The sequence below is a fragment of the Brevundimonas sp. SPF441 genome (assembly GCF_009661015.1).
Lineage (GTDB): Bacteria > Pseudomonadota > Alphaproteobacteria > Caulobacterales > Caulobacteraceae > Brevundimonas > Brevundimonas vesicularis.
This window is the reverse complement of record NZ_WJWX01000001.1, coordinates 280,314-336,546: the sequence shown is the minus strand read 5'-3', so window position 1 is coordinate 336,546 and position 56,233 is coordinate 280,314. Positions and strand designations below refer to the sequence as shown.

Annotated in this window: 52 protein-coding genes and 1 tRNA gene (2 of these 53 only partly in view); 34 read left to right on the top strand and 19 right to left on the bottom strand. The window is 64.8% G+C overall.

What is annotated here, in order from left to right; all coding sequences use genetic code 11:
* Window positions 1-766: the 5' portion of an N-formylglutamate deformylase gene (hutG, locus tag GGC30_RS01605; protein WP_153922221.1), read on the bottom strand. 53 nt of this gene lie to the left of the window's left edge; 766 of the gene's 819 nt are visible here — the first part of the coding sequence; it begins with the start codon at window positions 764-766; the stop codon falls past the left edge of the window.
* 77 nt (window positions 767-843) lie between these two features.
* Between hutG and GGC30_RS01600 the strand changes: the two genes are divergently transcribed.
* The 6 genes from GGC30_RS01600 to GGC30_RS16420 all read left to right on the top strand — a co-directional run bounded on the left by GGC30_RS01600 (window position 844) and on the right by GGC30_RS16420 (window position 7,020).
* The gene (locus tag GGC30_RS01600; protein WP_370451823.1) at window positions 844-2,220 is read left to right on the top strand and encodes a formimidoylglutamate deiminase; all 1,377 of its coding nucleotides are present in this window, start codon (window positions 844-846) and stop codon (window positions 2,218-2,220) included.
* Window positions 2,217-2,942 carry a histidine utilization repressor gene (gene hutC / locus GGC30_RS01595; protein WP_370451822.1) on the top strand — a complete coding sequence of 242 codons (726 nt, stop codon included), beginning with the start codon at window positions 2,217-2,219 and terminating at the stop codon, window positions 2,940-2,942. Before GGC30_RS01600 ends, hutC begins: the two co-directional genes overlap by 4 nt.
* Window positions 2,939-4,132, top strand: a complete 1,194-nt coding sequence (hutI, locus tag GGC30_RS01590; protein ID WP_153922216.1) for an imidazolonepropionase — start codon at window positions 2,939-2,941, stop codon at window positions 4,130-4,132. The genes hutC and hutI overlap by 4 nt, the downstream gene beginning before the upstream one ends.
* Window positions 4,133-4,194: 62 nt before the next feature.
* On the top strand, window positions 4,195-4,533 hold the full coding sequence (locus tag GGC30_RS16430) for a type IIL restriction-modification enzyme MmeI (RefSeq protein ID WP_228763520.1): 339 nt from the start codon (window positions 4,195-4,197) through the stop codon (window positions 4,531-4,533).
* A gap of 48 nt (window positions 4,534-4,581) precedes the next feature.
* Entirely contained in the window at window positions 4,582-5,172 is a 591-nt protein-coding gene (locus tag GGC30_RS16425) for a type IIL restriction-modification enzyme MmeI (protein WP_228763519.1), read from the top strand.
* Between the two features lie 321 nt (window positions 5,173-5,493).
* Complete coding sequence (locus GGC30_RS16420; RefSeq protein ID WP_228763518.1) at window positions 5,494-7,020, top strand: type IIL restriction-modification enzyme MmeI; 1,527 nt, start codon at window positions 5,494-5,496, stop codon at window positions 7,018-7,020.
* 3 nt (window positions 7,021-7,023) lie between these two features.
* Here GGC30_RS16420 and GGC30_RS01580 read toward each other — a convergent pair whose 3' ends face one another.
* Entirely contained in the window at window positions 7,024-7,401 is a 378-nt protein-coding gene (locus GGC30_RS01580; RefSeq protein ID WP_153922213.1) for a response regulator, read from the bottom strand.
* Window positions 7,398-8,906 (bottom strand): sensor histidine kinase, encoded by a 1,509-nt coding sequence (locus tag GGC30_RS01575; protein WP_153922210.1) that lies wholly within the window; start codon window positions 8,904-8,906, stop codon window positions 7,398-7,400. The genes GGC30_RS01580 and GGC30_RS01575 overlap by 4 nt, the downstream gene beginning before the upstream one ends.
* A gap of 119 nt (window positions 8,907-9,025) precedes the next feature.
* Here GGC30_RS01575 and GGC30_RS01570 point away from each other — a divergent pair, with 119 nt between their 5' ends.
* The gene (locus tag GGC30_RS01570) at window positions 9,026-10,546 is read left to right on the top strand and encodes a carboxylesterase/lipase family protein (RefSeq protein ID WP_153922208.1); all 1,521 of its coding nucleotides are present in this window, start codon (window positions 9,026-9,028) and stop codon (window positions 10,544-10,546) included.
* 9 nt (window positions 10,547-10,555) lie between these two features.
* Here the strand turns inward: GGC30_RS01570 and gor are convergent, their stop codons facing one another.
* The 3 genes from gor to GGC30_RS01555 form a co-directional block, all read right to left on the bottom strand.
* Window positions 10,556-11,938, bottom strand: a complete 1,383-nt coding sequence (gene gor / locus GGC30_RS01565) for a glutathione-disulfide reductase (protein ID WP_153922205.1) — start codon at window positions 11,936-11,938, stop codon at window positions 10,556-10,558.
* 108 nt (window positions 11,939-12,046) lie between these two features.
* Window positions 12,047-13,558, bottom strand: coding sequence for a tryptophan halogenase family protein (locus GGC30_RS01560; protein WP_153922202.1), 1,512 nt, complete (start codon window positions 13,556-13,558; stop codon window positions 12,047-12,049).
* A gap of 182 nt (window positions 13,559-13,740) precedes the next feature.
* Window positions 13,741-13,816 (bottom strand) — tRNA-Lys (locus GGC30_RS01555).
* Between the two features lie 154 nt (window positions 13,817-13,970).
* On the opposite strand from GGC30_RS01555, the gene GGC30_RS01550 reads away from it, so the two are divergent.
* Both GGC30_RS01550 and GGC30_RS01545 read left to right on the top strand, forming a co-directional pair.
* On the top strand, window positions 13,971-15,383 hold the full coding sequence (locus tag GGC30_RS01550) for an amino acid permease (RefSeq protein ID WP_066551646.1): 1,413 nt from the start codon (window positions 13,971-13,973) through the stop codon (window positions 15,381-15,383).
* Window positions 15,383-15,736, top strand: a complete 354-nt coding sequence (locus GGC30_RS01545) for an Hpt domain-containing protein (RefSeq protein WP_153922199.1) — start codon at window positions 15,383-15,385, stop codon at window positions 15,734-15,736. Before GGC30_RS01550 ends, GGC30_RS01545 begins: the two co-directional genes overlap by 1 nt.
* Window positions 15,737-15,751: 15 nt before the next feature.
* Here GGC30_RS01545 and GGC30_RS01540 read toward each other — a convergent pair whose 3' ends face one another.
* Both GGC30_RS01540 and GGC30_RS01535 read right to left on the bottom strand, forming a co-directional pair.
* Window positions 15,752-16,084, bottom strand: coding sequence for a chorismate mutase (locus GGC30_RS01540; protein WP_066551644.1), 333 nt, complete (start codon window positions 16,082-16,084; stop codon window positions 15,752-15,754).
* A gap of 40 nt (window positions 16,085-16,124) precedes the next feature.
* On the bottom strand, window positions 16,125-16,940 hold the full coding sequence (locus GGC30_RS01535; protein ID WP_153922196.1) for a ferredoxin--NADP reductase: 816 nt from the start codon (window positions 16,938-16,940) through the stop codon (window positions 16,125-16,127).
* A 109-nt stretch (window positions 16,941-17,049) separates the two neighbouring features.
* Here GGC30_RS01535 and GGC30_RS01530 point away from each other — a divergent pair, with 109 nt between their 5' ends.
* The 6 genes from GGC30_RS01530 to egtB all read left to right on the top strand — a co-directional run bounded on the left by GGC30_RS01530 (window position 17,050) and on the right by egtB (window position 25,048).
* Window positions 17,050-19,299 carry a S9 family peptidase gene (locus GGC30_RS01530; RefSeq protein ID WP_153922193.1) on the top strand — a complete coding sequence of 750 codons (2,250 nt, stop codon included), beginning with the start codon at window positions 17,050-17,052 and terminating at the stop codon, window positions 19,297-19,299.
* Window positions 19,233-20,726, top strand: a complete 1,494-nt coding sequence (locus GGC30_RS01525) for an amidase (protein ID WP_153922190.1) — start codon at window positions 19,233-19,235, stop codon at window positions 20,724-20,726. Before GGC30_RS01530 ends, GGC30_RS01525 begins: the two co-directional genes overlap by 67 nt.
* A gap of 72 nt (window positions 20,727-20,798) precedes the next feature.
* On the top strand, window positions 20,799-21,077 hold the full coding sequence (locus GGC30_RS01520; protein WP_153922187.1) for a SemiSWEET family sugar transporter: 279 nt from the start codon (window positions 20,799-20,801) through the stop codon (window positions 21,075-21,077).
* An 86-nt stretch (window positions 21,078-21,163) separates the two neighbouring features.
* A complete protein-coding gene (locus tag GGC30_RS01515; RefSeq protein WP_017506191.1) occupies window positions 21,164-21,469 on the top strand; it encodes an SCP2 sterol-binding domain-containing protein in 306 nt (101 codons plus the stop codon).
* Between the two features lie 105 nt (window positions 21,470-21,574).
* Window positions 21,575-22,786, top strand: a complete 1,212-nt coding sequence (locus tag GGC30_RS01510; protein ID WP_017506190.1) for an acyl-CoA dehydrogenase family protein — start codon at window positions 21,575-21,577, stop codon at window positions 22,784-22,786.
* Window positions 22,787-22,888: 102 nt separating this feature from the next.
* Window positions 22,889-25,048, top strand: a complete 2,160-nt coding sequence (egtB, locus tag GGC30_RS01505; RefSeq protein ID WP_153922327.1) for an ergothioneine biosynthesis protein EgtB — start codon at window positions 22,889-22,891, stop codon at window positions 25,046-25,048.
* An 84-nt stretch (window positions 25,049-25,132) separates the two neighbouring features.
* Here the strand turns inward: egtB and GGC30_RS01500 are convergent, their stop codons facing one another.
* Window positions 25,133-25,354 (bottom strand): general stress protein, encoded by a 222-nt coding sequence (locus tag GGC30_RS01500; protein ID WP_039243609.1) that lies wholly within the window; start codon window positions 25,352-25,354, stop codon window positions 25,133-25,135.
* Window positions 25,355-25,470: 116 nt separating this feature from the next.
* Window positions 25,471-25,632 (bottom strand): hypothetical protein, encoded by a 162-nt coding sequence (locus GGC30_RS16215; RefSeq protein WP_194943499.1) that lies wholly within the window; start codon window positions 25,630-25,632, stop codon window positions 25,471-25,473.
* Between the two features lie 103 nt (window positions 25,633-25,735).
* Between GGC30_RS16215 and GGC30_RS01495 the strand changes: the two genes are divergently transcribed.
* Window positions 25,736-26,029 carry a hypothetical protein gene (locus GGC30_RS01495; RefSeq protein ID WP_153922184.1) on the top strand — a complete coding sequence of 98 codons (294 nt, stop codon included), beginning with the start codon at window positions 25,736-25,738 and terminating at the stop codon, window positions 26,027-26,029.
* Window positions 26,030-26,047: 18 nt separating this feature from the next.
* On the opposite strand, the gene GGC30_RS01490 is transcribed toward GGC30_RS01495, so the two are convergent.
* A complete protein-coding gene (locus GGC30_RS01490; RefSeq protein ID WP_153922179.1) occupies window positions 26,048-26,749 on the bottom strand; it encodes an MBL fold metallo-hydrolase in 702 nt (233 codons plus the stop codon).
* A gap of 190 nt (window positions 26,750-26,939) precedes the next feature.
* On the opposite strand from GGC30_RS01490, the gene tig reads away from it, so the two are divergent.
* From tig to GGC30_RS01470, 4 genes are all read left to right on the top strand, one after another.
* A complete protein-coding gene (tig, locus tag GGC30_RS01485; RefSeq protein ID WP_153922175.1) occupies window positions 26,940-28,283 on the top strand; it encodes a trigger factor in 1,344 nt (447 codons plus the stop codon).
* Between the two features lie 21 nt (window positions 28,284-28,304).
* Window positions 28,305-29,195, top strand: a complete 891-nt coding sequence (locus GGC30_RS01480; RefSeq protein ID WP_153922173.1) for a hypothetical protein — start codon at window positions 28,305-28,307, stop codon at window positions 29,193-29,195.
* Window positions 29,196-29,303: 108 nt separating this feature from the next.
* Complete coding sequence (locus GGC30_RS01475; protein ID WP_017506180.1) at window positions 29,304-29,951, top strand: ATP-dependent Clp protease proteolytic subunit; 648 nt, start codon at window positions 29,304-29,306, stop codon at window positions 29,949-29,951.
* Between the two features lie 72 nt (window positions 29,952-30,023).
* Window positions 30,024-30,344: a hypothetical protein gene (locus GGC30_RS01470; RefSeq protein WP_066625462.1), complete on the top strand. Its 321-nt coding sequence runs from the start codon at window positions 30,024-30,026 to the stop codon at window positions 30,342-30,344.
* A gap of 3 nt (window positions 30,345-30,347) precedes the next feature.
* On the opposite strand, the gene GGC30_RS01465 is transcribed toward GGC30_RS01470, so the two are convergent.
* Window positions 30,348-30,995 carry an HAD-IB family hydrolase gene (locus tag GGC30_RS01465; protein WP_228763517.1) on the bottom strand — a complete coding sequence of 216 codons (648 nt, stop codon included), beginning with the start codon at window positions 30,993-30,995 and terminating at the stop codon, window positions 30,348-30,350.
* A gap of 194 nt (window positions 30,996-31,189) precedes the next feature.
* On the opposite strand from GGC30_RS01465, the gene clpX reads away from it, so the two are divergent.
* Window positions 31,190-32,458 carry an ATP-dependent Clp protease ATP-binding subunit ClpX gene (gene clpX, locus GGC30_RS01460; protein WP_055755232.1) on the top strand — a complete coding sequence of 423 codons (1,269 nt, stop codon included), beginning with the start codon at window positions 31,190-31,192 and terminating at the stop codon, window positions 32,456-32,458.
* Window positions 32,459-32,538: 80 nt separating this feature from the next.
* Here the strand turns inward: clpX and GGC30_RS01455 are convergent, their stop codons facing one another.
* From GGC30_RS01455 to GGC30_RS01445, 3 genes are all read right to left on the bottom strand, one after another.
* Window positions 32,539-33,291 (bottom strand): 1-acyl-sn-glycerol-3-phosphate acyltransferase, encoded by a 753-nt coding sequence (locus GGC30_RS01455; protein ID WP_153922169.1) that lies wholly within the window; start codon window positions 33,289-33,291, stop codon window positions 32,539-32,541.
* Window positions 33,292-33,328: 37 nt separating this feature from the next.
* A complete protein-coding gene (locus tag GGC30_RS01450) occupies window positions 33,329-34,378 on the bottom strand; it encodes a GGDEF domain-containing protein (RefSeq protein WP_055804927.1) in 1,050 nt (349 codons plus the stop codon).
* Window positions 34,379-34,488: 110 nt separating this feature from the next.
* Window positions 34,489-36,054 (bottom strand): DEAD/DEAH box helicase, encoded by a 1,566-nt coding sequence (locus tag GGC30_RS01445; RefSeq protein WP_153922166.1) that lies wholly within the window; start codon window positions 36,052-36,054, stop codon window positions 34,489-34,491.
* A gap of 250 nt (window positions 36,055-36,304) precedes the next feature.
* On the opposite strand from GGC30_RS01445, the gene GGC30_RS01440 reads away from it, so the two are divergent.
* Genes GGC30_RS01440 through GGC30_RS01430 form a run of 3 tightly spaced genes read left to right on the top strand, consistent with a single transcriptional unit; the run spans window position 36,305 to window position 41,932 of the window.
* Window positions 36,305-37,123, top strand: coding sequence for an ImuA family protein (locus GGC30_RS01440; protein ID WP_153922163.1), 819 nt, complete (start codon window positions 36,305-36,307; stop codon window positions 37,121-37,123).
* Window positions 37,014-38,579, top strand: a complete 1,566-nt coding sequence (locus tag GGC30_RS01435) for a DNA polymerase Y family protein (RefSeq protein WP_153922161.1) — start codon at window positions 37,014-37,016, stop codon at window positions 38,577-38,579. Before GGC30_RS01440 ends, GGC30_RS01435 begins: the two co-directional genes overlap by 110 nt.
* Window positions 38,576-41,932, top strand: coding sequence for an error-prone DNA polymerase (locus GGC30_RS01430; protein ID WP_153922158.1), 3,357 nt, complete (start codon window positions 38,576-38,578; stop codon window positions 41,930-41,932). Before GGC30_RS01435 ends, GGC30_RS01430 begins: the two co-directional genes overlap by 4 nt.
* Window positions 41,933-42,002: 70 nt before the next feature.
* Here GGC30_RS01430 and GGC30_RS01425 read toward each other — a convergent pair whose 3' ends face one another.
* Complete coding sequence (locus GGC30_RS01425; RefSeq protein WP_153922156.1) at window positions 42,003-42,599, bottom strand: hypothetical protein; 597 nt, start codon at window positions 42,597-42,599, stop codon at window positions 42,003-42,005.
* 184 nt (window positions 42,600-42,783) lie between these two features.
* Between GGC30_RS01425 and GGC30_RS01420 the strand changes: the two genes are divergently transcribed.
* Window positions 42,784-43,647, top strand: a complete 864-nt coding sequence (locus GGC30_RS01420) for a 50S ribosomal protein L11 methyltransferase (RefSeq protein WP_153922153.1) — start codon at window positions 42,784-42,786, stop codon at window positions 43,645-43,647.
* A 9-nt stretch (window positions 43,648-43,656) separates the two neighbouring features.
* Window positions 43,657-45,462 (top strand): aminopeptidase P family protein, encoded by a 1,806-nt coding sequence (locus GGC30_RS01415; RefSeq protein ID WP_153922150.1) that lies wholly within the window; start codon window positions 43,657-43,659, stop codon window positions 45,460-45,462.
* Here the strand turns inward: GGC30_RS01415 and GGC30_RS01410 are convergent.
* Entirely contained in the window at window positions 45,459-47,210 is a 1,752-nt protein-coding gene (locus GGC30_RS01410; protein WP_153922147.1) for a patatin-like phospholipase family protein, read from the bottom strand. The two genes, GGC30_RS01415 and GGC30_RS01410, sit on opposite strands and share 4 nt — an antisense overlap.
* A 751-nt stretch (window positions 47,211-47,961) precedes the next feature.
* Between GGC30_RS01410 and serS the strand changes: the two genes are divergently transcribed.
* From serS to GGC30_RS01370, 8 genes are all read left to right on the top strand, one after another.
* Window positions 47,962-49,389 (top strand): serine--tRNA ligase, encoded by a 1,428-nt coding sequence (gene serS / locus GGC30_RS01405; protein WP_153922144.1) that lies wholly within the window; start codon window positions 47,962-47,964, stop codon window positions 49,387-49,389.
* Complete coding sequence (gene surE, locus GGC30_RS01400) at window positions 49,389-50,183, top strand: 5'/3'-nucleotidase SurE (protein ID WP_066624621.1); 795 nt, start codon at window positions 49,389-49,391, stop codon at window positions 50,181-50,183. The genes serS and surE overlap by 1 nt, the downstream gene beginning before the upstream one ends.
* Window positions 50,180-50,824 carry a protein-L-isoaspartate(D-aspartate) O-methyltransferase gene (locus GGC30_RS01395; protein WP_153922141.1) on the top strand — a complete coding sequence of 215 codons (645 nt, stop codon included), beginning with the start codon at window positions 50,180-50,182 and terminating at the stop codon, window positions 50,822-50,824. The genes surE and GGC30_RS01395 overlap by 4 nt, the downstream gene beginning before the upstream one ends.
* 159 nt (window positions 50,825-50,983) lie before the next feature.
* On the top strand, window positions 50,984-52,063 hold the full coding sequence (locus GGC30_RS01390) for a peptidoglycan DD-metalloendopeptidase family protein (protein WP_153922321.1): 1,080 nt from the start codon (window positions 50,984-50,986) through the stop codon (window positions 52,061-52,063).
* Window positions 52,064-52,166: 103 nt separating this feature from the next.
* A complete protein-coding gene (gene yajC, locus GGC30_RS01385; protein ID WP_017504795.1) occupies window positions 52,167-52,478 on the top strand; it encodes a preprotein translocase subunit YajC in 312 nt (103 codons plus the stop codon).
* A gap of 36 nt (window positions 52,479-52,514) precedes the next feature.
* Window positions 52,515-54,107 (top strand): protein translocase subunit SecD, encoded by a 1,593-nt coding sequence (gene secD, locus GGC30_RS01380; RefSeq protein WP_055804957.1) that lies wholly within the window; start codon window positions 52,515-52,517, stop codon window positions 54,105-54,107.
* Entirely contained in the window at window positions 54,107-55,096 is a 990-nt protein-coding gene (secF, locus tag GGC30_RS01375) for a protein translocase subunit SecF (protein WP_153922138.1), read from the top strand. The genes secD and secF overlap by 1 nt, the downstream gene beginning before the upstream one ends.
* Before the next feature lie 87 nt (window positions 55,097-55,183).
* Window positions 55,184-55,471 carry a hypothetical protein gene (locus GGC30_RS01370; RefSeq protein ID WP_153922135.1) on the top strand — a complete coding sequence of 96 codons (288 nt, stop codon included), beginning with the start codon at window positions 55,184-55,186 and terminating at the stop codon, window positions 55,469-55,471.
* 18 nt (window positions 55,472-55,489) lie between these two features.
* Here the strand turns inward: GGC30_RS01370 and GGC30_RS16725 are convergent, their stop codons facing one another.
* Window positions 55,490-55,873 (bottom strand): DUF805 domain-containing protein, encoded by a 384-nt coding sequence (locus GGC30_RS16725; protein WP_153922132.1) that lies wholly within the window; start codon window positions 55,871-55,873, stop codon window positions 55,490-55,492.
* Between the two features lie 10 nt (window positions 55,874-55,883).
* Window positions 55,884-56,233, bottom strand: partial view of a pyridoxal phosphate-dependent aminotransferase gene (locus tag GGC30_RS01360; protein ID WP_153922129.1) — the 3' portion only. 856 nt of this gene lie beyond the right edge of the window; only the last 350 of its 1,206 coding nucleotides appear in the window; its start codon lies beyond the right edge, outside the window; it ends in the stop codon at window positions 55,884-55,886.

Genomic DNA, 56,233 nt, shown 5'->3' with positions numbered 1-56,233 from the left:
GGCCGCGCATCGGCTCGGCGCGATCCGGCTCATAGGGGCTGGGCCAGTTGTCGGGCGACACCGTGCCGGCGGGATCGAGGATGTAGCCCCGGTCCGCCAACTCCATCTGGATGGCGTGAACGCCTGCGTCGGGTTGGCCGTAATGACGCGTGGTCCAACCACCCTTGAACCGGCCATTGACGACCACGCTGTCGCCACTGATCGCACAGGCTTTTTCGACAGCCTGCGTCAGTTCGGCCGCGCAGGTTGCGCCGTCGTTGTCGCCAATATTGAACTGAGGCAGTTCGCCCTCGAACAGGCGCGGCACGACGGACCGGATGGAATGGGCGTCGTAGAGGACGACCGGGCCGTAGCTGCGCATTCGCTCCAACTGGCCCTGCAGGGCGGCGTGATAGGGATCGAACCAGATCGCGCGTCGCTCGGCGATTTCGGCCGGATTGGGTTCCTGGCCCGGCCGATACAGCGGCTCCCCGTCGAAGGTCTCGGTCGGGCACAGGCCGGTCGTGGTCATGCCGGGATAGAGGGAGACGCCCGACGGATCGCGATTCACATCGATGACGGTTCGGGATACCCCCGTTCGCACCAGAGTCGCGCCCATGTCGATCGCGAAGTCGTACAGCCGATCCACCCACCAGTCCGCATCCTTGCGCGCGAGCCAAGGCGAGGTTATCCGCGCCTCGATGGTAGCCGGAATGTCGGTGCCCGTGTGCGGCAGGCCGATCACCAGCGGCGCCGAACCTTCGTGGATGGTCAGCCAGTCCTGCATCCGTTCGGCCTCCCTCGCCAAATCGATCCACCGTGGTATGTCTAGACATATTGATCGTAACGACACGGACCTGTCCAGTGACCCTTCAGCCGCAGCCTGTGGATCGCACCCTATGGTTCGAGGCAGCCCTCTTGCCGGATGGATGGGCGCAAGATGTGCGGATCGGCTTGGCTGGCGGACGGATTGTCAGTCTGGAAACAGACGTTGCGCGCAGCCCGGCGGACGAAGGGGGCGGTGTCGCCCTGCCGGGCGTCGCCAATGTCCACAGCCACGCCTTTCAGCGCGCCATGGCGGGCCTGACCGAGGCGAGGGGGCCTTCGGACGACGACTTCTGGACGTGGCGCGAGCTGATGTACCGCTTCCTTGATCGGGGCGGTCCGGAAGAGATCGAGGCCATCACCGCCCTGGCCTTCCTGGAAATGCTGGAGGGCGGCTTCACCCGCGTCGCCGAGTTCCATTATCTACACAATGACCCGTCGGGCGCGGCCTATTCGGACCGGGCCGAGATCGCCGCGCGGATCGTGACGGCGGCGCAGGCGACGGGCATTGCCCTGACCCTGCTGCCGGTTTTCTACGCCCATGCCGGGTTCGGCGGACAGCCGCCGGCGCATGGACAGCGGCGTTTCATCAACGATCTGAACGGATTCGCCGATCTGGTCGCGCGATGCCGGACCCTGACCGCCGATCTGCCCGACGCCGTGGTCGGGGTCGCGCCGCACAGCCTGCGCGCCGTCAGTCCGGAAGAGTTGGCGGCCATGCCTTCGCTGGCGGGCGATGGGCCGATCCATATCCATGTGGCGGAACAGACCAAGGAGGTCACGGACTGTCTGGCCTGGTCGGGCGCGCGGCCGGTCGAATGGCTCCTGGCCAATGCGCCCGTCGATCGGCGCTGGTGCCTGATCCACTCCACCCATGTGACTGAAGCCGAGTGGCGCGGCGTCGTCGCGCGCGGCGCCGTCGTCGGTCTGTGCCCGATCACGGAGGCCAATCTGGGCGACGGCGTCTTCCCGGCAGTCGATTTCACGCGCGCCGGCGGCGGGTTTGGCATCGGGACCGATTCCAATGTGCAGATCGGCGTGGCCGACGAACTGCGGATGCTGGAATACAGTCAGCGGCTGGCGCTGCGCGGTCGCGCCGTCATGGCGGACCCTGAACGCTCGACGGGGCGCGCCTTATTCGATCGCGCGTTGGCGGGCGGCGTCCAGGCGACAGGTGCGGCGTCGGGTCTGAGCGTCGGGGCGTCGGCGGACATCGTATCGCTGGATACGAGCGGCGTCGCCTTTGCGGGACGGTCGGGCGATGCGGTGCTCGACAGCTGGATCTTCGGCGCGCCGACGGGCTCGATCCGTTCGGTGTGGCGAGCGGGCCGCGAGGTCGTGAAAGACGGCCGCCATATCGCCCGAGACGGCATCGAGGCGCGCTATCGCAAGGCCCTGTCGGCGGTGTTGGGGTGAGCCTACATCGCCGCATCTATGCCGACCTTGAGGGGCTTATCCTGTCCGGCGAGCTATCGCCCGGCGACCGCATTCCGTTCGAGCATGAGCTGACCGAACGCTACGACTGTTCGCGAATGACGGTCTCCAAAGCCATCTCGGAACTGGCTGGGCGGGGGCTGGTGACGCGTCGGCGTCGCGTCGGCACCTTCGTCGCCCAGCCCAAGGCCCACGCCGCCGTCCTGGCTATTCCCGATTTGCGGGCCGAGGTGATCGAGCGCGGGCAGGTTTACGGCTATGTCCTGCTGGAGCAGATCGAACGCGAGCCGGACGGTGAGGACGAAATCGAACTCGCGTCGGGAGGTCGTCTGCTGGATCTGACGTGTCTGCACAGCGCCGACGGCGCGCCGCTGGCCTTGGAACATCGGCTCATCGCGCTCGGCGCGGCGCCTCAAGCCATAGACGTGGATTTTCATACGGTTCCGCCAGGAAGCTGGCTGCTGGACTCCGCGCCTTGGACTGAGGCTGAGAACCGCATTTCAGCGATCGCGGCCGACGCCCGCTCTGCACGCCTACTGGAACTCAAGCCCGGCGCCGCCTGCCTGTGCGTCGAGCGCCGGACATGGCGGGACGGGCAGGGGGTGACGCGGGTGTGGCAGACCTTCCCCGGCGACCGCTACGATTTGGTGGCGCGCTTCTCGTCCGCTCATTCACCCGTTCTGGCAAAGGAGCCTCGCCGATGAAGGCCGACCGTCTGCTGATCGATTGCCATGCCGCCACCATGGTCAAGGGACCGGTCCCTTATGGCGCGATTCAGGACGCCGCCGTGGTCGTCGCCGATGGCCGCATCGTCTGGGTGGGACCGCGCGCTGACCTGCCGGCCGTGGAAGCGGCTGAAACCGAGCGGCTGGACGGGCGATGGATCACGCCTGGTCTGATCGACTGCCACACCCATCTGGTGTTCGGCGGCGACCGTTCGGCCGAGTTTGAACAGCGGCTGGGCGGAGCGACCTATGAGGAGATCGCGCGGGCGGGCGGCGGCATCGTCTCGTCCGTGAAGGCCACGCGCGCCGCGTCGGAGGATGATCTGTTCGCGTCGGCCATGACACGTCTGGCGGGGCTGAAGGCCACAGGGGTCACCACCGTCGAGATCAAGTCCGGCTATGGTCTCGACCTTGAGACGGAGCTCAAGATGCTGCGCGTCGCGCGCAGGATCGGGCGCGAGGGCGGGGTGCGTGTCCGTACCAGCTATCTCGGTCTGCATGCCGTGCCGCCCGAATATGGCGACGACCGGGCCGCCTATGTCGATCTGGCCATCGACCACATCCTGCCTGCCGCCCATGCCGAAGGTCTGGTCGACGCGGTCGACGCCTATTGTGAACCCATCGCCTTCTCAACCGCAGAGGTGTCGCGTCTCTTCGATAGGGCGCGGGTTCTAGGTCTTCCGGTGAAGCTGCACGCCGATCAGTTGTCGAACGGCGGCGGTGCGGCCCTGGCGGCGCGGTATCAGGCTTTGTCCGCCGATCACATCGAACATGCGAACGAGGAAGGCGTCGCCGCCATGGCCGCCGCAGGCGTGGTCGCCGTCCTGCTGCCCGGCGCCTATCTGATGCTGCGCGAGACCCAGGCGCCGCCCGTCGATCTGCTGCGCCGCCACGGCGTGCGGATGGCCGTCGCCACCGACTGCAACCCCGGCACATCGCCCGTCGCTTCCATGACCGCCGCGCTCAACCTCGCCTGTGTTCAGTTCCGCCTGACGCCGGAAGAGGCCTTGGCCGGCGCGACGCGAGAGGCGGCGCGGGCGTTGGGCCTGTTGGGCGAGATCGGCACCCTGGAAAACGGAAAAGTCGCTGATTTGGCGATCTGGGACATTTCGCGGCCCGCTGAACTGTCTTACTGGTTAGGGAAGCCGACGCTTCTCGGCCAAACATAATCCCCGGTTGTGGCCGATTAAAATGCACGCTAAAGGCGCGTTCCAGTTCTGGAGTGCGACTTATGGATGTGGAAGATTTCATCAGGATTTGGACAAACGCGTCGGCTTCAGAGCGGCAGACAGCACAGTCTTTCGTTATCCAACTCTGCAGGGTGCTTGGCGTCGCTGCTCCCAACGACGAAAAGATCGGCGACCCCGATTACGGGTTCGAACGGATCGTAAGGTTCCGTCACGACGACCTCAGCTCCCATTGGGGCTACATCGACTGCTATCGGCGCGGATGTTTCGTGCTTGAGGCGAAACAGACAGCCAAGCGGTTGGCCAGCAGTCCCGACAAGCGGCAGATGAAGCTGGTCGGACCCGACGTTGTCGAACGAAAAATGGAGAAGGCTCGGGCCTAGGCGAAGGGCTATGCGCGAGCGTTGGACGGGTGGCCCCCGTTCCTCATCATGGTCGACGTGGGGCGGACCATTGAACTCTGGTCCGACTTCAGCCGGATGGGAAAGACCTACCTCCAGTATCCCGACCGCGAAAACTACCGGATTGCGCTTTCGGATCTGCGCGATCCCAAGATCAGGGAGCGCCTGGCGGCCGTGTGGAGCGATCCCATGTCGTTGGACCCTGCAAGGCGTGTGGAGGAGGCAACGACAGAGATTGCTACTCTTCTAGGACGGCTGGTTCAGTCCTTCCGAAAACGCTTCTCGCGTGAAGCAGGGGCAGCGAACGATCCGGTTCATCGCGCTGCATGGGAACGGCGAGCGGCCGTCTTTGTGATGCAGTGCGTTTTCGCAATGTTTGCCGACAGCGTGCAGCTAATCCCGGACCGAGCCTTTGGCGAGTTCCTTAAAAGCTATCGGGGGGCTGCGAGGAACTTCAGCAAGGCGATCAGTCAGGTGTTTCGCACGATGGATACAGGGGGTTACTGTCCGGTCCTTCGATGCGACATGCTCTGGTACAATGGCGGCTTGTATGCCGAAGACGCGGCGATCGCGGTTTCGGAAAGTGAGCTGGATATTCTTTGTAAGGCTGCGGACCACTAAGATGCCCTGTTCGTTATCAACAGACGGCGTACGACACATTGAACCCTTCGCGCCGGCATGGCCGAAAGCCCATTTCATCATCGGAAATCCCCCCTTCATCGCAGGGAAGAATCTTTGTGACGCACTGGGCTCGGACTACGCCGAGGCTCTGTGGGCCTCTCGTGGAGAGCGCTTTCGGTCTGCCGATATCGTCACGGTTTGGTGGGATCGAGCGGCGGAAATTCTAATCGAAGATGCCGCAAACCGAGGTTCGTTCGATGATCTGTCTGGTTCGCTTAGAACCCTATCCACGCCTGCACCTGCATTGCAGCGTTCGGTTTTGTGACGACAAACTCCATCACCCAAACGTTTTCGCGCCGAGTCATTGAGGACAGGCTTCAGGGCGATGTGCCGATCCGATTAACGTTCGCCATAGCTGATCATCCCTGGACTAAGGGCAAGGGCGCTGCAGCCGTCAGGGTGGCGATGCTGGTCGCAGAAGCTGGACCTCCCAACGGGCGGGGAAGACTGCTGACCGTCGCGCGGGAGAGCGCGGATGGCGTGATTTACTCAGAAGCCAGAGGCGATATCGGCAGCGATCTCACGCTTGGGCGCGGTGTCGAACGAACCGTGCGCCTGAAGGCCAACGCGATGCTGGCTTACCGCGGCGTGCAGTTGATGGGAGACGGCTTCCTGATTGCTTCGGAGAAAGCCGCTGCATTGGCGAACCAATCGATTGATCGACAGACGGCACCCCTCAGGCTCTATCGCAACGGCAAGGATTTGACGGACCGCTCGCGGGACCTTCAAGCCATCGATCTGTACGGATGGTCACAGGAAGAGGCCATCCGACAGCATCCCGGCTTCATGCAGCATTTGATGGAAACAGTGAAACCGGACCGGGACGCTAACAACAGAGCGTCTTATCGTGAAAACTGGTGGATTTTCGGCGAGCCGAGAAGAGAACTTCGTCAGGCCTTGAAAGGATTGTCGCGCTTCATTGTGACGGTAGAGACGTCCAAACATCGTTGGTTCCGGTTTCTGGACGCCTCGATATTGCCGGATAATCGGCTGGTCTGCATCGCGTCTGACGACCCTTTCGTGCTGGGCGTGCTGTCAACCAGGATCCATCGGGTGTGGGCGCTAGCCGTCGGTGGAAAGCTCGCAGATCGACCTGTCTATTCTAAGGGAATGTGTTTCGACCGCTTTCCCTTCCCAAACGCGAGTCCAATGCTGCGTGAGGAAATCGCCACCGTTGCTGAGGGCCTGGACGATCTGAGATCCCGCGTGCTGGGTCAAAATGAGGACCTGTCGATGACGGGCCTGTACAACGTGATGCAAAAGATCCTGGCGGGCGTAGCGCTTACCGACAATGATCGAACCATCCGGCAGGCAGGGTGCGTGGACCTGCTTTTGCATTTTAACCAGCGTTTGGATGCGCTGGTGTTGAAAGCTTATGGATGGCCCTCTGATCTCGGTGACGAGGCCGTCATTTCACTGCTGGCGGCGCTAAATCAAAGCCGATCAGCGGAGGAAGATGCGGGCCAGATTCGTTATGTTCGACCTGACTACCAGACAGCCAGGTCTCCCAAATTCCGCAAATCACACCCATCGATGCAGAAAGAGGCGCCCACTTCTCGTCCGATCTTACCATCTGACGAAATCGCGCGGATTATGACCGTGTTGGAGGTGATGCGCGGGGAGGGGCGACCGGTGGACGTCGAACATCTCGCATCCTGTCTCGAGATTCCAAAGGGCGCGAAAGCGGTCGCCGAAAACCTACGACACACTCTGGATGTTATGACGGCCGCCGGCAGTATTTACAGAACGGACAAAGGCTGGTTCGCGCCGCGGCGGATGCCGAGCTAGGCCTCAGGCTTGAGCCACTCCCATGGCCTTCATCAGGGCGTCGCGGATGGCGGCTTCTGTGAAGGGCTTTTGGATCGTGGGCTGGCCGCGCCATTCGTCGGGCAGTCCGCCTTCGCCATAGCCGGTCGAAAAGACGAACGGCACGCCGCGTTCCTTCAACGCCTCGGCGACGGGAAAGACCTGACGGCCGGCGACGTTCACGTCCAGCAAGGCGGCGTCGAGATTTTCCGTGTCCCGAGCCAGCTTTTGACCGTCATCCACATTGGAGGCGGGACCGATCGGCACGCATTCCATGTCTTCCAAGATGGTTTCCAGAAGCATGGCGACGAGCGATTCGTCCTCGACCACGAGGACACGGCGACCGGTCAGAGGTTGAGTCATTGTGCGGCCGTCCTGTCCAATGGAACCGTCAGTTCCGCGATCAATCCATCGGGGGCGTAGACCAGATCGATCTCGCCCGCCAGATCATGTCGAATGTTTCGTTCAATCAAACGGCTACCGAAGCCTCTTCTGTCCGGAGCCGTAACTTTGGGCCCGCCAATTTCGCGCCAGCTCAGCTTGAGTTTGCGGTCGCGCTGATCCGCCAGACCCCAGTCGATGAGGATGCGACCGTCCGGCGTATGCAGCGCGCCGTATTTGGCGGCATTCGTCGCAAGCTCATGGAAGATCATGCCCAGAGACAGAACGACGGCCGGCTCCAGCGCCACCGGTGGTCCATTCAGGCTTATGCGGGCCGGCCCGTAAGCTTCAGTCTCATGTTCCAGGATGGCGCGCAGGTCGGCGCCCTCCCAATGGCTTTGCGTCAGCAGATTGTGGGTGTGCGACAGGGCCATGATCCGGGACTGGAAGGTCTCGGCGAAGCTGGCCGGATCGGTGTTGGAGCGGGCCGTCTGGATGGCGATGGATTGCACCGTGGCCAAGGTGTTCTTCACGCGGTGATTCAGCTCGTCGATCATCAACTTCTGGCGCTGGGCGGCCAGCACGTTTTCGGTGATGTCGTGGCCCTGAACGAAGATGCCCACGACCGCGCCTGAGTCGTCGCGGATCGGTTGATAGATGAAGTTGAGATAGACGGTTTCGAGCAGCCCGTCGGGCTTTCGCTGCAGCTGGGCCGCGCTCTCGCGCCCTTCATAGGGTTCGCCTGTGGCGAAGACGCTGTCGAGAAACTCGTAGAAGCCCTGGCCTTCCAGTTCCGGCAGGGCCTGCCTGACGGGCTTGCCGGCGATATCCCTGTGACCAATGAGCTGGCTGTAGGCGTCGTTGTGCATCTGGAACCGGTGATCCGGCCCGGACAGGATGGCGACGAAGCCTGGGGCCTGCATGAACATTTCAACGAGGCGATTGCGCTCGGTCTCCAGGCGACGATTGTCCTCCTGCACCGACTGGGCGCGACGCAGGACCGAGCCGCCGACAATCGCGTCCAGCGCGGTTGTCGGCTCATCCGGGCGGATGACGGGCGCCAGATCCGTCACATCCGTGGTGTGCTGAAGCAGCATGACCACTTCGCCGTCGGCGTTCAGGATGGGCGTATGGGTGGCGCTCCAAAGGCGCTCTTCGAAAATCTCGCTGCCGTCCGGCTGGGCTCGGGGCATTGAAAAGCGCACGACCGCCAGGTGATCGCGTTGTCGGGTGTCGCGCGCCTTTTCCAGTGAGGCACGGACTTGGCGGACGTTCTCCGGGGCGTCCGAGCCAGGGCCCGAGTCAAAGGCGGCAAAAAGAGGTTGGCCCAACACTTCGCTGCGCTTGGCGCCCGTGACATCCATATAGGCCTGGTTGACCTCGGCGATCCGAAGGTCAGGCGTAAGCAGCACATAGGGATTGGGCGAGGCCTCGAAAGCCGCACCCAGATTAACGGTCGGATCGCCAGATTTTGCCGCTTCGTTCAACACTTACCCCGCACAGCTTGGCGATAACGCGCCACATCGAAATCGGTTCTCTCGCCGTGTGTCGTGATCTGTGATCGCAAGATGATTGGCGCGCCGCCGTAATTTGCTAATCAGCGCGCATGACAATCGCCGGCGTTTTCGCCACCCTCTCGCTCATGATGGCGCCCGCAGCCGACCAGTCCACCGTCCGCATTCCGCAGGGCGTCCTGAACGGACGTGCGGATGCCGATGTGGCGGCGTTCAAGAACATTCCCTATGCGGCGCCGCCGACGGCCGAGCGGCGTTGGCGACCGCCCGGCCCCGCGCCGACCTGGCAGGGCCAGCGCGACGCCTCGGCCTATGGTCCGCTGTGCATCCAGGCGCCGCCGAACGGCGACCCCGGAGTCGGTCCCTTGCCGATGAGCGAGGATTGCCTGAACCTGAACGTCTGGCGGCCCATCAGTGCGGCTCAGCCCGCCCCGGTCATGGTCTGGATCCACGGCGGCGGCCTGGTGAACGGGTCGGGAACCGCGCCGCTGTATGACGGAACGAACCTGGCCAAGCGCGGCATGGTCGTGGTGACGCTGAACTATCGACTGGGGCGGCTGGGCTTCTTCGATCATCCGGCGCTGGCGGCCGAGCGGCCGGCAGGCGAGGCGGCTGGCAACTACGGTCTGATGGACGTGACGGCGGCGCTGAAATGGGTGCGCGCCAATATCGCGGCCTTTGGCGGCGACCCCAGGAACGTGACCATCTTCGGCGAATCGGCAGGCGGGGCGATCGTCACGCGGCTGATGATCTCGCCGCCAGCGCGCGGACTGTTCGATCGGGCGATCGTTCAGTCCGGTCTGGGCCGTGAGCTGCAGACGCCGCTGGACCGCAAGGGCCCCTATGGCGCGCCTTCAGCGCGGGAGCGCGGCGAGGTCTGGGCCTATGGCGCGGGATTGCGAACGGCGGCGGATTTGCGCGCGGCGCCGGCCGATCTGTTCCTGACGCCTCCGCCGGTCTTCGCCAACGGCGACCTGACGCTGATCGACGGGCGTATCGTGCCGTCCACCGTCGAGGCGGCGTTCAAGGCGGGGCGGCAGGCCCCGGTGCCCTTCATCATCGGCAGCAACAGCGCCGAATTCTGGTGGATGCGGCCCACGGATCGCAACGGCTATGGTCAGATCGACGACGACATGACCTGGCTTGAGCGCGCCGACGCCGTTCAAGCCTATGGCGGGCTGGAGGCGTTCGACAAGCTGGCGATTACGGATCTGGTGTTCTCCGAGCCGGCCCGGATGCTGGCGCGGCTGCATACCAAGGCGGGCCATCCGGCCTGGCTCTATCGGTTCGATATCTCGTCGCCGCAGAATCCCGAGCCGCATGGCGGCGCGACCCATGCGATCGAGCGGCCCTATGTGTTCGGCACGTTGAACACTCTGCCGTATCCGGTCGAGGATCGGGACCGAAAGGCGTCGGAGGCGATGATGGGCTATTGGACCGCCTTCGCGCGCTCGGGCGATCCCAATGGCGTTGGACGGCCGCGCTGGCCTACGGCGACCCGTGTGGACACCCGGCTGATGAACTTCGGCAATCGGGGACCGGCCGTGACGCCCGTGCCCTTCAGCGCCCGCCTGGATCTGCTGGAACGATTCCGCGAGCGGCCTCGGCCCTGAGAGCAACCGTCAGCCGGCCGAGGTCGCGCCCGACTGCTTCTCCTTCAGCGTGACCAGCTCTTCCGCCATGGTCGGGTGGACGGCGCAGGTGGCGTCCCACTGCGCCTTGGTCAGGCCGGCCTTCACGGCGATCGCGGCCAGCTGGATCATCTCGGGGCTGTCGGGGCCGACGATGTGCACGCCGACCACGCGCTGGCTGTCGGCGTCGACCACCAGCTTCATCAGCACCCGCTCGTCCGAGCCGGTGAAGGCGTATTTCATGGGCCGGAACCGAGTGACATAGACGTCGACGCCGTTCGAGCAGGAGCGGCGGGCCTCCGCCTCGCTGAGGCCCACGACCCCGACCGGCGGCTGGCTGAAGACGGCGGTAGCCACGGCCTCGTAGTCGAAGTGCTGGGGATTGTCGCGATAGACGGTCTGATGGAAGGCGACGGCTTCGCGGATGGCCACGGGCGTCAGGTTCATCCGATCAGTGACGTCGCCGATGGCCCATATGTTGTCCGCCGTCGTCCTGGAATAGGGATCGACCTTGATGGCGCCGGCCTCATTCAGCTCGACGCCTGCGCTCCCCAGCCCCAAATCCTTAACGTAAGGGATACGGCCGGTGGCGAACATGACGACGTCCGTCTCCAGCTTCATGCCGTTTTCGAGGTGGTTGACCAGACCGGTGTCAGTCTTTTCGATCTCCTCGTGCTGGCAGCCCAGAATGACCTTGATGCCGCGCTTTTCGATCTCTCCGGCCAAGTGCGCGCGCACATCGTCGTCGAAGCCGCGCAGGATGTTGGGGCCGCGATAGATCAGGGTCGTCTCCACGCCTAGGCCCGCGAAGATGCCGGCGAACTCCACCGCGATATAGCCGCCGCCCGCGATCAGGATCCGCTTGGGCAACTCCGGCAAGTGGAAGGCTTCTTCGGACGTGATGGCGTGCTCGATCCCCGGCAGTTCGTCCGGCTTCCAGGGGCGGCCGCCCGTGGCGATCAAAATTTTCTCGGCGGTGATGGTGCGATCCTTGCCGACAATCTCGACCGTGTGGGCGTCCTTCAGGACCGCACGCCCGTGGACCAGTTCGACCCCGGCCTTGCCCAGATTGGCGGCGTAGATGCCGGACAGGCGCGCGATCTCGACGTCCTTGGCTTCAAGGAAGGTGGGCCAGTCGAACTTCGCATTGTCGAACGACCAGCCGTAGCCCTCGGCGATCTCGAGCGCGTGGCTGACCTCGGAGGCCATGACCATGAACTTCTTGGGCACGCAGCCGCGGATGACGCAGGTGCCCCCGACCCGATACTCCTCGGCGACCGCGACTTTCTTGCCATCCAGCGCCGTCAGCCGCGCCGCCCGCACCCCGCCCGAACCGGCGCCGATGACGAAGAGGTCGTAGTCGTAGTCGGCCATAGGTCGGATTCCGTTCAGCGGCAGGCATCGGCATTTAAGCCCCGTCGCGCGAAATCCAAGAGCTCAACGGTCTGTTCAGACCTAATCAGTTTGGTCGCGTCGAGTGGTTCAGTTGATCGGCGGCGCCTTGCAGTTGGCGGCGATAAAGGCCTCGTGGGTCGGCATCCGCGCCACGCCCTGCTGGATCATCGTCTTCATCTTCTGCAACCATTGCTGGACCTGCTCCAGAGGGATGGTCTCCGTGATCGGATCATGCCGCTCGGGGATGACGCCTTGGCCGAGCAACACGGCGATCCAGCTCGTCTCCTGAAACAGTTCGTCCTCATAGCGGAAGATGCGGCCCCGGCTGCGGAACTGATCCATCTTCTGCTTCAGCGTCTCGGGAATCGGCATGGCCCGCACGTAGCGCCACAGGGGCGAGTCGTCGCGCGCCGTGGCATGATAGTGCAGGATGATGAAGTCGCGGATGCGCTCGGTCTCCAGCCGCATCATGCGGTTGTAGTTGTCGATATCGGCCTGGGCGAAGCCGGTGTCGGGGAAGTGCAGCAGCAACTTGGATATGCCCGACTGCACCAAATGGATGGAGGTCGACTCCAGCGGTTCCAGGAAGCCCGACGCCAGGCCCAAGGCCAAGCAGTTCTTGTTCCAGGTCTTCTTTCGGCGACCGGTGGTGAACCGCAGGAAGTTGGGTTCCGCCATCGCCTCGCCGTCCAGGGAGGCGCGCAACTTGGCCTGGGCCTCATCGTCCGAGATGAAGGGGCTGCAATAGACATAGCCGTTGCCGGTGCGGTGCTGCAGCGGAATGCGCCAGCGCCACCCCGCCTCAAGGGCCGTCGATTGGGTATAGGGCGTCGGATCGCCGATCCGGGTGCAGGGCATGGCCACAGCACGGTCCGCCGGCAGCCAATGGGTCCAGTCCTCGTAGCCCGTCTTCAGCGCGCCTTCGATCAGCAGGCCGCGGAAGCCCGAACAGTCGATGAAGAAGTCCGCCTCCAGCTCGCGGCCGTCGTCCAACCGCACCGACTGAATGAAGCCGTCGCCGTCGCGCAGGCGCACGTCGGCGACCTTGCCCTCATGACGCACGACGCCTTGCGACTCGGCGCGCCGGCGCAGGAAGCGTGCGTACAGGCCGGCGTCGAAATGGAAGGCGTAGGTCATCTGCGAGCCGGCGCCGCGCGGGTCGGTGTCAGGACGGGTGAAACGGCCCATGCGCGCCGCCATCGTCGTGACGGAATAGGCGTTTAGGTCGTCGTCCAGCCCCGCCTTGTTCAGCCTCAGCCAATATTGGTGGAAGGAGGCGGCGTCGATGCGCGTGCCATAGGTTCCGAACGGGTGGAAATAGCTCCGGCCCTTCTGGAACCAGTCGTTGAACTGGATGCCCAGCTTGTAGGTCGCCTGGGTGGCGCGGACGAATTCGTTCTCGTCGATGCCCAGCAACTGGTTGAACAGCAGGATCGGCGGAATCGTCGCCTCGCCGACGCCGACCGTGCCGATAACCTCGGACTCGACCAGTTCGATCTCCACCGTGCCGCGCGTGACGTGCGCCAGCGCGGCGGCGGCCATCCAGCCGGCCGTGCCGCCCCCGACGATCAGAATGCGTTTCAGCGGAGCAGGAGTCATCGGGCGTAACTGGTGAAGATGCGAAGTGATCGCGCCAGGGCGGCGCCGTGTGCGATCAGTCGCGCGAACTGGCTGAGTTGTCGATCCTCGTTTTATGAGGCCTTGAAACCAATGCGCGGGACTTCGACCTAGCCCACCGCAATGCGTGACGATTGAACGTCTGTTTTTTTGAGAAGCGACGATGGTGGGTGATCACAGGTTCGAACTGTGGACCCGCTGATTAAGAGTCAGCTGCTCTACCAACTGAGCTAATCACCCGACCGATCGTCTGCGTCTTCGGGGGCGAGGCCTTGCCGAAGGGCGCTCCTACTACCCAGCGGTTCGGGGGTTGGCAAGCGCTTTCGCAAACTTTCTGCGACGGAGTATGGTCCCCGTGGAATCAGCCGCGGCAAGCGGCGGGGGAGCGAACATCATGGCCTTCTGGAACCGGCGTCGATCAATCGACACCATGATGGCGCCGCACGACGGACCGCGGCTGAAGCCGACGTTGAGTTGGCCGCATCTGCTGGCCCTGGGTGTGGGGGCTATCGTCGGCACCGGCATCCTGACACTGATCGGGGTCGGGGCGGGGTTGGCGGGCCCGGCCGTGTTGATCAGCTTCGGCCTCGCGGGACTGGTCTGCGCCTGCGCGGCTCTGGCCTATGCCGAGCTGTCGACCATGATGCCGACGGCGGGCAGCGCCTACACCTATTCCTATGCCGTGCTGGGTGAGTTGATCGCCTGGATCGTGGGTTGGAGCCTGATCTTGGAATATTCGCTGGTCGTCAGCGCTGTGGCGGTGGGCTGGTCCGGCTATGCGGTCGGTTTCCTGAGCGGGCTGGGGATCGATCTGCCGACGGCGCTGGTCGCCGGGCCGCATGCGGGGGGCATCATCAACCTACCGGCCGTGGCCATCATCGGGGTGGTGACGGGCCTGCTTCTGCTGGGCACCAAGGAGAGCGCGACGCTGAACGCGGTGCTGGTCCTGATCAAGATCGCGGCCTTGGTGGTGTTCGTCGCCATCGCCCTGCCGGCGTTCAAGCCCGAGCATTTCACGCCCTTCATGCCCAACGGCTTCGGCGCGCCCTTCGTCCAAACCGGGGTAATGGCGGCGGCGGCGATCATCTTCTTCGCCTTCTACGGCTTTGACGCCATCTCGACGGCGGCGGAAGAGACCAAGAAGCCTGAGCGTGACCTGGCCATCGGCATCGTCGGCTCCATGCTCATCTGCACGGCGCTATATCTGGTCGTCGCGGCCGCAGCCATCGGCGCGCGGCCGGTCGCGACCTTCGCCAGCAGCCCCGAGCCGCTGGCCCTGATTCTGCGTCAGATGGGGCAGGGGACGGCGGCCCAGTGGATCGCCGCTGCGGCGGTGATCGCGCTTCCGACCGTCCTGCTGGCCTTCCTGTTCGGGCAAAGCCGCATCTTCCTGGGCATGGCGCGCGATGGCTTGCTGCCGCGTCGCCTGGCCAAGGTATCGAGCCGGGGCGTGCCGGCGGTGGTGACTGTGTTCACCGCCATCGTCGTGGCGATTCTGGCGGGGTTGTTGCCGCTGGACGAACTGGCGTCGCTGGCCAACGCCGGGACGCTGGCGGCCTTCTGCTCGGTCGGGGTTTGCCTGATCGTGCTGCGCATCCGCGAGCCGGGTCGCAAGCGGGTGTTCAAGGCGCCGCTGTGGCCGGTCGTTGGAGCGGTCAGCGTGATCGGCTGCCTGGTCTTCTTCCTGAGCCTGAAGCCGGTGACGCAGATCGGCTTCGTGGTCTGGAACGTGGTCGGCGTGGCGATCTATCTGCTGTGGTCCTCGCGGAACTCCCGCCTTGCCAAGGGTGAGGAGACGGCGGCCTGATGGCGTTGCGTGATCTGACGGGCGCCGTCGATTTCGCCGTGCTGAACGGCATGACGGGCGGGGACGACGCCATCAATGAGGAGGTGTTGGGCCTGTTCGTCAATCAGGCCGGCCTGTGGTCCGCCATGCTGGATCCCAAGGTCGAGGGCTGGCGCGACGGGGTCCATACGATCCGAGGCGCGGCAGCGGGCATCGGCGCGCGAGACCTGGCGGCGATCTGCGCCGAGGCGGAAGCGGTGGATCAGAAGCTGGCCGCGCCGGCGGTTGAGCGGGTGCGCGATGCGCTGGCGACGGCCTTGGCTGATGTCGCGGCCTATCGGCACGAATTCATGCTGAGAAGTCTCAAGACCTAGTCGGGCTTGTCGCGTTCAGCTGCGCGTGCGGTCGTAGGTCGCGAACTCGTGGGCGATGCAGCGGTCGATGAGCAGGCGCCAGACGGGTTCGGCGATGTCGGGTGACAGATCGTGGGCCTCGGCCGAGGTCAGAACCTTGGCGACCACGTCGTCGATCCGGGCCTGGTCGAAGACGGCGTCGCGGTCGGGCTTGATGCGGGCGGCGGCGTCCATGTAGCGCTGACGCTCGGCCAGCAGGGCGACCAAGGCACGGTCCAGGGCGTCGACGCCTTGGCGGACCTCGGCCATGGACTGGCATTCGGACGGATCGACGCGGGGATCGACGGCGACAAGTGCAGGCTTTGACATGGGCGTGGGGTTAGCGGGTCAGGCCGCCCAAGCCAAGTCGTCAGCCGACGAAGGCCCGCTCCAGCACATAGTCCGCCGGTTCGGCGTTGGAGCCTTCCTTCAGGCCATAGGTCTCCAGCAGTTCGCCGGCTTCCTTGATCATGGCCATGGAGCCGCACAGCATGGCGCGGTCGCGCGCGGGGTCGAACCCTTCGGGCAGGCCCAAATCGCGGAAGAAGTCGCCGGACTTGATGCGGTCGGTGATGCGGCCGGGCGTCTCGAAGTCCTCACGAGTGACGGTGGGGTAGTAGGTCAGTTGCGCCTGCGCCTCTTCCCCAATCAGGGGGTCGTCGTGGATCTCGCGGGTGAAGAAGTCGCGGTAGGCGAGGTCGGCGACGCTGCGGACCGTGTGGATCACATAGACATGGCCGAAGCGGGAATAGGTCTCTGGATCGCGCGCGACGCTGAGCCAAGGCGCCAGCCCCGTGCCGGTGCCGATCAGAAACAGGCGTTCGCCGCCAGTCAGGGCGTCCAGCACCAGGGTGCCCGTCGGCTTCTTGCCCATCAGGACGGTGTCGCCGGGCTGTATCTTCTGCAGGCGCGAGGTCAGGGGGCCGTCGGCGACCTTGATGGAGAAGAACTCCAACTCCTCGGCCCAGCAGGGGCTGGCGATGGAATAGGCGCGCAGGACGGGCTTTCCGCCATCTTCGCCCGGCAGGCCGATCATCACGAACTCGCCCGAGCGGAAGCGGAAGTCCTCGGGCCGTTTGACGCCGAAGCTGAACAGGCTGTCGGTCCAGTGGCGCACCCACAGAACCTCCAGCTCGTTAAACGGACTGGCTTTCACGGGGGTGGGGGAGAGGGCGGCGTCTGTCATCGTGCCGTCTCTCTAATCTGAGAACCCCTCGCAGGGAAGGACAAGCCTTTCACCCGGCGACGACATTTCCTCGTGACGGCTTGCAGAAGCACCGCTAGCGTCCCGACCCATGCGCACCCTTCTTCTCGCCTCGACCATCCTCCTGTCCGCCAGTTCGGCCCTTGCGCAGGAGACGCCCTCCAACATCCTGACGCCCGAGCGGGTGTTTTCCAGCCCCAGCCTGAACGGGCCGGTGGCCAAGGGGGTCAGCCTGTCGCCTGACGGCCAGTTGGTCGCCTTTCTGCGCTCGCGCGAGGACAATGTGGATGTGCAGGACCTGTGGGCCGCGCCGACGGGTGAGGGTGAACCCTACAAGCTGATCGATGCACGGGCGCTGGTTCCCGACGCCGGCGAACTGTCGGAGGCCGAGAAAGCTCGGCGCGAGCGGATGCGGATCAGCGCGCGCGGCGTGGTCGAATATTCGTGGGACCAGCAGGGCCGCTACATCCTGGCGCCGCTGGAAGGCGACATCTTTCTGGCGAACCGGGCGGACGGCAAGGTGCGCCGCCTGACCGAGACGCCCGCCGACGAGATCGACGCCAAGGTGTCGCCGAAGGGCAGCTACGTCTCCTATGTCCGCGATCAGAATCTGGTCGTCTATGATCTGGCGAGCGGCAAGGAGACGCCGATCACCGACGACGGCGCGGGTCTGATCACCTGGGCCACGGCCGAGTTCATCGCCCAGGAGGAGATGGATCGCGACACCGGATACTGGTGGAGCCCCGACGAGCGCTACATCGCCATGACGCGGGTGGACGAGAGCCCGGTCGATATCGTGCCGCGCTTCGAGATCACCGGCGGCGGCGCGACGATGGTCGAGCAGCGCTATCCTCGCGCGGGGCGACCCAATGCGGTGGTCGAACTGTATGTGCGCGACCTGCAGGGCGGCGGACGGGTCAAGGTGGACCTGGGATCCAACACCGACATCTATCTGGCGCGGGTGAACTGGTCGGGCGACGGCAAGACCCTGTATGTCCAACGCCAGTCGCGCGACCAGAAGACACTGGACCTGCTGAGCGTCGATCCGACGACCGGCGCATCACGCGTGATCCTGAGCCAGAAGGCGCAGGCCTGGGTCGATCTGAACGACGACTTCCGCGTCCTGTCTGACGGCCGGTTCATCTGGTCCAATGAGGATTCGGGCTGGCGGCACCTGTATCTGTACGACCGCAACGGGCGACGCCTGCGGGCCATCACGCGCGGCGACTATCCGGTCAAACATCTGGACGGCGTCAACGAGCAGACCGGAGAGGTCTATTTCACCGCCTCGATGCGCGACGGCAAGGAACTGCCCATCGAGCAGCAGATGTTCCGGGCCAATCTGAACCGCACGGTCGATCCGGTCGCGGTGACGCCTGGCGGCGGCTGGTGGAGCGTGTCAGTCAACGGGCCGGCGACGGCCTATGTCGGCAACTATTCCGATCCAGCGACGCCGACCCAATCGGCCCTGTACCGGATCGACGGAACGCGCGTGCGCTGGATCGAGGAGAACAGGCTGGACGCCGCCCACCCGTTCGCGCCCTACGTCTCGCGACTGCGTGCGCCCGAGTTCGGCACGATGCAGAGCCACGGCCAGACCCTGGTCTGGCGCATGACCACGCCGCCCGACTTCGATCCGGCCAAGAAATATCCGGTGGTGATGCAGGTCTATGGCGGGCCCGGCACCGGGGCGGGCGTCCAAAAGAGCTGGCAGCCCCTCACCAACCAGTTGCTGACCGAGGCAGGCTACATCGTCTTCCGCGTGGACAATCGCGGCGAGGGCGACCGGTCCCAGGCGTTCGAGACCAGCATCTATCGCCGCCTGGGCATTCCAGCCGTCGAGGATCAGGCTCAGGCCGCGCAGTGGCTGAAGACCCTGCCTTACGTCGATCCCGACCATATTGCGGTGATGGGCTGGAGCTTCGGCGGCTTCCTCAGCCTGCTGACCCTGACGGACAAGGACGCGAACCTGGCCTCGGCCCTGGCGGGCGCGGCGCCGACGGAGTGGAGCCTGTACGACACCCACTATACCGAACGGTATATGTCCACGCCCCAGGCCAATCCGGAAGGCTATGCCGCCACCGACGTCCTGCCGCGACTGGATGACATGACGGGGAGGCTGCTGCTGCTGCACGGCATGGCCGACGACAACGTCATCTTCGGCAATGCGACGCGCGTCATCGACGCCTTGCAGGCCAAGAGCGTGCCGTTCGAGATGATGCTCTATCCCGGCCAGCGGCACGGTGTCCGCGGCGATCCGAGGCAACTGCAACAATGGCGCACCTATCTCGACTTCCTGGACCGCACGATCGGCAAGCGGGCCGAACCCAAGGCCGACTGATTCTGGCGGCTGCGGTCGCGCTGGCCCTTGCGGGCTGCGCGACCGGGCAGGGCGCCTATCCTTCTGCATCCGCCGTGGTCGCGGCGGGGCGGGCCAACGACAGCGCCCATTCGGTGCTGGTCTGGACCGCAAGATCGCCCCGTCAGGGCGTGTCGGCGATTTCCGGCATGCCGATCCTGCTGAAGGACAATATCGAGACGGCGGACATGCCGACCACCGCCGGATCGTTGGCGCTGGCGAACAATGCGCCGGGACGGGACGCGCCGCTGGTCGGGCGACTGCGCACCGCCGGGGCCGTAATCGTCGGCAAGACCAACCTGTCGGAGTGGGCCAATATCCGCTCGTCGGATTCGATCAGCGGCTGGAGCGCCGTCGGCGGCCAGACGCTGAACCCCTATGATCCCGCGCGCACGCCCTGTGGATCGTCGTCCGGCAGCGGGGCGGCGGTGGCGCTGGGGCTGACGTCCGTCGCCATCGGAACGGAGACGGACGGGTCGATCACCTGCCCGGCGTCGGTCAACGGCGTGGTCGGGTTCAAACCGACCGTGGGCCTGGTCTCGCGCACCCACATCGTGCCCATCAGCCATTCGCAGGACACGGCCGGGCCGATGGCGACCACCGTCAGGGATGCGGCCAAGGTGCTGACCGTCATCGCCGGGTCCGATCCGGCTGATCCGGCGACGGTCGAGGCCGATGCGCGCAAGATCGACTACGCCGCCGGGCTGGACGCCAACGCGCTGCGCGGTGCGCGGATCGGGGTGATGCGGTTCCTGAAAGGCTATTCGCCCGAAACCCAGGCGGTTTTCGAGCAGAACCTGAAGGCCTTGCGCGATGCCGGCGCCGTGCTGGTCGATCTGCCCGAGGGACCGGATGGCCGGATCATAGGCGGGGCCGAGTTCAAGGTGCTCCTCTATGAGCTGAAGCACGATCTGAACCTCTATCTGGCCTCGACCGACCCGCAGCAGGTCCGCACCCGCACCCTGGCCGACGTCATCGCCTTCAACGCCGCCGAACCGCGCGAGACGGTGCTGTTCGGTCAGGACATCTTTGAGCGCGCCCAGGCGATGGGCGATTTGACCGACGCTGACTATCTGGAGGCGCGCGCAACCTCGCTTAGACTGGCGGGGCCGGAGGGCATCGATCGACTGATGAGGGAGAATGGCGTGATCGCCCTGATCGCGCCCACCACTTCACGGGCCTGGACCAACGATCCCAAGGACGACGACGATATGCAGGGATCGGCCAGCCAGCTGGCCGCCGTCGCCGGCTATCCGCACCTGACCGTGCCGATGGGATTTGATCGCGGAATGCCCGTGGGAATCAGCTTCCTTGGCGGGAAGTGGGACGATGCGCGCATCCTTTCTCTGGGTTACGCCTTCGAACAGGTGACCCAGGCCAGACGGCCGCCGCCTGGCGTTCGACGCTGACATCCCTTGGGGCGGCCGCTGAGAGTGCGGCATGTGCAGATTTAGCCTCAACGTCATGTCGACGATCGCGGCATGAGCGACCTGATCGCCAATGTCGTCGGCTCAGCGGCTGCGATCTGCTCGATCACCAGCTTCGCGCCCCAGGCGGTCAAGATCTGGAAGGAGCGCGACGCGTCGTCGGTCAGCTTGAAGACCTACTCCCTGACCGTGACCTGTTTCGTGCTGTGGGTCGTCTATGGCGTCATGACGCAGGCTTGGCCTATCACGGTCGCCAACGCGTGCGCCCTGGTGATGGCGTCCGGCGTGCTGGTGATGAAATGGCGGTTCCGTGACGGCGATCCGGAGAAGTGATCAGACCTTTCCCCGACGTGATCTTGGCGCCCCCGCCGATGCGGGCTAACCCGTAGTTCACAACGTCCAACAGGGAGACGCCCCCAATGCCCGATCTCGCACAAGTCACCGAACACATCCGCGGCGCCGTCGGCGACAACTCCGGCCTCGGCAAGACCGTCAAGCTCGACCTCGGCGACGAGGGCAAGATCTACATCGACGGCGCCTCCACGCCGAACACGGTGACGAACGAGGACAAGCCCGCCGACGCCACCGTCTCGATGAAGTGGGATGACTTCATGGCTCTGTCGGAAGGCAAGCTGGACCCGATGATGGCCTTCATGCAGGGCAAGCTGAAGATCGCCGGCGACATGATGATCGCCCAGAAACTGGCTCCGCTGCTGAAGCGCTGATGCCGGTCTGAACGACCAGCTATGGCGGCGCGGCTCCCGACAACGGACCGCGCCGTTTTCGTATCGAGCGTCCGGCAGAGACGCGAACGGGAAAGAGGAAACGACATGGACTTCAAACATTCCGACCGCGCCCTGGATTGGCACGCCCGCGTCCGTCGCTTCCTGGACGAGCAGGTCATCCCGCGCGAAGCCGAATATTTCGCACAGGTCCGCGAGGATTCGAACCGTCAGCCGCCGGTCATGGAGACGATGAAGGCGGCCGCGAAGGAAGCCGGACTTTGGAATATGTTCCTGCCCGGCGAACACGGGGCGGGTCTGACCAATCTGGAATACGCGCCACTGGCCGAGATGATGGGGCGGCATCTGTGGTCGGCCGAGGTGTTCAACTGCAACGCCCCCGACACCGGCAATATGGAGGTGCTCCATATGTACGGAAATGCCGAGCAGCAGGCGCGCTGGCTGAAGCCCCTGATGGCCGGCGAAATCCGTTCGGCCTTCCTGATGACCGAGCCTGAGGTCGCCTCGTCCGACGCCACCAACATCCAGACCCGGATCGAGCGCGACGGCGACCACTATGTCATTAACGGCCGCAAATGGTGGTCGACCAATATGGGCCATCCGAATCTGGCCGTGACCATTGTCATGGGCAAGACGGATCCTGACGCCGCATCCCACGCCCAGCAGTCGCAGATCATCGTGCCGGCCGACACGCCTGGCTTCCGCGTCGAGCGGATGCTGTCGGTGTTCGGCTATGACGAAAAGCCGATCGGCCACGCCGAGGTCGTGCTGGAGAACGTCCGCGTGCCGGTCGAGAACCTGATCGCGGGCGAGGGCAGGGGCTTCGAGATCGCCCAAGGTCGGCTTGGTCCGGGCCGTATTCACCACTGCATGCGCACCATCGGTGCCGCCGAGCGGGCGCTGGAGCTGATGGTGACGCGGCTGCTGAACCGGACGGCGTTCAAGAAGCAGTTGGCCGAGCATTCGGTCTGGGAACAGCGCGTCGCGGAGGCGCGCACCAACATCGAGATGTGCCGCCTGCTGGTGCTGAAGGCCGCCTGGATGATGGATCAGGCGGGAGCAAAGAACGCCCGCTCCGAAATCGCGCAGATCAAGGTCGCCGCGCCGAAGATGGCTTTGCAGATCATCGACGACGCCATTCAGGCGTTCGGCGGCGCCGGGGTCTCGGGCGACACGCCCCTGGCCGAGCTTTACGCGGGTGTCCGCACCTTGCGCATCGCCGACGGCCCGGACGAGGTCCATAATCGCACCATCGCGCGGTTGGAATACGCCAAACATGGCGGCCGCCCGATGCGCTGATGTGTGATCCCGAACGCCAAGTGCTTGGGAACCTTGGCCTTGTTGGTGCGTTTGTTCGGCACTGACAAGGCGCTGGGGCTGGTGTCGGACGGGACAGCTGACATGAATGCGCGCTCCGAGCCCGACCCGCGGGTTGCGTCAGACGTGGCGCGGTTCAAGGCCGTTCGCGCGCGCATGATCGCTCTGGCTGAAGGTTTGTCTGCCGAGGATCTGTCAGCTCAGTCGATGGCGGATTGCAGCCCAGGGAAATGGCATCTGGCGCACACCAGCTGGTTTTTCGAGGCGATGATCCTGTCGTCCGATCCCGGATACCAGCCCGTCGATCCGCGTTTTCAGCAGCTGTTCAACTCCTACTATGAGGCTTTGGGCGAGCGGGTCAGGCGGGACCAGCGCGGGCTGATGACTCGCCCCTCCGTCGATGAGGTCCTGGCCTATCGCCGAGAGATTGACCGCCGCATGGTCGCCTGGTTGGCGCAGGGCGAGACCAGCGGCCATCAACGCTATCTGTTCGAGCTGGGGCTGCACCACGACCAGCAGCATCAGGAGCTTTTCCTGATGGATATGCTGAACCTGATGTCGCGCTCTCCGCTCGACCCCGCCGCCTATGAGATCGAGCCCAGAGCCGAGACGCTCCAGATCACGCGCGGTGGAACGGTGGCGTTCGACGGCGGTCTGGTGACGATCGGCCACGACCAATCGGGCTTCGCCTTCGACAATGAGGGGCCGGCGCACCGTGTGTGGCTGGAGCCGTTCGCTCTGGCTGGGGACCTGGTGACGAACGGGGACTGGATCGCCTTCATCCAGGATGGCGGCTATTCGCGTTCCGACCTGTGGCTGTCGGACGGCTGGGCGACGGTCAAGGCTGAGGGCTGGACCGCGCCGCTGTATTGGCGTTTGGCTAATGGCGCCTGGACCGTGATGGGTCTGACGGGGCGTACAATTGTCGATCCTGCCGCTCCGGTTCGCCACATCAGCTTTTACGAGGCCGACGCCTATGCCCGTTGGGCCGGCAAGCGGCTGCCGTCCGAGGCGGAATGGGAACATGCCGCCGCCTCTTCGCCTGATGCGTTCTCGAACCTGGCTGGCGAAGTGTGGCAGTGGACGTCCAGCGCCTATGCGCCCTATCCCGGTTTTCAGCCGACGCCGGGCACCGCCGCCGAGTACAACGGCAAGTTCATGGCCAATCAGATGGTGCTGCGGGGCGGATCTTTCGCCACGCCGCCGGGCCATGACCGCATTACCTATCGCAACTTCTTCTATCCCCAACAGAGGTGGGCCTTCATGGGTTTGAGACTGGCTGAAGATCGGACCGTGGCGCGAGACGCCGCAGCGGACGACGCCCAAACCGCCGCCTTTCGAAAGGATATGATCGAAGGGCTGTCGCGTGCGCAAAAGGCCGTGCCGCCGAAGTGGTTCTATGACGCGGACGGGTCACGTCTGTTCGAAGACATCACCGTGCTGCCCGAATACTATCCGACCCGGCAGGAAATGGCGCTGTTGCGCGACCGCGCGGCGGAGCTTACGGACGACTTCGGCCCCGACGCCGTACTGGTCGAGTTCGGATCCGGCGCCAGCGAGAAGACGCGGATTTTGTTGGACGCCGCCACCGACCTCGGCGCCTACGTTCCGCTCGACATCAGCGAGAGTGCTCTGATGGACGCCGCCATTCGCGTCCGTGCTGATTATCCAAACCTGCGCGTGCAGCCGGTTCTGGGCGACTTCGAACATCTGGCCCCGCTGCCCGACGATCTTCCGTCGGGGCGACGGATCGGCTTCTTCCCCGGCTCGACCATCGGCAATCTGCAACCGGAAGAGGCCGAGCAATTCCTGGCGGCGGCGCGTCGGATGCTGGGCGAGGGGGCGTTGTTCATTCTGGGCGTCGATCTGGTCAAAGACCCTGCGATCCTGGTCGCCGCCTATGACGACAGCCAGGGCGTCACGGCGGCCTTCAATCGCAATGTTCTGATCCGCGCCAATCACGAGTTGGATGCTGATTTCGATGTGGACGCCTTTGTTCACCGCGCCGTGTGGAACCCGGACGCCTCGCGCATGGAAATGCATCTCCAAGCGATTGCCCCGACGACCGCGCACGTCGGAGATCGGACATTCCGCTTCATGACCGGCGAGACGATCCACACCGAAAGCTCGCGCAAGTTCACGCCTGAATCGATCCAAGCCATGGCGGCCGCCTCCGGCTGGACGGTCGTCCGCATCGATACCTCTCCGGCGCCGAGCGTCGCCTTGGCGGTCCTGCGCGCCTGAGCCGAATGCGCGGCTGATCGCGGGCAAGAAAAAGGGCGGCGCATCGATCGATGGGCCGCCCTTGTTTGTATCGAGTTCCGCCGACTATTGCCCGTCGGCGGCGTCCGCGTCTTTCTTGGTTCCGTGCGACGCTTCTCCACCCTTGCGGCCCGCCTGTGCGGCGAGGCTGCGGTCTTGGGAGAAGCTGCGTTTTTCGCTGGGGACGCTGGCGCCCCCTTTGCGCGCGATTTCGCGCTGACGTTCGGGATCCATGGAGGCGAAACCTCGCTTGGAAACGCCGGAGGGGCGTGTGGGTTGGCTGTCCATCGTGTTCCTTTCAGTGCTGCCGTTGCGCTTGCTGAAGTGAACCCAGTGACTCGGTGACGGTTCCGTCGGGAACTCCGTTTTACTGTCGCGATCCTCAAGGGCTCGTGAGTATGACTTTACCCAGCACCGTAAGGCCGCGAATCACCTTCGCCGCCACCATCCGGTTCCATCGGCGGAACTTCATCAGGCGTGTCTGACGGCTGTGTTTCCGGCTGCTGCGTCGGCTCAGGCTGGATCTCGGGTTGCGGCGTGGTCGGAGTGGGTTCGATATAGGTCATGAGCGGCTCCTTGTGCGATCAACCAACGCACCCTGATCGCCCGCGTTCAAAAAGGAACCATGGGTCGCAACGCCGGTTTGTTCAGCGAACCACGGAGATTGACATGACCAATACCCCGATAAGCGCGACATCACCCGACGACATCGTCCTGGAGGACGATGATCTGACCCAGCGTCTGGACCGACAGGCGGACGCCATTCTCGCCGAGGGCGAGGGCCGTAGCTTTGGCAAGACCACTTCGGTCCGCCAGGCCGTCAGAGAAGATGCGGGCCTGGTGCGCGAGAGGATTTCCGGACGCGTCCACCGTGTGCAGGAAGACATTCAGGACAATCCGATGAAGGCGACGCTCTACGCATTGGGCATCGGCGTGATCCTCGGCATGATCCTGCGTCGATAGGCCACACGATCAGCAGGCTCAGGCAGGCCCCGACGGCTCACGCTGGATCGGGGCCTGTCGCATTGCGGCGTCAGACACGAACGGATTGGTCCGTCGCTCTTCACCAAAGGTGGAGATCGGCCCGTGGCCCGGCACAAAGGTGACGTCGTCGCCAAGCGGCCAGAGCTTTTCGATCACGGAGCGGATCAGTGCGGGCGGATCGCTCATCGGGAAGTCGGTGCGACCGACCGAACCCTTGAACAGAACGTCGCCGACCTGAGCGAATCGCGCCGCGCGATTGAAGAAGATGATGTGTCCGGGCGTATGGCCGGGGCAGTGGCGCACTTCCCAGGTCGTTTCGCCCAGCGATACCGTGTCGCCATCCTCCAACCACCGATCGGGCGTGAAGGGGCGAGCGTCGGGCAGGCCGTACATCCGGCCGCTTTCCACGATTCGGTCGATCCAGAACTGGTCGGCCTTCTGAGGGCCGGTGATCTGGGCGCCGGTCTTTTCCTGCATTTCTGCTGCGCCGCCCGCGTGATCCAGATGGCCGTGGGTGATCCAGATCTGATCCAGCGTCAGGCCGCGCCGCGTGACCTCGCCCAGGACTGCATCGACCGAACCGCCAGGATCGATCACGGCGGCCTTGTTGGTGGCGGTGCACCAGACGGTCGTGCAGTTCTGTTGAAGCGGGGTGACGGGCGTGACGAAGACGCCGATGGGGGAGGCGGGTTGGCTCATTTGGTCAACATAGCCACGCAAAGGCCGCGAAACCACCGGCTCTGACTACGCCCGCGTTGACCTTTCGGGCCCTTCTCGACATAAGGGCGGGCTTCGAGGCGCCGCTCCACACGGGGCGGCCTTCTTGCTTATCCATTCCGCGCCGGCCGTCTCGATGGCTCATGCGCCCCAGAGCGTCAGAATCCCGACCATGCAAGTCGTCGAAAAGTCGAACGAAGGCCTCAGCCGCGTGATCGCGGTCACCATTCCCGTCGCGGAGCTGAATGAAAAGCTCGAAGCCCGCGTCAAGGAAGTCGCCCCGCAGGTGAAGCTGAAGGGCTTCCGTCCTGGCAAGGTGCCGGTCGCCCACGTCAAGAAGACCTTCGGCCGTGAGTTCATGGGCGAGATCATCAACGCCGAGCTGAACGAAACCAGCCAGAAGGCGCTCGACGAAGCCAAGATTCGTCCGGCGGCGCCGGCCGAGATGAAGCTGACCTCGGACATGGACAAGGTCATCGCCGGTCAGGAAGACCTGGCCTATGAAATGTCGCTGGAAATCATGCCGGACTTCAAGCCGGTCGATCCCAAGACCCTGAAGCTGGAGCGCCCGACCTACGAAGCGTCTGACGCCGATCTGGACGAGGCCCTGACGGAACTGGCCGGTCAGGCCAAGACCTACGAAGACAAGAAGGGCAAGTCCGTCAAGGCCGCCGAGGGCGACCAGCTGACGATCGACTTCCTGGGCAAGCTGGACGGCGAGCCCTTCGAAGGCGGCGCCGCCGAGGACGCGGACCTGGTGATCGGCTCGGGCCGCTTCATCCCCGGTTTCGAAGAGCAACTGACGGGCGCCAAGGTCGGCGAAGAGAAGACCATCGAAGTCACCTTCCCCGAGAACTATCAAGCCACTCATCTGGCCGGCAAGAAGGCCACCTTCGACGTCAAGGTGAAGGCCATCAAGGCGGAAGCCGAATCCAAGATCGACGACGATTTCGCCACCCGCATCGGTCTGGAGTCGCTGGAAAAGCTGAAGGAACTGCTGAAGTCCAACCTGGACCAGCAGTACGCCGGCGCTGCCCGTTTCAAGCTGAAGCGCGCCCTGCTGGACCAGCTGGATGAGGCCCACGACTTCCCGCTGCCGCCGAAGATGGTGGACGCCGAGTTCGACGGCATCTGGCAGCAGGTCGAGGCTGACAAGACCGCTGGTCGTCTGCCGGAAGAAGACGCCGCCAAGTCGGAAGAAGATCTGAAGGCTGAATACCGCAAGATCGCCGAACGCCGTGTGCGTCTGGGCCTGGTGCTGGCCGAAATCGGTCGCGCCAACAACGTCCAGGTCACCGACCAGGAACTGAACGCCGCCATCCTGCAGGAAGCCCGCAACTATCCGGGCCAGGAACAGGCCGTCCTGAACTTCTACCGCCAGAACCCGAACGCCGCTGCCCAGATGCGCGCGCCCATCTACGAAGAGAAGGTCGTCGACCTGATCGTGGGCGTCGCCGACGTGACCGACAAGCCGATCACCAAGGATGAGCTGCTGAAGGAGGACGACGAAGGCTGATCGTTTTCAGGGGGATTGGCGATGACTGGTCTGGTGACTTTGGCTGCTGCCGCGGCGTTGGTCCTTCCCCAGTCATCGTCAGATCCCTCCCCGGTCGTTCTGCCCGATATCGTAGTGCAGAGCACGCCTGTTGAGACGCAGGCCAAGGCATTCGTCGCCGCCGTTTCGGCGCCGTTTCCGCAGGCGACGCTCGCGCGCTGGAACCAGGCGATCTGCCCCGCTGTGGTCAATCTTGAACGGGGCTTGTCGTCGATCATCTCAGATCGCGTTCGAGACGAAGCGAGATCGCTGCGCGTTCGCGTCGGTGATGGGGCGTGTCGCGCGAATATCATCATTGTCGCGACGGACGCCGCTGACCTTACAGCGCAGGGATTGGTTCGAGATGATTTTCGAACCTTCCATCCGGGCGATAGCGGAACGGATTTGGGCCGGTCGGCGCTGCGCCGCTTTCAAAATTCCGATGCGGCTGTTCGTTGGTGGCATGTGGCGATGCCGGTCAGTGATGATACCGGCAAGCTTGCAATCGCATTGGATGGGGAAGGCCCGCCAGTGGTTGCAGACCGTGTCGTTACGCGACTGCGTGCGAACGTACGCTACGACATGGCGTGGGTGATCATCGTCATCGATGTCACGCAGACAGCCCAGATACCCGCGTCAAGCTTGGCCGACTACATCGCGATGGTCGCTCTGGCGCAGATTGACCCTCAAGCAGATTTTACGGCGCACGATACCGTGCTCAATCTTTTTGCGCCCGGCGCCGCACTTCATGGCATGACCGAATGGGATCACAGCTATCTGAGCGCCCTCTATGATAGCGACGCCAATGCCGCAAACTTTGCGTCGCAAAAGGACGACATGGAACGATCGTTGGCGGATGGCTTGCGACGTCGACGATCCTTGGATGAGGAATAGCACTGCTGCGCCTTGCGCGGTGGCGTTAGCAACGCGATATCTCGTGACAGACAGTGCGACACGTGAGTCGCAGAAGGCCCGAACGAGGCCACATTACGAGAAGGCTAAATGCGCGACCCCATCGAACTCATGAACATGAACCTCGTCCCCATGGTGGTCGAGCAATCCAGCCGCGGCGAGCGCTCCTTCGACATCTTCTCGCGTCTGCTGCGCGAGCGGATCATCTTCCTGACGGGACCATTCGAGGACGGTATGGCGTCGCTGATCTGCGCCCAGCTGCTGTTCCTTGAATCGGAGAACCCGAAGAAGGAGATCAGCATGTATATCAACAGCCCTGGCGGTCAGGTGACCTCGGCGCTCGCGATCTACGATACGATGCAATACATCAAGAGCCCGGTTTCGACCGTGGTTATGGGTATGGCGGCGTCGGCTGGCTCGCTGATTCTGACGGCGGGCGCCGCTGGCCAACGTATCGCCCTGCCGAATGCGCGGGTCATGGTGCACCAGCCCTCGGGCGGGTTCCGGGGTCAGGCGTCGGACATCGAACTGCATGCCGCCGACATCCGTTACACCAAGCGTCGTCTGAACGAGATTTACGTCCACCACACCGGTCGGACATATGAGGAGGTCGAAAAGACCCTGGATCGCGACCACTTCATGTCGGCCGAGGAAGCCAAGGCCTGGGGCATCGTGGACCATGTTTACGATCGCCGCGAGCAGGCTGATGCCGACGGCGTGAAGACGCCCGGCAACTAAGACAGCTGTCGAAAGACGAAAGGGCGCGCCCGTTGCGGCGCGCCCTTTTCATTTTGTGCTATCGGGACCGCCATGCAGTTTACACGAGATCAAAGCGGCACGGTCGATGTCGATGGCGAAAGCTACGTCTGGGAGCTTCGTCGCCAACCTCAGCCCAAGGGCGGCAACGTCTGGGAGGGCATGGCTGTGTCCCTTCGCCACGCGGACTTCAAGCGTGAAGCCATCGTCCAATTTCCGCCGCCGCTTCGGCCCAACGGACGACCGGATGTGGAGAAGCAGCGCGTCAACGTCGACGCTGTCCGCACCGCTATCGCCTCGGCGATCGAAGCCGGCTGGGATCCGGCCTCGCGCGGCAAGGCGATGGTGTTCGATGTGGACGCCGACGGGAACTGAGCCTCAGGGCTTCTGACGGAAGACCCGGAAACCCGGCTGCTGGGCCATCGCCAGCATTTCGGTATCGCCCGAGGTGTCGCCATAGGCGGCAGTCAGGGTCATGTTCTCGCCATAGGCCGCCTTCAGCCGCCACACCTTCTCCTCACCCCGACAGTTGGGGCCGGCGAAGTCGCCGGTGATTCGATCGTTGGCGTCGAAGACGAACTCGGTGCCCAGCAGGGCCTCGGCCCCGAGCTTGCGGGCGAACGGCGCGACCGTCGTCGTAGGAGACGCGGTCACGATGACGCGGTGCGCGCCGCGTTCGCCCCAGTCGTTCCACACCTCAAGCGCGTCGGGTCGCATGAACCGCGGCCAGATCTCTTCGGCGAAGGCTGCGGCTTCCGCTTCCAGTGTCTGGCGGCTCACACCAAGCAGGAACTCCTTTACTGAGGCCGCTTTGATCCGGCCCCGGTCGCGATCCTTGGCATAGGCGGCGAGCGCCGGAGCCAGCTTGACCAACCCCAGGGCCCAGGCGCCCGGACCGGCGCGCCAGCGCAGGAACTCGGTAAAGCTGTCCCGAATCGTCAGCGTGCCGTCGAAATCGAAGGCGACGATGGCAGGTCCATTCGCCGTGGACTGGCGTATTTCCTGCACAATACCCATGTCAGACATTCGCCTTGATCCCCGTCGACACTGATCCATCCACGCACTGCAACAATCCCTTGCCGCCTTCGGGGTTGTTCCGGAACGTGTGATGGGTGATTGTCATTTTTTGAAGACCTTCGCATCCAGAGTGCTGGAATCAATGTGAGGGAAGCGCGTTTCGGGCCATTTCGGTCCGCCCCGCGGGAGTGAGATAAGGGTCTATGACCAAAGCAGCCGGCACCGACGCCAAAAGCACCCTCTACTGCTCGTTCTGCGGAAAGAGCCAGCACGAGGTCCGCAAGCTCATCGCGGGCCCGACCGTCTTCATCTGCGATGAATGCGTCGAACTGTGCATGGACATCATCCGCGAAGAGCACAAGATCGGCTTCAAGAAGACGACCGACGGCGTGCCCACGCCCAAGGAAATCCGCGACGTGTTGGACGACTATGTCATCGGCCAGGCGCACGCCAAGAAGGTGCTCTCGGTCGCCGTCCACAACCACTACAAGCGCTTGAACCACGCGACAAAGAACAACGATGTCGAACTGGCCAAGTCGAACATCATGCTGATCGGGCCGACCGGCTCGGGCAAGACGCTGCTGGCCCAGACGCTGGCGCGCATCATCGACGTGCCCTTCACCATGGCCGACGCCACGACCCTGACCGAGGCCGGCTATGTGGGCGAGGATGTCGAGAACATCATCCTGAAGCTGCTGCAGGCGTCGGACTACAACGTCGAGCGGGCCCAGCGCGGCATCGTCTACATCGACGAAATCGACAAGATTTCGCGCAAGTCGGACAACCCGTCGATCACCCGCGACGTGTCAGGCGAAGGCGTGCAGCAGGCCCTGCTGAAGATCATGGAAGGCACCGTCGCCTCCGTGCCGCCGCAAGGCGGTCGCAAGCATCCGCAGCAAGAGTTCCTGCAGGTCGACACGGCCAACATCCTGTTCATCGTCGGCGGCGCCTTCGCTGGGTTGGAGAAGGTCATCTCGGCGCGCGGGGCAGGGGCTTCGATCGGCTTTGGCGCCCAGGTCAAGGAGATTGATGAACGTCGCACGGGCGACATCCTGAAGGGTGTCGAGCCTGACGATCTGATGCGGTTCGGCCTGATCCCCGAATTCATCGGCCGTCTGCCCGTGCTGGCGACGCTGGAAGATCTGGACGAGACGGCGCTGGTCACCATCCTGACCGAGCCGAAGAACGCCCTGGTCAAACAGTACAAGCGTCTGTTCGAGATGGAGAACGTCGAACTAACCTTCACCGACGACGCCCTGATCGCTGTCGCCAAGAAGGCCATCACGCGCAAGACCGGGGCGCGCGGCCTGCGCTCGATCCTGGAAGGCATCCTTCTCGAGACCATGTTCGAACTGCCGACCTTCGAAGGCGTCGAAGAGGTGGTGGTCAATGCGGAAGTCATCGACGGCAAGGCTCAGCCCCTGCTGATCTACTCGGAAGCCTCCAAGAAAAAGGCCGACGGCGCCGCCTGAGCCGACGAAAAAATCCTAAAATGACGAAGGCCGGAGCGATCTCGCTCCGGCCTTTTTTCGCGAGTTCGCTGTCCGCAAACCTATTTGATCGGTGTGTCGATCAGCACAGCCGGCGTCACGGGTTGACCCGTGGCTTGAGCGACGAGTTCGGCGGTGCGGGTTTCGATCACGGCTTCGAGGCGAGCCAGGAACTCGTCCTTAGGAAGGCCGACGGGGATCGGATCGAGGAACTCCAGCGTCGCCGTGCCGGGGTGCTTCTCGTACTTTTCCTCGGGCCAGAAGAGGCCGAGGTTGGTGGCGAGCGGCACGACCGGCACTTCGAAGTCGCGGTACATGTGCCAGACGCCGGAGCGATATTTGAACTTCTTGCCGACGGGCGCGAGGTGCCCCTCGGGATAGATCAGGATCTTGCGGTTCTCGGCGCGGGCCTCGGCGGCGCGCATGGCCAGGGCCTTGCGGGCTTCGTGGCCGCCGCAGGAGTTGACGACGATGGCGCCCAGTTTCTTCAGCACGCCGCCCAGCAGGGGAAACTTTTCCAGGTGGTCGCCGGTGACGAAGGCGATGTCGTCGAACTGATCGTAGGTCGCAAAGCCGTCGCCCCAGCTTTGATGTTTTGAGGCGATGATGAAGGCGCCCGCGGGCAACCGGTCCTTGCCGCGAACGTCCAGCTTGATGCCGGCGAAAATCGCCATGGCCTGAACCATGCGCTTCACATAGCGGCGGATGACCCAACTCGCCGGGCCGCGACCGGGCGCTAGCGCGGCGAAGGCGGCGGTCAGCCCATAGCCGATCGACAGGGTCCAGTAGGCGACATTGAAGGCGAAGCTGCGCATGGGACGACTATGGCAGAAAGCTTGGCCTTGTCAGACCCTAAGCCGCTTTTTCGAGCGACGAAGCGGGCGTGACGCAGTTTCGACCCGCACGCTTGGATTCGTACAGAGCGGCATCGGCGCGTTCCAGCAGGCTGGCGGCGGTTTCGCCCTTTCGACGCTGGGCGAAGCCGGCAGAGACCGTGACTGAGCCTAGGTCGTCGTTGGTCGAGCGACGGCGCAGCGCGCGTGAAGCCACGTCGTTGCGGATGCTCTCCAGCGCCGCCATCACGACGCCCGCGCCTTCACCGGGGAAGATGATGGCGAACTCTTCGCCGCCGAACCGGGCGGCGAATCGAGTCTTGCCGCAGATGTTGGACAGGACGGTGGAGACATAGCGCAGCACCTGATCGCCGGTCTGGTGGCCCCAGGTGTCGTTGAACCGTTTGAAATGGTCGATGTCCAGGATGGCCAGGCTGAGCGGCGCGCCGTCATCCTCGGCGCAGGCGGCCTCAAGCCGTTCATCAAAGGCCTTGCGGTTGGCCAGATTGGTCAGCGCGTCGGTCATGGCGTCACGGCGCACCTGTTCCAGGTTTTCACGCAGACGGATGACTTCCTTGTTGGACTTTTCCAGACGCTTTTCGAGGATCGCCGTTTCGCGGCGCACCCGGTTGGTCGCGGTCGAAAGGCCGCCGACCAGATCCTTCAGCGAAGACGGATCGTCGACGGTTTCCATGCACTGAGAGGCGTCGGCGAGGGTCTCGCCATAGTCATGCTGGGTCTTGTGCGCCATTGCGATGGCGCTGGCGACGCTGGCCAGTTCGCGGTCCAGCACGGCGCCGACGTCGCGGATCTGATCCGGCAGGCGACCGCGAGGCAGGAACTCGGCGGCCAACATTTCGGACGTCTTGTCAGTGATGACCGCGGACTGCGCCAGAAGACGGCGGATTTCCTGGGCCAGGGGACCGTCGGGGTCGCTGATGTAATGCAGCCAAAGCTCGAAGTTCAGCGGAGTCGGCCAGACGCCGGCTTTTTCCATTTCGCCGATGACGTTGCGCGCCAAAGCATAGGCTTGAGGAGCTCTTAGCGCCGTCTCGACCTTTTTCGACATTCTTGTTCCCCTGAGCTCCTGTTCTGGAGCTGTATCGGGGCGCACACTACGGGATGTTCCGTAATGCAGGGTAAACGACGCGGCGTTTCACCGCGCCGTTGTGTACGAAATCAGGCGCGGATAACGACGGGCCGACGCAGGAAGGCAGGGATGTCGTCGCCGAAGCCACGTACGCCCTGACGCTGAGTGTCGCCCTTGTCAGCCTTGCGGTCACCGCGGCGATCGGATTGCAGCAGATGCGGCTCACGATCTGCACGGTCGGGACGTGGGGTGCGAGCCGTCTCGACGGGTTCGATGGTCGCCTCCGCCTCGACCGCGGCGGCGATGGGAGTCGCAATTTCGACCGGAGTCTCGGGGCGGGCCTTGCGGCGGCTGCGGCTGCGCGGCGCTTCGGCCTCTTCAGACGAAGACGCGGCGGTGACGGGGGCGATGTCGACAGGCTCGGCGGACGGGGTGGGCGCGCTGCTGGTGCGCGACCGGCTGCGACCGCGTTCGCCCGAGCGTTTGTCGTCGCGGCGTGGGCCGTCCTTGATGGCGGCGAAATCGATGCCGTCCAGAACCAGCTCTTCCGGATCCTTCTTGATCAGCTTCAGCACCTTATCCAGCGACTTGTCGTCGGTCGGGGTAACGATCATGAAGGCTTGGCCCAGCTTGCCGGCGCGGCCGGTGCGGCCGATGCGGTGGACGTAGTCGTCGGCGTGGTGCGAGACGTCGTAGTTGAAGACGTGGCTGACGTCCGGGATATCCAGGCCGCGCGCGGCGACATCGGAGGCGACCAGAATCTTCAGTGCGCCCGAGCGGAAGTCCGCCAGGGTCTTCATCCGGTGCGACTGATCCAGGTCGCCATGGATCGGCGCGGCGTCGAAGCCGTGGGTCTTCAGCGACTTGGCGACGATATCGACTTCGGATTTGCGATTGCAGAAGACGATGCCGTTACGCACGTCCTCACGGCCGACCAGGGCGCGCAGGGCGGTCCGCTTGGCCTTGGGGTCCGAGGTCGGGATGCGGACGATGTATTGGGTGATGGTGTCGGCGGTCATAGCCGGACGCGAGGCCTCGATCCGGGTCGGATCCTTGAGGAAGGCGGTCGTCAGGCGCGTGATCTCCGGCGGCATGGTGGCCGAGAAGAACAGGGTCTGACGACGAGGCGGCGTCAGTTTGAAAATGCGCTCGATGTCGGGGATGAAGCCCATGTCCAGCATGCGGTCGGCTTCATCGACGACCATGATCTCGACGCCGGTCAGCAGCATCTTGCCGCGTTCGAACAGATCCAGCAGGCGGCCGGGCGTGGCGATCAGGACGTCGACGCCCTTGTTCAGCGCCGCGACCTGGTCGCCCATGGAGACGCCGCCGATCAGCAGCACCCAGCTCAGTTTGGTGCCCTTGGCGTATTTGGCGAAGCTCTCGGCGACCTGGTCAGCCAGTTCGCGCGTCGGCGCCAGGACGATGGCGCGCGGCATGCGGGCGCGGGCGCGGCCAGTGGATAGGCGGTCGACCAGGGGCAGGGTGAAGGCGGCGGTCTTGCCGGTGCCGGTCTGGGCGATGCCGAGAACATCACGTCCGGCGAGGGCGACGGGGATCGCCTGTTCCTGAATGGGCGTAGCGGTCGTGTAGCCGGTGTCGGCGACGGCCTGAAGGGTCGTGGGCGAAAGGCCCAGTTGGGAAAATTCGGTCATGAATCCTTGGGAGAGAAAGCGTCTGCGTGCATAGCAGCGACGGAACCGCCCCTCTTTGGGCGAGCGGGCGGCGCGGATCGCAGACCTGTCCCGAGGCTGGGGGCGATATAGAAGTCCCTGCGTCAAAGTCAAGTATTCTCGATATTCGGCCGCTAGAGTGCGCCGGAATAAATTCCCATGGCCAAGGTTGCTTGCGCTTGACTCCGAGGGTGGGGCGAGCGGCATATAAGAGAACAAAAGGAGAACTGTTGTGCAGTCCGACCGCGGTATCGAGGCATTGCGTCAGCGCCTGAAGGCGATGGAAACGGACGGTCATCCGACCGACGCCGACCGCTTTGACTTGGGTCACGCACAAGCGGACCGGCACATCGGCGGGCTTTCGAGCCATGGCCTGCACGAAATCTATGCGGCGACGACGCCGGATGCGACGGCCGCTTTGGGCTTTGCGTTGGGTCTTTTTCAGCGGGCCTCGAAGGATCGACCATTGGTGTGGGGCATCCAGGCCATGGCCGGGCTGGAGACCGGTCAGATTTACGGACCCGGATTGCGCGAACTGGGTTTGGATCCCGGACGAGTGATCTTGGTGAGCGTCAAGGAAGCCAAGGACCTGCTGGCGGCGGGTGAGGAGGCTCTATCATGCGGCGCAGCGGGTGCGGTGCTGCTTACGACCTGGGGCGAAAGCCGGGTCCTAGGCCTGACGGCGACGCGACGTCTGTCCATGGCGGCGGGGCAGGGGCGGGCGACGGCGATCCTGACCCGACTGGCGGCTCAACCCCAGCCCACCGCAGCCGAGACCCGCTGGCGCGTTCGCGCAGCCTTGTCCCAAGCCTTGGAGGCGGATGCTCCCGGCCGTCCGAACTATGGGATCGAGTTGTTGCGGCATCGGTCGGGCGCGCCGCCGAAGGCCTGGACCATGGAATGGGATCGTGAGCGCGGAGTTTTCGAACAGAGTGGGCGCAATGCCGGACATCAACACGCGCAACGACCGGCGCTACCTGTCGGTCTGGTTTCCTCTGTTGTCGACAGATCGGCTGCGGCGCGAGGAGGGGCGATCCGACGCTTCGGCTGAGCCGGCGACCGTGCTGGTCGAGAAGGTGAAGGGCGCGCTGAGGCTGGCAGCCGCAAATCGGCAGGCGTTGGAGATGGGACTATCTCCGGGAATGACGCTGGCGGACGCGCGGGCCAGGGCGCCGGATGTTCGAGTGGTCGTGCATCGTCCCGAAGCGGATGCGGCTTTGTTGAAGCGCGTTCTGCTGGACTTCGGCCGGTTCACGCCGATGGCGGCGACAGACGGTCTGGATGGCCTGGCGCTTGATGTGACCGGTTGCGCCCACTTGTTCGGAGGCGAGATGGGATTGATGCAGGCCGTCGAGGCGCGAGCGCGTCGCGTCGGTCTGGCGGTGCGGCTGGCCATGGCCGGCACGCCGGAAGCGGCGCGTGCGTTGGGGCGGTTTGGAAGCGGTGGGATTTACGAGGGTGCGAACCAGCGTCAGGCTCTGCGTCGTCTTCCAGTCGCGGCCTTGGAGCTTTCGGAGAAGGAAACGCAGGCCCTGACGCGCGCCGGGCTGAAGACCATGGCGCATCTGGACGATCGACCCACGGCCCCCATCGCCGCCCGCTTTGGCGCAGTGGCGGCGACCCGGCTGAACCGCGTCCTGGGGCGTGAGGATACGCGGATAAGACCCCAACGGCCGGTCATGATGATCGCCGTGAGCCGGATCCTGGTCGAACCGATCACGGAAATGATCGATGTCGAAGCCGTCATCGGCGATCTGCTCCTCGAGGTGATGGATCAGTTGGATTTGCGCGGTCAGGGCGGGCGCGCCTTTCGGGTCAGCTTCTTTCGTATCGATGGGGAGGTGCGCCATATCACCGTCCGAACGGGGCGACCGAGCCGGGACGCTTCCGGTGTTCTGCGTCTGTTTCGGGAAAGATTGGCGGCGCTGGCCAAGCCGCTGGATCCAGGGTTCGGGTTTGATCAGCTGCGCCTGTCGGCGCCTGTCACCGATCGACTGGCTTCGCGTCAGGGCGGTTTCGAGCGCACCCCGCCGGGCGCCGAGGATCTGGGACGTATTGTGGATCGCTTGACGGCGCGCCTGGGGCCCGAGGCTGTCAGACGGTTCGAACTTGTGGAGTCTCACTGGCCCGAGCGCGCGGTTCGACTGACTCCTGCGGCCCTGCCATCCGGCGAACAGGTCAATTGGCCCGAGCCTGATCCTGTAGACCCGCCGCTGCGTCCCTTGCAGATGTTCGACCCGCCCCAACCGATCCTCGCCACGGCGGAGGTGCCCGACCATCCGCCGAACCGTTTCATCTGGCGTCGAGTGGATCATCGTCTCGTCCGGGTCGAGGGACCCGAACGGATAGCGCCCGAATGGTGGCGTAGATTGCGGGGGCCGCTGGAGGCCACGCGGGATTACTATCGGGTCGAGGACCAGGAGGGGCGGCGCTTCTGGTTGTTCCGTTCGGGTTTTTACGGCGAGGAGCCGGCGCCACGCTGGTTCCTGCATGGCGTTTTCGCATGACCGCCTATGCCGAGTTGGCGACGCGCAGCAACTTCTCCTTCCTGGAAGGGGCGTCGCATCCGAAGCATCTGGTGCTGAGCGCGATCCTGCGGGGACATACAGGCATGGGGCTGGCTGACCGCAATACCTTGGCCGGGGTGGTGCGGGCATGGAGTGCGTTGAAGACCCTGCGCCAAGACGGTTGGTCGCCGCCGGACAAGGTGCGTCAGGGTGGCGGTCCCGGCGAGACGATACTCGTGGAGGACAAGTTCCCGGTCGATCTCGACCCGGAAACAATCAAGGCGCGGGCCGAGGCCTTCAAGCTGATCCTGGGTGCGCGGCTGCGATTCAACGACGGGACGCCGGACATCCTGGCCTATCCCGAAGATCGGCAGGGCTGGGGTCGTTTGTGTCGCCTGCTGACGCTTGGCAACCGCCGGGCAAAGAAAGGGCAGTGCGAGCTGGGTCTAGGCGATCTGTTGCGAGCGCCTGAAGGCTTGCTGCTGATCGTCATGCCGCCGCGTCGGACGCAGGGATTGGAATCCTTGCTCCGTCAGGTGAACGAGGCCGCTCCAGGTGCTGTGTGGCTGGGCGTCGCAATGCACCGAATGGGCGACGACCGCCGAAGACTGGCGAGGTTGAAGGCGCTTGGCGCAGAGACCGGCACGCCCCTGCTGGCGGTCAATGATGTCCTCTATCACGACGTGGAACAGCGAGACTTGCAGGATGTCGTGAGCTGTATCCGTGAGGGCGTGACCCTGGAGGCGGCAGGTCGCCGTCTGGATCAGAACGCAGAACGCCACCTGAAACCGCCCGCGGAAATGAGCCGCTTGTTCGCCGACGCGCCCGAGGCGATAGCCGAGACGCAGGACTTCCTGGCGCGGGTGGGGTTCGATCTTGGCCAACTCACCTACAACTATCCGGAAGAGCCTGTACCGCCCGGCATGACCGCGCAGGATCGTCTGGTTTCGTTGGTGGCGACCTATGAAACCCTGAAATATCCAGATGGCGTGCCGGTCAAGGTGCGAGACCTTCTGAAAAAGGAGCTGACCTTCATCTCAAAGGAAAGGCTGGCCCATTATTTCCTGACAATCCACGACATCGTCAGATTTGCGGATGACCAGCGCATCCTGTGTCAGGGACGAGGTTCGGCGGCGAACTCGGCCGTCTGTTACGTTCTTGGGATCACCTCGGTCGATCCCAGTGTGCACAATGTGTTGTTCGAACGCTTCCTGTCGTCGGACCGCAATGAACCGCCCGACATCGATGTTGATTTCGAACATGAACGGCGTGAGGAGGTCATCCAGCACATCTATTCGAGATATGGCCGCCACCGCGCCGGTATAGCCGCAACTGTGATCCGCTATCGCCCGCGCAGCGCCATTCGCGAGGTCGGAAAAGTGCTGGGGTTGACCGAAGACGTCACGGCGCGGCTGGCGGGAAGCCAGTGGGGCAGTTTCGGATCGGATATCCCGGATCGTCATGTGGAGCAGGCCGGGCTTGAGATCGGCAATCCGACCTTAACGCGCGCTATCGCCATGACCAGGCGGCTGCTGGAGTTTCCTCGGCATCTGTCTCAGCACGTCGGCGGCTTTGTCCTGACCCAGGATCGACTGGATGAACTGGTTCCCATTGGCAATGCGGCCATGCCGGATCGGACCTTTATCGAATGGGACAAGGACGACATCGACGCGCTGCGTTTGATGAAGGTCGATGTCCTAGCGCTGGGAATGCTGACCTGTATCCGCAAGGCGTTCGATCTGCTGCTTGAACACAATAGGCAGGAATTAAAGCTAAACACGGTCCCAGACGCCGACGAGCCGACCTACAAGATGTTGCAGGAGGGGCGGTCCATCGGCGTCTTTCAGGTAGAGAGCCGGGCGCAGATCAACATGCTGCCAAGGCTGAAGCCGGAGTGGTTCTATGACCTTGCCATTCAGGTGGCGATCGTTCGGCCGGGACCGATCCAGGGCAATATGGTCCACCCCTATTTGAGACGACGACAAGGGCTGGAAACCGTCGACTATCCATCGCCTGGCGCAGGACATGGCCATCCCGATGAGTTGAAAGACGTGCTGAAGCAGACGTTGGGCGTGCCGCTTTTTCAGGAGCAGGCGATGAAGGTCGCCATGGTCGCGGCCGGCTTTAACGACAAACAGGCCAATGGCATGCGCAAGGCCATGGGGACCTTCAGGGGCGACGGCAACCTGAACTATTTCGGGCAACTCATGGTCAAAGGCATGGTCGCGCGCGGCTATGATCCGGCCTTCGCCGAGCGGTGCTACGAACAGATCAAGGGGTTCGGCTCCTACGGCTTTCCCGAGAGCCACGCTATTTCATTCGCTCGGCTGGTCTACATCTCGTCCTGGATCAAATGCCACCATCCGGCGGTGTTCGCCTGTGCGCTGCTGAACAGCCAGCCGATGGGATTCTATGCGCCGGCGCAATTGGTGAGGGATGTACAGGAGAGTCCGCAGAAAGTCGAGGTGCGGCCGATCGATGTAAATCACAGCGTCTGGGACAATACGCTTGAGCAGGGCGATCGCGGTTTGGCTCTGCGCTTGGGGATGCGCCAGATCGACGGGTTCAATCAGGCCTGGGCGAACCGGATCGTCGCGGCGCGCGATACGCCCTTCATGGACGTGGAGGAGATGGCGCGACGGACAGGTGTAGAATCCGCAGCGATGCGTAAGCTGGCGGATGCGGACGCGTTTCGGTCGATGGGACTGGATCGACGCGAGGGGCTGTGGGCGGTCAGGCGATTGCCCGACGATGAGCCGCTGCCGTTGTTTCAGGCGGCGCGGGCGAGAGAACTGGGAGAAGAGGCGGCGGCGAACCTGCCGATGATGCCGCTCAAGGAGCATATCGCCACCGACTATCAGACGACGCGTTTGTCGCTGAAGGGGCATCCAATGCAGATCTTGCGTCCGATGTTCCGCGCCGAGCGCGTACTCAGCGCCGCCGAAGTCATGGCCCAAAAGCATGGTCGTCTGGTGCGTGCGGCAGGGGTCGTGCTGGTTCGACAAAGACCGGGCACGGGCAACGCCATTTTCTTGACGATGGAGGATGAAACAGGGGTGGTGAATGCGCTGATCTGGGCACGACTGTTCGAGACCTTCCGGCGCGAGGTGATGGCCGCGCGACTGATGGAGGTGGAGGGCACGGTTGAGAAAAGCGCCGAGGGTGTGCTGCACATCATGGTGCGAAAAGTCGTGGACCGCTCGGCCGAGTTGCGCCGGCTATCTGAAGACTATGATCTACAGGTCGAACTGTCGCGGGCGGATGCGGTGAAATACCCGCAAGCGCCGCGCAGCCCGACCGGTCGACATCCGCGCGATGTCCGTATCCTGCCTGGATCGCGCGACTTTCACTGAGACGATCACAACGAAAATCGCCGGACGGGCGTGCCGTCCGGCGATCTGCTGGATCAGAGAAAAAGTGCGATCAGCGCTTGCCGAAGATCATGTCGCCCAACTTGGCGAAGAAGCCCTTTTCCTCGGGCTTGGCGGCGGGAGCCGGCACCGGCGCCGGCTTGGGGGCTTCGACCGGCTTGGGAGCCGGAGCCGGCGTAGGCGCGGACGCCGCAGCGGGTGCAGGGGTGGCGGCAGGCTTGGGCGCGGTGACGGGGTCCGCAGGCTTGGGCGCCGCTGCGGCCGGCTTGGCGACAGGCGCAGCCTTCGGGGCGGCGGCGGGTTTCGAAGCGGCGGCTTTGGGCGCCGCAGGTTTGGTCGCTGCGGGCTTCGCCGCAGTCGTCTTAGGCGCAGCCGCTTTCGGAGCAGCGGCCTTCACTGCCGCCTTGGCGGCGGCGGGTTTGGGTGCAGCAGCCTTGGGCGCTGCTTTCGGAGCAGCCTTGGCGGCAGGGGTGGTTTTCGGCTTGGCTGCGGCCTTGGCGGCGACGGGCTTGGCGGCGGCCTTGGGGGCCGCGGTTTTGGGCGCCGCAGCCTTGGGCGCGACAGCCTTCGCGGCGGCGGCCTTCGGCGCAGCGGTTGCCGGCTTGGCAGCGGCCTTGGGCGCTGCGGTTTTCTCGGCGGCGGTCTTCACAGCGCTCGACTTCGGCGCGGCTTTAGGCTTGGAAGCGGCGGTCGCCGGCTTTGGCGACGCTGGTTTAGACGTAGACGGTGACTTGGCCATGTATTCCCCGACCCCTCGGTTTGATAAAAACGCGGTGGCGACGGGCGTTCAGCACCGGATCGCTACGATTCGCCATATTACCGGTGTTTGAAAAATGTCCGAGTCCGCACTTCAGATAATCGCCCGTGGCCCTCGCGCCGCCGCAGAGGCCGCCGCAGAGGCCGTCGACGCCGATCCGCGACTGGAAGGCGCGACCTATTCGATCCTGGAAGAGGACGAGGACAACGACGTCTGGCGCATCGACGCTTTTCCCACGACCGATGACGAGGTCGAGGGGCTGAAGGCGGTGCTGGCGGGCTATCCGGTGAGGGTGCTGGTCGAGAAGCTGGCGGACGCCGACTGGCTGGCTATGTCGCTGTCGGGCCTGCCGCCCGTCGAGGCCGGACGGTTCTTCGTCTATGGCGCGCACGATCAGGGCAAGGTGCCCGACGGCCGCGTCACGCTGAAGATCGACGCCGGCGCCGCCTTCGGCACGGGCCACCATGGCACGACGGTCGGCTGCCTAGAGGCGTTCGACAAGCTGCTGGAGACCGAAAGCTTCGAGAAGGTGCTTGACGTGGGTTGCGGCACGGGCGTGCTGGCGATCGCGGCGGCCAAGACCGGCACGCCCATCGCGGTCGGCACCGACATCGACGAGCCCTCGGCCCGGATCGCCAATGAGAACGCCGAGATCAACGAGGCCAAGTGCGACTTCTATTTCGCCGATGGTCTCAGCGATCCGCGCATCGCGCAGCACCAGCCCTATGACCTGGTGTTCGCCAACATTCTGGCCGCGCCGCTGGTGCATCTGGCGCCCGAGATCGGGGCGGCGCTGAAGAGCGGCGGGGTCGCGATCCTGTCGGGCCTGCTGCGCACGCAGGAGGAGCGGGTGCTGGAGGCCTATCTGCCGCTGGGCTTCACGGTCGAACAGACCATCCATCACGACGCCTGGAGCGCCCTGCAACTGCGCAAGGGCTGAGGATCGATCATGCGCCAGACTTTCGACGAGACGACCGACCCGTCCTTCGGGGCCAAACACCTGCCGCTGCTGCGCGCCGAAATGGCGAAGCAGGGGCTGGACGGGTTTCTGATCCCGCATGAGGACGAGCATCAGAACGAATATCTGCCGGACGCCAATGAGCGGCTGGCCTGGGCGACCGGTTTCACCGGCTCGGCCGGGGCGGCGGTAGTGTTCCAAGATCGGGCCAGCATGTTCACCGACGGTCGTTACACCGTTCAGGTGAAGGCCCAGACCGATCCGGCCCTGTTCGAGCGGCGCGACCTCAACGACGTGGCGGCCTATCTGGAGACGGCGGCGAAGGGGGCGGTGATCGGATACGATCCACGTCTGCACAGCCCGGATGCCCTGGTCGCCCTGAAGACTGCGGCGCAGAAGGCGGGGGCTGAGTTGCGCGCCGTCGACGCCAATCCGTTGGATCTGGCCTGGGGCGCCGATCGTCCGGCCCAGCCGACGGCGCCGGTCGTGCCGCATGAGGACGTCCATTCCGGCGAGAGTCATGCGTCCAAGCGGGCGCGAATCGGCAAGGCCGTGGCGGACGCCGGCGCAGACGCGGTGGTGCTGACGGCGCCGATGTCGATCGCCTGGCTGTTCAATGTGCGCGGCGGGGACGTGATCCGTTCGCCTCTGCCGATCGGTCAGGCCATTCTGGCGGCGGACGGACAGGCGCGGCTGTTCCTGGACCCGGCCAAGGTCACGAATGCGCTGCCGGGCTGGCTGGGCGACGATGTCCGCATTGAGGCGACCGAGCAGCTGCCGGCTGCGCTGGACGGGTTGTCGGGCCAGAAGGTCATGATCGATCCATCGCTGTCCTCGGCCTGGTATTTCGACCGGCTGGACGCGGCGGGCGCGACGGTGGTGCGGGCGATGGATCCCTGCGCCATCCCCCGCGCAGCCAAGAATGCGGTGGAGATCGAGGGCAGCCGTCAGGCGCACATTCGCGACGGGGCGGCGCTGAGCCGGTTCCTGCACTGGGTCGATACGGTGGTGCAGGAGACCCTGCCCGACGAGCGCGAGGTGGTCGAGGCGCTGGAGCGATTCCGCGAGGAGACCGGGGCGCTGAAGGACTTGAGTTTCGACACCATCGCCGGCGCCGGGCCGAACGGGGCCTTGCCGCATTACAAGCCGGTGGGCGCCAGCATTCGCAAGGTCGAGAAGGGCTCGCTGCTGCTGGTGGACGGCGGCGGCCAATATCTGGACGGCACGACCGATGTGACCCGCACCATGGCGGTGGGGGAGCCGAGCGAAGATCAGCGCCACAAGTTCACCCTGGTGCTGAAGGCGCATATCGCCATGGCGACGATCCGTTTCCCGGTGGGGACCAGCGGCATGGCGCTGGACGCCATTGCAAGGGCGCCGATGTGGGCGGCGGGGCTGGATTACGATCACGGAACCGGCCACGGCGTCGGCAGCTATCTGGGGGTCCACGAGGGGCCGCAGCGGATCGCGAAATGGGGCACGTCCCAGCCGCTGCTGGAAGGGATGATCCTGTCCAACGAGCCCGGCTATTACCGTGAAAGCCACTGGGGCATCCGTATCGAGACCCTGCAGGTCGTGACGCCCGCTGAGGTTCCCGAGGGCGGCGAGCGGCCGATGCACGGGTTCGAACAGCTGACGTTCGCACCGATCGACCGCAAGCTGATCGCGGTCGAGATGCTGACGCCGGACGAGCGAGCCTATGTCGACGCCTATCACGCCGAAACGCTGGCCAAGGTCGGGCCGTTGATGGATGGCGAGGCGCTGGATTGGCTGAAGCGGGCCTGCGCACCCCTCTAAGGGGCAGGTGAGGGCGCCGGGGGCGCGCTGGGGCAGTGGCGCATCTGGGTGACGGGGCAGGCAAGGTCGGCGAGCGCCGCCTTTGTCGCCTCGTAGCCGATGGCGACGGGGCCGTCGTAGGTCTTCCAGTCGCGAATATCGCTGCCGGCGACCTGGGGCAGGATCAGGACGTCGGCGTCGGCGCGCGACTGCGTCATCTCGACGTCGGTGGTGATGGTGGCCGAGCGCATCAGGATCGAGACGATGGGCGGGCCGGCCTTCCAGGCTCCGGACAGGACCCATTTCCACCAGGACGGCGGATTCTCCAGCGCCTGGGGATCGACGCCGCGCGTCTGGGACATGTCGACGCCGATGATGGGGCCGCTGTTCAGCTGGCGCATGACGCTGGTGGGGAAGTTCTTCAGCACGGCGCCGTCCACCAGCACCTGACCGTCCATGACGACCGGCGGCAGGACGCCGGGAATGGCGATGGAGGCGCGCATGGCCCGCCGCATCAGGCCCGTGCGATGCGCCTCGATCCGGCCCGAGGTCAGGTTCGAGGAGACGGCGAAGAAGGGCAGGGCCAGGTCCGCCAGGTCGATGTCGCCGTAAGCCTGTTCCAGCAGACGGGCGACCTTGCGGGCGCGGGACATGGCGATGATCGGCACCGCGAGGTCCGACAGCGGATCGGACTCGACGAAGGCGCGCCGGATCTCGAAATCCAGCCGTTCGAAGGACCAGCCCAGGGCCGGGCCGGCGGCGACGACCGCGCCCATGGAGGCGCCGCCCGCGAAGTCGATGGGGACCTTGCCCTCTTCCAGCGCCCGGATCGCGCCGATGTGGCAATAGGCCCGCGCGCCGCCGCCGGACAGGACCAGTCCGACCGCCGTGCCGGTGACGACGCGGGCGATCCGCTCGGCGTCCTTGGCCAGTCCCTCGACGCAGTGGAACCAGCGGTCAGGCTGTAGCGCATCCAGCCACACGCGCGTGTTGGCCGGGTGATGCATGCGCGGATCGCGCAGCAGGATCAGGTCGGTCAGGCGGCGGCCGTCGCCGAAGCCCTGACGGCGCGGCACGGCGGACGGCGGCGCCAGAAGGCCGCTGCCGACGATGAACATCCGGTCCACCTGACGCGCGCACAGGCTGGCCCAGGCGGGCTGATCCTGTTCGGCGACATAGAGGACATAGTCGTGGTCGCCCTCCACCCGGCTGAACCATTCGGACGCCGAGGCCAGGGCCGACTGGTCGATGACCTGACAGGTGAAGCCCATGGCCTGGATGGCGGCGGCGATGCGTTCGACGAAGGCGCGGATGGGCCGGGGACGGGCCGAGACGAAGCCGAAGACGCTGGGCTCGGATGCGCCGGCGGTGCGTTCGCGGGCGCGGTGGATCATCAGCCGCGACAGCTCGACCATCAGGTCCGGTTCGGTGCGGGCGGCCTCGAAGAAGGCTTCGCGCGGCAGGGCCAGGATCTCGCTGTCCCGCAGGGCGACGACGGTGGCGGTGTGCGGCGTGCCGGCCAGCATGGCCATCTCGCCCACCGGCTCCCCCGCCTTGACCACGCCCAGCATGTGCGGCGGCTGATCCGCCTCCATCCGAAACACGCCCAGTCGGCCGGAGCGAACCAGATACAGGGTGTCGGCCGGATCGCCCTCGGTGAACAGCGGCTCGCCGCCGGTCAGCGCGAACCAGCTGGCCCGGTCGACCATGCGACCTTCGAAGATGCGCGCGAGCGAGGTCGCCAGCGTGTCGGGGCGAAGCGTAGCCATGATCCGTTTGTAGGCGCGATTCTCAAGCGGGTGAATTGGGATGTTTGGACGTGCGACGGCGCCTTCGCGCAATCGCAGCGAAGTTGGTGGAGGGCTGGGCGGAGCGCCGGGCCTTCGCCCGGAGTTCTGTGGTTTGAGTTACCGTTTCGACGAAGGGTATGACGCTCCGCGCGGTTGGTTGGCCTGCAAGCTCGGGGCGCCGAGCGGTGGCGGTCTTATCGCCTAACCCCATAAGCCTGCGACGGGTCGGCGGTCCCTGCGAGGACCGTCCCGAGTGCGGCCGAGTATCCCCCTCGACCCTCCGACGGCGCTCCATGAGTCGCTGTCGGCGCGATAGAGTTTCACCATCGCCCCCGTTCCCTCCGCTCTCGCCGCCGCAAGGTCGCAGGCCTTACGAGCCCTCCATGCGACGAGACGGGTGCATTATGGCGCTGTTTGACCCCGTGGACGGGAAAAGGCGCACATAAATCGGCAAGCGGTTGAAATCGCTGCGAGTGGACCAGCGGCATTGCGATGGCTGAGCATCGTCTCCTCCCCATATCATGGGGAGGTGGCTCGGAGCGCAGCGGAGAGATGCACGGGCTCTTCAGCGCATCCCGGCGCTTAAGCGGCGTCTAGAACCCCTCCACCGCTTCGCGGTCCCCCTCCCCACAAGTGGGGAGGAGACGATGGTGCGAGCTTCTCGCGTTGCCCGATTCTGCGTGGGCGGGTAGAGCGTTCGGCTTCTCCCGCCCAGCCGAAGTTTCAGACCATGCACGACATCAGAGCCATTCGCGAGAACCCCCAGGTTTACGTGGCGGGCTGGTCGTCGCGCGGAGTGGATGAGGCCGACGGGCTGGTGGCGGACATCCTGCGGCTGGACGGCGAACTGCGTCACGCCCAGACGACGGGTCAGGACGCCCTGGCCAAGCGCAATGCGGCCTCCAAGCTGATCGGCGCCGCCATGGGGCGCAAGGACATGGCAGAGGCGGATCGCCTCAAGGCCGAGGTCGAGGCGCTGAAGGGCGATATCGCGGCGGCGGCCGAGGTCGAGGCGCGCGTCGGCAAGGAACTGCGCGACCTGCTGGCGGCGCAGAAGAACCTGGCGGCCGAGGATGTGCCGGACGGCGAGGACGAGGCGGGTAATGTCGAGGTCTCGACCTGGGGCGAGCCGCGTCGCACCGGTCCGGCCAAGGACCACGCCGACCTGGGCGAGGCCCTGGGGATGCTGGACTTCGAGGCGGCGGCGAAGATGTCGGGCGCCCGGTTCGCGGTGCTGAAGGGCCAGCTGGCGCGGCTGGAACGGGCCGTGGGCCAGTTCATGCTGGATATGCAGACGGACCAGCACGGCTATCTGGAAGTGAACCCGCCCTATCTGGTGCGGGACGAGGCGATGTTCGGGACTGGACAGTTGCCGAAGTTTGAAAACGACTTGTTTTTTGCAAGCAGTTTGGTGGGGTGGAGCGCGAGCTCTGAAAGGTCAGCCTTGGTGGATGGTGCATATATCAAGCCCACCACCAAAGTATCTCCGAACTGGGAAAACGACACAGTCACCATACAAAGCGACGAGGTGACGCCAACAGAGCGGTTACGCTGGCTCATCCCCACCGCCGAAGTCTCCCTGACCAATCTCGCGCGCGAGACCATCCTGTCTGAGGACGACCTCGCCACGCCGATGCGGATGACGGCGTTGACGCCGTGCTTCAGGGCCGAGGCGGGGTCGGCGGGACGTGATACGCGCGGGCTGATCCGCCAGCACCAGTTCAGTAAGGTCGAGATGGTGTCCATCGCACGGCCGGAGGACAGCGACGCCGAGCATGAACGGATGACGCAGTGCGCCGAGGCCGTGCTGAAGGCGCTGGAGCTGCCGTTCCGGCGGATGCTGCTGTGCAAGGGCGACATGGGCTTTTCGGCCCAGAAGACCTTCGACCTGGAGGTCTGGCTGCCCAGCCAGGGAACCTATCGCGAGATCAGCAGCTGTTCGAACTGCGGAGACTTCCAGGCGCGGCGCATGGACGCGCGGTTCAAGCGCGCCGGCGAGAAGAAGACCGAGTTCGTCCATACGCTGAACGGCTCGGGGCTGGCGGTCGGCCGGACGCTGGTGGCGATCATGGAAAACTATCAGCAGGACGACGGGCGGATCGCCGTGCCGGCGGTGTTGCAGCCCTATATGGGCGGTCTGCAGGTCGTGGGCGGCTGATGCGTATTCTTCTGACCAACGACGACGGCATCGAGGCCGAAGGTCTGGAATGCCTCGAGCGGATCGCGCGCACGCTGAGCGACGACGTGTGGGTGTGCGCGCCCGCCGTCGAACAGTCGGGCAAGGGGCGGGGGATCACCCTGACCGAGCCGCTGCGGGTGCTGAACCTGGGCGAGAAGCGGTTCGCGGTGACGGGCACGCCGACCGACTGTGTCGTGCTGGCGGTCAATGACCTGATGCCGGAGAAGCCCGATCTGGTGCTGTCGGGCGTCAATCGCGGGCACAATATCGGCGAAGACGTCAGCTATTCCGGCACGGTGGCGGGTGCCTTGCAGGGGATGGCGTTCGGCATCCGCTCCATCGCCCTGAGCCAGAGCCTGGAGCGGTTTCACGACGAGGTGGTTGCGCACTGGGAGACGGCTGAGGCCTTCGCGCCTGCGATCATCAGTCGCCTGCTGGACCAGAAATGGGCGAATGGCGTGGTGATGAACCTGAACTTCCCCAACCGGCCGCCCGAAGCGGTCGATCAGGTCGAGGTGACGACCCAGGGCTTCCGCAATGTCGGCGAGATGCACGCGGTGCGGCGCACGGACCTGCGCGGACGGGACTATTACTGGATGAGCTTCCGGGGTGAAAAGCAGGAGCATGCCGAGGGCACGGACCTGCGGGCCATCGAGGAGGGGCGAATCTCGGTCACGCCGTTGCATATCGACCTGACGCACATGACCAGCGTGAATGACCTGAAAAAGGTGCTGGGCGGGGCGCCGCCGAAGAGCGTGGCGACCGCCGCATGAATCTGCACGACGACCGGGCCGGGCGGCTGATCCTGTCGCTGCGGCAGCAGGGGGTCACGGATCCGCGCGTGCTGAAGGCGATGGAGAGCATCGACCGCGCGGTCTTCGTGCACGAGAAGTTCCTGGATCAGGCGTGGGAGGATCAGGCCCTGCCGATCGACTGCGCCCAGACGATCAGCCAGCCCTATATCGTCGGACTGATGTCCCAGGCGCTGGAGGTGCAGGCGCGTCACCGGGTGTTGGAGATTGGCACCGGCAGCGGGTATCAGTGCGCGGTGCTGAGCCGGCTGGCGCGCTATGTCTATTCGGTGGAGCGGTATCGCAGTCTGCTGGTCGAGGCCGAAGCGCGACTGCGGGTGCTGAAGATCGAGAACGTCATCACCAAGCACGGCGACGGCGGCCTGGGCTGGGCCGAACAGGCGCCGTTCGACCGGATCATGGTCACGGCCGCGTCGCCGACCGAGCCAACCGAACTGCTGAAACAACTGAAGCCGAACGGGGTGCTGGTCGCGCCTGTGGGACGCACGTCGGTGCAGATGCTGCATCGCTACGTCGGGCAAGGCGACGGGTCGTTCCACCGCGAAAGTCTGACGGAAGTGCGTTTCGTGCCCCTGGTCGAGGGGACGGCAAAGGAGGGATAGGCTCCTTTTTGCTGGCTATCGCTCGCGACCGGGTTGCTCGCTGTTTGAGCCGTTAACCTTCGCGCCCCAATTCCGTGCGGTTTGCGGGGTTGGCTTATGGGGCGCGAGCGGGCACACCGGGCGGGCGAGTTTAACCACGAATGGGAGCAGCCGGTGGCGATGATTTCGGGCTGGATGAGAGCGGTTCTGGTCGCGGGGGCGGCGTTGAGCACGGCGGCCTGCATCAGCTATCCTTCGGAGCCGCGCTATTCGACGCATGCGAACCCGGCGCCAGCCTATGGTCCGGGGCAGGGCGCCTATCCGCAGCAGCCGACCTATCCGAACGCCGGCCAGAATTCGAACCAGCCCTATCGTCCCGCCCCCTATGAATCGCCGCCGCCCGCGACGGCGCCGATCGGTCAGGTCGACGGCGGGGCCTTGCCGCCGACGGTCAATGTCGGTCCGAGCCAACCGACCTATCAGCCGCCGGCGTCGCAGCCGCCCGCCTATACGCCGCCGTCCTATCCGTCGTCCTCGGCCCCGGTGCGTCCGGGCGCGGCCTATGTGATCCAACCGGGCGACACGATCTCGGGCGTGGGACGCCGCTTCCAGACGCCGGTTCAGACGCTGATCGATCTGAACGGACTGGGGCCGCGCGGGGCGATCACGACCGGCCAGCGAATCATACTGCCTGAAGCGGCGGTGGATACCGGCCGCGATCCTTACGCGACCGGCGCCTCGCCCGTCGGCGTGCTGGTGCCCAACAACGGCGCCGTGCCGCCGCCCCCGCCGCCGCCCTCGGGCAATGCGGCGCTTCCGGTCCAGACGCGGCCTGTCGAACAGACTAACGCCGCCGGCGCCGCTGCCGGTCAGCCGAACCTGCTGTGGCCCGTGCGCGGCGACATCGTGCGGCGGTTCGGCCCGGTCGGCATGGGCGAGCGCAACAACGGCATCAACATCGGCGCCTCGGCCGGCGCGACGGTCAGCGCCTCTGCGGCCGGGCGCGTGGCCTATGTCGGCAGCGATCTGGTGGGGCAGGGGCTGACGGTGCTGATCGTGCACGCCAACGGTTGGCGCACCGTCTATGGCCATCTGGGTTCGGCGACGGTCAAGGACGGGGACGACGTTCGCGCCGGCCAGCAGATCGGCACCGTGGGTCTGACGGCCGGCGACGGACGCCCCTCGATCCACTTCGAGACCCGTCAGATGCGCGGCGACGATCCGGTCGCCGTCGATCCTTTGACAGTGTTGCCCAGGTAGCGCTTTCGCCGCGTTGCAATCTGCGAGGCGCGGCCCTAGGTTCCGCGCCTCGTTTTAATGGGGGCTCCGACGAGGGCTACCCTTCTATGTTCGGAGACGACCCATGGGCGCTGAAGGCGGCTTGACGGCGCAGTTGATCGGGTTTGCGCCCATCATCGGTATTTTCATCCTGTTCTACTTCCTGCTGATCCGTCCGCAGCAGAAGCGCGCTAAGGAGCACGCGACCGCCATCGCCGCCGTCAAGCGTGGCGACACCGTCGTCCTGGGCAGCGGCATGATCGGCAAGGTCACCCGCGTCGAAGAGGCCGAGGTCAACGTCGAGATCGCGCCCAGCGTCAATGTGCGCGTGGTCAAGGCCATGATCGCCGAGGTGCGCAACCGCACCGCCATCGCCGCCAACGATTCCAAGGCCTGATACGCTCGCGTATCCGCCGATACCTGGACCGCCCTCATGATTCAGCTGTCGCGCTGGAAAGTCATTCTCGTCGTCGTCGCGGCCGTTCTCGGCTGTCTGCTGGCGTTCCCGAACCTGTTGTCGGATCAGCAACGCGAGGCGCTGCCCGGCTTCATGCCCAAGAACAAGCTGAACCTGGGGCTGGACCTTCAGGGCGGTTCGTATCTACTGCTGGAAGTCGATGTGCCGGCGATGCGCGAAAAGCGCGTCACCAACCTGATCGAAGACGTTCGGGTCACGCTGAACGGTGCGGGCGTCGCCACCAACGGCTTCCAGCGTGAAGCCGGCGGCGTGGTCGTCACCCTGGCCAATCCGGCCCAGGGCGATGCCGCGTTCAAGGCGCTGCAACAGCTGGGCGGTCAGGTCGGACCGGGCGGCCAGGCCGAACGCACCGCCACGCGCCTGGGCGACAACCGCATCCGCTTCGCCTATACCGACGCCGCGCTGAACGGCATGGGCGCGACGGCCGTGGACCAGTCGATCGAGGTGGTGCGCCGCCGGATCGACAGCCTGGGTACGCGCGAACCCTCCATCACCCGCCAGGGCGCCGATCGGATCGTGGTCCAGGCGCCGGGCGAGAGCGATCCGAGCAAGCTGGAAGAAGTCATCGGCCAGACGGCGCAGCTGACCTTCCAGATGGTCGATGTCGAGAATTCGGTTCAGGACGCCCTGGCCGGCCGTGTGCCGCCCGATTCCGAACTGCTGCAAGGCGAGGACGGCACGCCCTATCTGGTCAAGAAGCGCGTGCTGGTGTCGGGTGAGAACCTGACCCGCGCCGGCGTCGGTTCGGACCAGAGCGGCCGCCCGGCCATCGACTTCCGCTTCGACGGCGCCGGCGCGCGGCGCTTCGGCGAGGCCACCGCCGCCAATCTGCAGAAGCCCTTCGCCATCATCCTGGACGGCAAGGTCATTTCGGCCCCGACGATCCAGAGCGCGATCACCTCGGGCTCGGGTCAGATCACAGGCAACTTCTCGATCCAAGAAGCGGCGACGCTGGTGAACCTGCTGAACGGGGGCGCCCTGCCGGCGCCGCTGAACGTCGAGGAGCGCCGCACCGTGACGGCCGAACTGGGCGCGGACGCGGTCGCCGCCGGCGCCCTGTCGACCGCCGTCGGCTTCGCCATCATCGTGCTGTTCATGATCCTGGCCTATGGCCTGCTGTTCGGCGGCGTTTCGGTGGTCGGCCTGGTGCTGAACGGCGTGCTGATCGTGGCGGCCATGTCGTTGACCCAGGCGACGCTGACCTTGCCAGGCATCGCCGGTCTGATCCTGACCTTCGCGGTCGCGGTGGACGCCAACGTGCTGATCTATGAGCGTATGCGTGACGAGGCCCGGGCGGGCCGCAGCGTCATCGCCTCTATGGACGCCGGCTTCAACAAGGCCATGGGCACCATCATCGACGCCAACCTGACCACCCTGGTCGCGGCGGGCATCATGTTCGTGTTCGGCGAAGGCCCTGTTCGCGGGTTCGCCTGGACCCTGACCATCGGTGTGTTCACCTCGGTCTTCTCGTCGGTCCTGGTCGCCCAGGTCCTGCTCGGCTACTGGCTCAAGACGGCCAAGCCCAAAAAACTGCCGATCGCGGAGTGATGGCGATGCGTGGATGGCCCCTCATCAAACTGCTGCCGCAGAAGACGAACTTCCACTTCGTCAAATATGCGCGGTTCGCCGGCGTTCTGTCGGTGATCCTGTGCGTCGCGGCGATCGTGTCTTGCTTCTATCCCGGCCTGAACATGGGCATCGACTTCCGGGGCGGCGCCTCGATGGAAGTGTCCAAGCCGGCGGGTCAGACGATCGAGCTGGATCGGGTCCGCGAGGCCGTGAATGGCCTGAACCTAGGCGACGTCCAGGTTCAGGGCATCGCGCGCCGCGACACCAATGTCGATGACGGCTCGACCGCCATTCTTCGCTTCCAGGTGCCGGAAGGCCGCGATCAGACCCAGGTCGTCAACCAGGTCGAGGGCGCTATCAGCGGCGCAGTCGGTCAGGTCAACTATTCGGGCGTCAGCGTCGTCGGCTCCAAGGTGTCGGGCGAACTGTTCACCTCGGGCCTATTGGCTCTGGGCGTCGCGATCGGCCTGATGTTCCTCTACATCTGGTTCCGGTTCGAACCGCAGTTCGGGTTCGGCGCCGTGGTCGGTCTGCTGCACGACGTGATCCTGACGTTCGGGCTGATCGTGCTGTTCAAGCTGGAGTTCAGCCTGAACATGGTCGCCGCCGTCCTGACCGTCATCGGATATTCGATGAACGACACCGTCGTCGTGTTCGACCGTCTTCGCGAGAACCTGCGCAAGTACAAGACCATGCCGCTGCGCGACGTGATCGACCTGTCGCTGAACGAGACCCTGTCGCGGACCATCATCACCGGCGTGACCGCCGTCATGGTGCTGGCGGCTCTGGCCATCTTCGGCGGCGAGGCCCTGTTCGGCTTCTCCATCGCTCTGATGTTCGGCATCATCATCGGCACCTATTCGTCGATCTATGTCGGCGCGCCGATCATCCTTCTGTGGGGCGTCAAGCGCGGCACCCTGGCTGACGACGCCAAGCCTGTGAAGCTGGGCATGGCCAGCCGGCCATAGGTCGAGCGCCATCGTCGAAAGTTGGGCCGTCCCGGCATCGCCGGGGCGGCCCTTTTCCTTGGACGGCGTCCGTGCAAGGCTGAGCCTATGAAAGCGCTCGTCGACACCGCCGCCGCCCTTGCCCTGACCGGTGCCCTGACCGGCGGACTGTCCGCCTGCACCGACAGCAAACGAGCGCGCAACGACGCCACCTGGGGCGACAAGCCGGCGGACATCACCTGCTGGACCTATGGAGTGGAGAACTTCAAGGGACGCTCGACCGGCAAGGTCGAATATGACGACGGCGGCCGGATCTCGTTCGTCGACGCGTCGAACAACCGCTACACGACCATCGATGGCGATTGCCGGGTCGTCTATACGCAGCCGGTCAAATAGAGCGGGGCGGCTGCGGCCTCAATCGATGCCGCGCCAAGCAGACCGCAGTTCCTTGGTCGGGGAAAACCAGAGCGCAATAATCAGCAACTGGCCTATCCCCGGAATCAAGACCGCGAGAGCTAGCCAAGGCCAGAACCCAGCATCCCGCAATCGTCGCGTGGTCAGGGCGATCAGAAGCCAAATGCAGAAGCCGCCGATTAGAAGGATTTCGGGAACGCCCGGTATTCCAAGTAAGGGGCCTTCGTATTTTCGATTACCCAGCGAAGTCAGAATGAGATAAAAAAATCCGGCTGGGAACACGACGAGGTGGACCAGGCATGTCCACCAGAAATACGGCCCTATCCTTGTCCTGCCGAGGGGGCTTAGGAAGTGCGGGCCCGAATTATGTTTTTTCGGGCCCACGTATCGGTTCTCAGCGCAGCGAGGCCGTAAAGCGCTGGATGCGGGTGCAGGCTTCTTCCAGCACGGCGTCCGAGGTGGCGTAGCTGATGCGGAAATAGGGGCTCAGGCCGAAAGCCTCGCCCTGGACGACGGCGACGCCCTCGGCGTTCAGCAGTTCCGCAGCGAAGGTGGAATCGCCGTCGATGGCGATACCCGTCTCGGTCGTCTTGCCGATCAGTCCGGCGATGGACGGATAGACGTAGAAGGCGCCCTCGGGCGTGGCGCATGTGATGCCAGCCGCCTGGTTGAGCATCGAGACAACGAGGTCACGGCGCTTTTCGAAAGCGGCCTTGCGCTCAGGGATGAAGTCCTGCGGGCCGT

Coding starts and splice junctions, on each gene's coding strand:
- hutI (WP_153922216.1), top strand. CDS start 2,939: ATGAAGGCCGACCGTCTGCTGATCGATTGCCATGCCGCCACCATGGTC.
- GGC30_RS16430 (WP_228763520.1), top strand. CDS start 4,195: ATGGATGTGGAAGATTTCATCAGGATTTGGACAAACGCGTCGGCTTCA.
- GGC30_RS16425 (WP_228763519.1), top strand. CDS start 4,582: ATGGTCGACGTGGGGCGGACCATTGAACTCTGGTCCGACTTCAGCCGG.
- GGC30_RS01580 (WP_153922213.1), bottom strand. CDS start 7,401: ATGACTCAACCTCTGACCGGTCGCCGTGTCCTCGTGGTCGAGGACGAA.
- GGC30_RS01570 (WP_153922208.1), top strand. CDS start 9,026: ATGACAATCGCCGGCGTTTTCGCCACCCTCTCGCTCATGATGGCGCCC.
- gor (WP_153922205.1), bottom strand. CDS start 11,938: ATGGCCGACTACGACTACGACCTCTTCGTCATCGGCGCCGGTTCGGGC.
- GGC30_RS01560 (WP_153922202.1), bottom strand. CDS start 13,558: ATGACTCCTGCTCCGCTGAAACGCATTCTGATCGTCGGGGGCGGCACG.
- GGC30_RS01550 (WP_066551646.1), top strand. CDS start 13,971: ATGGCCTTCTGGAACCGGCGTCGATCAATCGACACCATGATGGCGCCG.
- GGC30_RS01545 (WP_153922199.1), top strand. CDS start 15,383: ATGGCGTTGCGTGATCTGACGGGCGCCGTCGATTTCGCCGTGCTGAAC.
- GGC30_RS01540 (WP_066551644.1), bottom strand. CDS start 16,084: ATGTCAAAGCCTGCACTTGTCGCCGTCGATCCCCGCGTCGATCCGTCC.
- GGC30_RS01535 (WP_153922196.1), bottom strand. CDS start 16,940: ATGACAGACGCCGCCCTCTCCCCCACCCCCGTGAAAGCCAGTCCGTTT.
- GGC30_RS01530 (WP_153922193.1), top strand. CDS start 17,050: ATGCGCACCCTTCTTCTCGCCTCGACCATCCTCCTGTCCGCCAGTTCG.
- GGC30_RS01525 (WP_153922190.1), top strand. CDS start 19,233: ATGGCGCACCTATCTCGACTTCCTGGACCGCACGATCGGCAAGCGGGC.
- GGC30_RS01520 (WP_153922187.1), top strand. CDS start 20,799: ATGAGCGACCTGATCGCCAATGTCGTCGGCTCAGCGGCTGCGATCTGC.
- GGC30_RS01515 (WP_017506191.1), top strand. CDS start 21,164: ATGCCCGATCTCGCACAAGTCACCGAACACATCCGCGGCGCCGTCGGC.
- GGC30_RS01510 (WP_017506190.1), top strand. CDS start 21,575: ATGGACTTCAAACATTCCGACCGCGCCCTGGATTGGCACGCCCGCGTC.
- egtB (WP_153922327.1), top strand. CDS start 22,889: ATGAATGCGCGCTCCGAGCCCGACCCGCGGGTTGCGTCAGACGTGGCG.
- GGC30_RS01500 (WP_039243609.1), bottom strand. CDS start 25,354: ATGGACAGCCAACCCACACGCCCCTCCGGCGTTTCCAAGCGAGGTTTC.
- GGC30_RS16215 (WP_194943499.1), bottom strand. CDS start 25,632: ATGACCTATATCGAACCCACTCCGACCACGCCGCAACCCGAGATCCAG.
- GGC30_RS01495 (WP_153922184.1), top strand. CDS start 25,736: ATGACCAATACCCCGATAAGCGCGACATCACCCGACGACATCGTCCTG.
- GGC30_RS01490 (WP_153922179.1), bottom strand. CDS start 26,749: ATGAGCCAACCCGCCTCCCCCATCGGCGTCTTCGTCACGCCCGTCACC.
- tig (WP_153922175.1), top strand. CDS start 26,940: ATGCAAGTCGTCGAAAAGTCGAACGAAGGCCTCAGCCGCGTGATCGCG.
- GGC30_RS01480 (WP_153922173.1), top strand. CDS start 28,305: ATGACTGGTCTGGTGACTTTGGCTGCTGCCGCGGCGTTGGTCCTTCCC.
- GGC30_RS01475 (WP_017506180.1), top strand. CDS start 29,304: ATGCGCGACCCCATCGAACTCATGAACATGAACCTCGTCCCCATGGTG.
- GGC30_RS01470 (WP_066625462.1), top strand. CDS start 30,024: ATGCAGTTTACACGAGATCAAAGCGGCACGGTCGATGTCGATGGCGAA.
- GGC30_RS01465 (WP_228763517.1), bottom strand. CDS start 30,995: ATGTCTGACATGGGTATTGTGCAGGAAATACGCCAGTCCACGGCGAAT.
- clpX (WP_055755232.1), top strand. CDS start 31,190: ATGACCAAAGCAGCCGGCACCGACGCCAAAAGCACCCTCTACTGCTCG.
- GGC30_RS01455 (WP_153922169.1), bottom strand. CDS start 33,291: ATGCGCAGCTTCGCCTTCAATGTCGCCTACTGGACCCTGTCGATCGGC.
- GGC30_RS01450 (WP_055804927.1), bottom strand. CDS start 34,378: ATGTCGAAAAAGGTCGAGACGGCGCTAAGAGCTCCTCAAGCCTATGCT.
- GGC30_RS01445 (WP_153922166.1), bottom strand. CDS start 36,054: ATGACCGAATTTTCCCAACTGGGCCTTTCGCCCACGACCCTTCAGGCC.
- GGC30_RS01435 (WP_153922161.1), top strand. CDS start 37,014: ATGCCGGACATCAACACGCGCAACGACCGGCGCTACCTGTCGGTCTGG.
- GGC30_RS01430 (WP_153922158.1), top strand. CDS start 38,576: ATGACCGCCTATGCCGAGTTGGCGACGCGCAGCAACTTCTCCTTCCTG.
- GGC30_RS01420 (WP_153922153.1), top strand. CDS start 42,784: ATGTCCGAGTCCGCACTTCAGATAATCGCCCGTGGCCCTCGCGCCGCC.
- GGC30_RS01415 (WP_153922150.1), top strand. CDS start 43,657: ATGCGCCAGACTTTCGACGAGACGACCGACCCGTCCTTCGGGGCCAAA.
- GGC30_RS01410 (WP_153922147.1), bottom strand. CDS start 47,210: ATGGCTACGCTTCGCCCCGACACGCTGGCGACCTCGCTCGCGCGCATC.
- serS (WP_153922144.1), top strand. CDS start 47,962: ATGCACGACATCAGAGCCATTCGCGAGAACCCCCAGGTTTACGTGGCG.
- surE (WP_066624621.1), top strand. CDS start 49,389: ATGCGTATTCTTCTGACCAACGACGACGGCATCGAGGCCGAAGGTCTG.
- GGC30_RS01395 (WP_153922141.1), top strand. CDS start 50,180: ATGAATCTGCACGACGACCGGGCCGGGCGGCTGATCCTGTCGCTGCGG.
- GGC30_RS01390 (WP_153922321.1), top strand. CDS start 50,984: ATGATTTCGGGCTGGATGAGAGCGGTTCTGGTCGCGGGGGCGGCGTTG.
- yajC (WP_017504795.1), top strand. CDS start 52,167: ATGGGCGCTGAAGGCGGCTTGACGGCGCAGTTGATCGGGTTTGCGCCC.
- secD (WP_055804957.1), top strand. CDS start 52,515: ATGATTCAGCTGTCGCGCTGGAAAGTCATTCTCGTCGTCGTCGCGGCC.
- secF (WP_153922138.1), top strand. CDS start 54,107: ATGGCGATGCGTGGATGGCCCCTCATCAAACTGCTGCCGCAGAAGACG.
- GGC30_RS01370 (WP_153922135.1), top strand. CDS start 55,184: ATGAAAGCGCTCGTCGACACCGCCGCCGCCCTTGCCCTGACCGGTGCC.